This is a genomic window from Hydrogenophaga sp. LT287 (assembly GCF_055702805.1).
The window spans coordinates 281,613-339,283 of sequence record NZ_JBVPZC010000001.1 but is presented as its reverse complement, the minus strand read 5'-3'; the positions used below and the strand labels follow the sequence as shown (position 1 = coordinate 339,283).

Here is a 57,671-nt window from a genome sequence, read left to right as displayed (position 1 = left end):
ACCGGCGGTCTGCAGCCACTTGAGCGCATGCACCATGGCATCGGTCATGGCCTGGCACAGCCGGGGATGGCTTCCAATGAACTCGGTCGATGCGATCAGGCTGCCCGCAGGCATGGGGCCACCAAACACCTCGGCATTGCCCCGCACGGTGCGGGTATCGGCCACCACGCGCAGCGCACCCCCCTGCTCCAGCGCGGTGATCACCGGGTCGTTGTAGCAGATAGCGTCGATTTTTCCGCCACGAAACGCCTCGACCGCTGACACTGCGTTGGGCAGGCTGATGTACTGCACCTCCTGAGCGCTCAAGCGCGCTCTGGCCAGCAGCAAGCGGGCCACGCGGTGCGACGCCGAGCCTGGCCCCATGATGCCGATCTTTTTACCGCGCAGGTCTCGCAGCTGACGGTAGTAACCCATCGTGTTCTGCGACACGCCCAAAACAATCTGCGGCGCGCGCCCCTGCAACACAAACGATTGAAACGACTGCCCCCTCGCCTGCAAGCTGATGGTGCTGCTGTACCCACCCGAATACAGGTGCGCGGCACCCGACAAGACCGCCTGCACCGACTGATTGGCTTCTGCGAACTCTCGTATCTGCACGTCGAGTCCCTCAGCGCTGAAATACCCCAGGCGCTCAGCAATGGTGAGCGGAAGAAAGCAAAAAGCGGCCTTGTTGTCGACCGCAACCACCACGCGCGCCGCTCCCTGGCGCGGTGCAGGCGCCGGGCTCATTTGCGCGCGGGCACTGGACAGACCACCGCTCAACAGCGCAGAAGCGCACAACCGACACCACCCACGGCGATCCCACATTGCATGTCCCTTTGCTCACTTGTTTTTTGACTTGGAACAAGGTTAAGCGAGCTGGTGCCGTGCCGCATCGGGACGAATCCCGAGCGGGTTTCCACCGAGGGAACATGCAAGCAGACGTTACGCGCAGGTAGGCAGCAGCAGCCCAAGGCGCCCGCCAGGGGCTGCTGCAACCCCGGGACCGCCTCAGGCGAACAAAATGGCGATGTTCACCGCCAGCGCCAGCACCCAGGCCAGGGTGCGTGCGGTGGCCATGTCGGCCACGTACATCATGATGTAAAGCAAACGCAACACAACAAACAGAAAGGCCAGCACGTCCAACCGCGTCTGGTAAGCACCGAGCTGATGGGCAATGATCACGGCGCCGATGAAAAAAGGCAGAGCCTCAAAGCTGTTGGCCTGTGCCGCGTTGGCCCGTGCACGCCAGCTTTGCTGGTTGGCCAGCCAGGCACGCGGGTTGTTGTTGTCAAAACCTCCCGCCCCGCGCGGCTTTGAAAACGTGCCCCATTTGGCCAAGCCTGCACAAAAAATAGGCAGCAAAGCCGCCACCAGAACGGCCCAGTAGGCGACGGTCAATCCAGCCAGTTTCATCGGGGTTTTTCCTGAAAAAAGGGGTCTCTCAGCGGCGATCGACCAAAGCATGGGCGATGGTACCCAGGTCCACATACTCCAGTTCGCTGCCCACCGGCACGCCCCGCGCCAACCGGGTCACCTGCACCGCGCGCCCCTTGAGCGCCTGCGCGATCACATGTGCTGTGGTCTCTCCTTCGGCGGTGAAATTGGTGGCCAAAATCACTTCGTGGACCTCACAAGGTATGTCGCCTGCGGTGGCTTGTGCCAAGGCGCCGTCCTCTGGTTCATCGCTCTCGTCCTGTGGAGCCAGCGCGTCGATGCGGTCAAAAAGTTTTTGCAAACCAATGTCCCGCGGGCCCACCCCATCCAAGGGGCTGAGCTTGCCCATGAGCACGAAGTACAACCCTTTGTACGCGCCGGTACGCTCCATGGCGGCCTGATCGGCGGGACTTTCCACCACACAGAGCAGGCTGCGGTCCCGCCGTGGATCACGGCAGGTAGGGCAGACATCGTCTTCGGTAAAGGTGTGGCACAACGCACAATGCTTCACGTTCGACGCCGCGTGCTGCAGTGCCTGCGCGAGCTGCAACGCACCCTCGCGGTCGTGCTGCAACATGTGAAAGGCCATGCGCTGAGCCGATTTCACACCGACCCCCGGCAAGCGGCGCAAGGCCTGGACCAGCAGTTCTAACGAGTGAATTTCGGCCATGAAATTTTTCTTGTGTGTGGCCACGCCAAGTTGTCGCGCCACCAGCCGTCAATGGAAATGGCACGAAGCAAGCTGGTTCGGTCAGACCACCGAAGCGAGTGTCGACGGCTTGCAGCCAGCCCAGAAGCGGCGCGCCGCCCCGACTTGAAGCCGCACAACTTGGTTTAGAAAGGAAACTTCATGCCGCCAGGCAGGCCCGGCATACCCGCCGTCAACTTGCCCATTTTTTCATTGGACGTTTCTTCGGCTTTGCGCACAGCCGCGTTGAACGCTGCGGCGACGAGGTCTTCCAGCATGTCTTTGTCGTCGGCCAGCAGGCTGGGGTCGATGGTGACGCGCTTGACGTCGTGCTTGCAAGTCATCAGCACTTTCACCAGGCCAGCGCCCGATTCCCCGGTCACTTCAATGAACGCAAGTTCGTCCTGGGCCTTCTTCAGGTTGTCCTGCATGGCCTGGGCCTGCTTCATGAGACCGGCGAGTTGTCCTTTGTTGAACATGGTTTTCCTTTGGGTTTGAATTCAAGAGACGAATAAATGGGATCTGAAGCGATCAGGCGGCCAGGGGCTTGATCGAACCGGGCACGATTTTGCCGCCAAAGTCGCGCATCATGGTTTGCACGAACGGATCACCCAGAATGTGGGCCTCGGCTTCACGATGGCGCCGGGCCGCTTCGGCGGCCACCCGCAGCGCAGGCGAGTCGGTCACCGTGCCGATTTCGACCGCCAGGCGCACCTCGTGCCCAATTGTTTGCAGGGCCACGGACAAGCGCTCTCGGGCGTTGGCTTGGTTGAGCGTTTCGCGCTCGACGCGCAGCACCCACTGGCCGGCATCGCGTGCCACCAGCTGCGACTGCAAGGCCAATTCGCGCACCAAGGCGCCAATGGTCTCAGCGCGCACCAGCTGCATGATGGCGTCAAACCAGAAATCGCCCTCGGCCGTCGTCACCGGTGCGGCCTGAACCGCTGTTGGCTCAGCGGCGTCCCGCACACGCGGCTGGTCCAGCCGGCCAGGCTCCCCCGCGTCGCGCACGGGGATGGCCACCACGCGGCGTGAGGTCTGCACGCTTTCTTCCCAGGGCGGCCCTTCGTCTTCTGGCACCTGGGGTGCGGCCAACGGAGGGGTAGCGCGCTGGTGCGTCGGTGTTGGTGTTGGTGTTGGTGTTGGTGTTGGTATAGGCACAGCAGCCACAACCACCGGTTCTGCCGTCTTGGGCGCCACAGTTGGCTCTGAGGGTGCAGGCGCCGCAGCGGCTGGGCGCTGGGTCTGTTCCGTGGCTGGCTGGCTAGCGGCTGGCGCTGCCGGAGGCTGCGCTGGGAAATTCAGAGTTTTTTTTTCAGCCAAGGCGCCTGAGGCAGCGGCCGAGGGCTTGAAAGCCAACAGGCGCAACAGCACCATGGTGAGCGCCGCGTATTCGTCGGGCGCCAGTCCCAGTTCACCGCGGCCGTGCAGACACAGGCTGTAGAGCAACTGGGTTTCGTCGGCGGGCAGCGTTTGCGCCAGCCGCATGATCTCGGCCGCGTCCGGGTCTTCCAGTTCAGACGCTTCGGCACGGCCCGGCACCGCCTGCAGCACCGCCATGCGCTGCAGCACGCTGGTCATTTCTTCCAGGGTGGAAGCCGCGTTCAAGCCGTTCAGGCGCAGGGTGTCGATGGTGTCCACCACGGTGGCGCCGTCGCCCCTGGCCAGCGCGTCGATCAGGCGCAACACATACGAGCGGTCCACGGCACCCAGCATCTGGCGCACCGTGGCTTCTTGCAGTTGCCCGCCGCCAAACGCAATGGCCTGGTCGGTGAGCGACAACGCGTCGCGCATGGAGCCGCGCGCTGCGCACGAAATCAGCCGCAGCGCCTGCACTTCGGAGGCCACGTTTTCGGCCTGCAGCACCTGCTGCAAGTGTTCCAGCACCGTCTCAGGCGCCATGGGCCGCAAATTGAACTGCAGACAGCGCGACAACACCGTGACCGGCACCTTCTGCGGGTCGGTCGTGGCCAGCACAAATTTCAGGTATTCCGGTGGCTCTTCCAGCGTTTTCAACATGGCGTTGAACGCCGTGTTGGTCAGCATGTGCACCTCGTCGATCATGAAAACCTTGAAGCGGCCCTGCACCGGCTTGTAAACCGCTTGCTCCAGCAGCGCCTGCACCTCGTCAACACCCCGGTTGGAGGCTGCGTCCAGCTCGGTGTAGTCCACGAATCGGCCGGTGTCGATGTCGGTGCAGGCCTGGCACACACCACAAGGTTCGGCGGTGATGCCGCCTTGGCCATCGGCGCCCAGGCAGTTGAGCGACTTCGCCAGAATGCGAGACACCGTGGTTTTGCCCACGCCGCGTGTGCCGGTGAACAGGTAAGCGTGGTGCAGGCGCTGGGTGGTCAGTGCGTTGGACAAGGCCTGAACCACATGGCCCTGCCCCACCATTTCGGTGAAATTGCGCGGGCGGTATTTGCGGGCCAGGACGACATAAGACATGGCCGCCATTCTAAGGCGCCGCCGCGTGCGCCCCGGTGAGTCGACGACCGACCGCACGCAAGCGCGCGTTCGAGGCAAAGCGCCGCCGCTTCGCCTACAATAGTTCCTGACGGGCCTTCCCGCATGGTGAAGCGGCCAACCGGGTCAGGTGGGGAACCAAGCAGCCCTAACTGTGGAGCCAGTGCCGGGGTCAAGGCTCGTCACCTTATTCTTTCTCTGAAATACCCACACCATTCTGGGTGAGCGTGCGCAGGGCTTTTTCGTCCAGCGTCTCACGCCTCAGCAGCTCACGCGCACAGCGTTCGAGTACATCCCTTTTTTCCTCCAGCAAGGCCGTTGCGCGGTCAAACCCGGTCATCACGATCTGGCGCACGGCCGCGTCGATGTGTTGCTGCGTGTCCTGGCTGGGCTGCCAACCGCTGGGCATGAGGCCAGGCACGTCCAGAAAGGGTTGGCGCTGGGCCTCGTAAGTGACGTAGCCGAGCGACTCGACCATGCCGTAGCGGGTGGCCATGTCGCGGGCAATGTCGGTGACTTTGGCGAGGTCGTCTGCAGCCCCGGTGGACAGCTGGCCAAACACCAGCTTTTCAGCCGCGCGCCCACCCAGCAGCACCATGATTTTGTGCTCCAGCTCTTGCGCGGTCATGAGAAAGCGGTCTTCGGTGGGCCGCTGGATGGTGTAGCCCAGCGCACCGACGCCGCGCGGAATGATGGACACCTTGTGCACCCTGTCGGTGCCGGGCAGGCTCATGGCCACCAGCGCATGGCCCATCTCGTGGTAGGCGACCACCTCTCGTTCGCGCGGGTTGAGCACGCGGTTTTTCTTCTCAAGCCCGGCCACGATGCGTTCCACCGCGGTGGTGAAGTCCACCAGCGCCACTTCGGGTGCGTTGCGCCGGGTGGCAGCCAGGGCGGCTTCGTTGCACAGGTTGGCCAGGTCGGCACCCGAAAAACCGGTGGTGAGTTGCGCCACCTGCTCCAGGTCCACTTGTGGGGCAAGCCGGATTTTCTTGATGTGAACTTTCAAAATTTGCACACGACCAAGCTTGTCCGGTCGGTCCACCAGCACCTGCCGGTCAAACCGACCGGCGCGCAACAGGGCCGGGTCCAGCACCTCAGGGCGGTTGGTTGCGGCCAGCAAAACCAGGCCCGAAGAACTGTCAAAACCATCCAGCTCGGCCAGCAGCTGGTTCAGCGTCTGCTCGCGCTCGTCGTGGCCGCCAATGGGCGACACGGCGCCCCGTGCACGGCCCAAGGCATCGAGTTCGTCAATGAAAATGATGGCCGGCGCCCTGGACCGCGCCTGCTCAAACAGGTCGCGCACCCGGGCCGCCCCCACGCCCACAAACATCTCTACAAATTCACTGCCTGAAATGCTGAAGAAGGGCACGCCCGCTTCGCCCGCCACGGCCTTGGCCAGCAGGGTTTTGCCCGTGCCTGGCGGGCCGACCAGCAACACGCCTTTGGGCAAACGCGCACCCAGACGCCCACGGCCCTGAGGGTCTTTCAGAAAGGCCACGATTTCCTGCAGCTCGGCCTTGGCTTCGTCCACGCCGGCCACGTCGGCAAAGGTGACGCCGGTGTCGCGTTCCACATACACCTTGGCGTGGCTCTTGCCGATGCTCATGAAACTGCCCATGCCGCCGCCGGGTTTGTCCAGCAGGCGCCGGATCAGGAAAAACCACACACCAAAAAACACCAGGGCGGGCAGCACCCAAGACAACAGGTCGCGCAGCAGGGTACTTTCAATGACGCGGGTGTAGGGCACATCAAAAGCCGCAAGGCGCGCGGCGAGGTCGGTTTCAACCCGGTTGGCCACGATCACGGTTTTGCCGCCGGGCTCGGGCGACTTGAGCTTGCCGGTGATGGTGGTGTCGCCCACCGTCACTTCGGCCACGCGCCCTTCTTTCAGCGCTTGCTCAAACTGGCTGTAGGGCACGGGCTCCACGGTGCGCGCAGCCTGCCAGGTGGACTGTATCCACACCAGTGCCAACAGTGCCAGCAACCAGTAACCCACGTTCAAAGGCGTCTTGGGGTCGGCTGGCATGGGTTGGGCTCCTGTCTCGGGGTAAAGGCAAGTGAAACGGGCGGTAAAAAACCACCGAAATCATCTTACCCAGCCCAGGGCGCCAAGAGCCCAACGGCAGCCGTCAGCGCTGGACCTTTCAAGCCTGGCGCTGAGCGGTATCAATCAGAACGCATCGATCTTCAGGTTTTGCTGCTTGACCACCTGCTTCCAGCCTTCAAAGTCTTTCAGCAAAAACGCCTCCAGTGCGGCGGGTGTACCGGTGGCAGGCTCCAGCGCATCCAGCGCCAGACGGGCCTTCACGTCGGGCCGTTCAACCACCACCGCCAGGGCCGCGTTGAGGGTCTGCACCACCGACGCGGGCGTGCCACGCGGCGCCACCAGTGCGAAGTAGTTCAACACGTTGAAGCCTGGCAGGCCGGCTTCTTCCATGCTGGGAACCTGGGGCAGCGCGCTGGAACGGCGCTGGCTGGTCACCGCCAGCGCTTTCAGGCGCCCGTCGCGGATGTAAGGTGCGAGCGCCGGAATGGTTCCGGTCAGCAGTTGGATTTCACCGGACAGAGCGTCCACGGTGGCGGGCGCGATGCCGCGGTAGGGAATGTGCGTGATGTAGGTGCCAGTGCGTGCCTTGAGCGACTCCAGCACCAGGTGGTTCACGCCGCCCACACCGGCAGACCCGTAGTTGAGCGCACCCGGGCGCTGGCGCGCCAACGCCAGCAGCTCGGGCAAAGTGTTGGCAGGCAATGCGTTGTTGGCGACCCAGACCAGGGGCCCTTGCGCGATCATGCCGACCGGTACAAACCCGGTCAGGGGGTGGTACCCCGCCGCCGGCAGGGCCGCGGCCACCGTGGTGAACGGCGCAGCAGCCAGCAGCAAGGTGTGACCATCGGGGGCGCTTTGGGCCACGGCTTGCGCACCCAGGGCGCCCGAGGCACCCACCCGGTTTTCCACCACCACCGGGGTTTTGAGCAACTCGGCGAGCTTGCCAGCCACCAGCCGCCCCATGGTGTCGGTACCGGCGCCGGGGGCAAACGGCACAACGATCTTGATGGGGCGTTCTGGAAAAGCGGCAGCGAGGCCGGGCGGCCCGGCGAGGCCGATCGCACCCAAGACCATGCACTGGAGCCATGTGCGCCGCACTGAGGGTTTGAAAAACATGCACCAACTCCTGAAAAAAAGACCGCGTGACGATATTTCAGAGCTTATGCAGTCAGGGTGACGCCCCGATGACATGCCAAACCACCTATGCAGCCACACCTTTTAGCCAGGCCGCCGCGCCCTGCCCCGCCACCACGCCGCTAGCGAGGCAGGCGGTGAGCAAATAGCCGCCGGTGGGGGCTTCCCAGTCGAGCATTTCGCCGGCACAAAACACGCCGGGCCGCGCTGCCACCATCAGCGCGGCGTCCAGCGCGGGCCATTGCACGCCGCCGGCGGTGCTGATGGCTTCGTCGATCGGCCGCGCCGCCACCACCCGAACGGGCAGCGCCTTGATCGCGGCGGCCAGCCGCGGGGCGTCGTGCAAGGTGTCTTTGTCCAGCAGCTCGTTGAGCAGCGCCATCTTGATGCCGTCCAGACCCAGCCGGCTTTTGAGGTGGGCCGACAGGCTGCGCGATCCGCGCGGGTGGGCCACCTGCGCCAACACGTATTCAGCGCGGCGGTCGGGCAACAAATCAAGCTCAAACGTGGCGCTGCCGTGTTGGGCAATGGCGTCTCGCAGCAGGCTGGACACGGCGTACACCAGGCTGCCCTCGACGCCGGTGGCGGTGGCCACAAACTCGCCCCGGCGCTCAAAAATCTGCCCGTCGCTCGCCGCAAAGCGGATCGCCACCGACTTGAACGGCTGACCTGCAAAGCGGGTGGCAAAGAAAGGACTCCAGCCCGCTGCCGTGCCGTGCACCGGAGAGCCCGCCACGTCAAAGCCGCAGTTGCTGGGCTGCAGGGGCGCCACGGGTATGCCTGCCGACTGCAGCCAGGGCACCCAGGCGCCGTCCGAGCCCAGCCGCGCCCAACTGGCACCGCCCAGCGCGAGCACGGTGGCACGCGCCTGCACGGTCAGTGGGCCTTGCGGCGTTTGAAAGCGGGCTTGCTTGGCGTCCGCGCCGTGCCAGCCCAGCCAGCGGTGCCGCATATGAAACTGCACCGGCACACCGCCGCCTTGTGGGTGGCGTAACCGATGCAACCAGGCGCGCAAGAGGGGCGCCGCTTTCATGTCGGTGGGAAACACCCGCTGTGAGCTGCCCACAAAGGTTTCAATGCCCAGGCCAGAAGCCCAGTCGCGCACCGCCTGCGGGCCAAAGGCTTCCAGCAGCGGCCGAATGGCCTCTGCGCGTGGGCCATACCGGCCAATGAAAGGCTCCAGCGGTTCGGCGTGGGTCAGGTTCATGCCGCCTTTGCCAGCCAGCAAAAATTTGCGGCCCACAGACGGCATGGCGTCAAACACATGCACCGCCAGGCCGGCACGGCTGAGCACTTCGGCGGCCATCAGACCGGCCGGGCCGCCGCCGACGATGGCGACGTCGACCGACAAGCAGGCGGGTTCTTGGGCGGCAGATTCAGGTGAAAACGGGTGTTGACGATCGGTCATGTCGCAAGCATTTCGGGCGTGATTTCCAGCAGCAGGCCCTGGGGGTTGATGAAGGCCAGGCGCACCGCCTCGCCAGGCCGGGTGTCGGCCAGTGCCTGTTGGTAGCGGCGCATTTGCGCCAGCAGCGCGGGCTGGCGTTCGGGGTGTTCGGCGGTTTTGAAGTCGAGCACCCACCAATCGCCCGGCGCCATGGGGGTGCCGCGCCGGCGCACCAGCCGGTCCAGGCGCAGCAGCTCACCTTGGTGAAACAGCTCCACTTCGTTGCCCCAGTGGTCGAGCTGGACGGCGTCCCAGGCCCAGGCGGCCGGGCCCGCCACGATGCGCTGTGCCATGGCCAACGCGTCTTGCGCCTGCGCCAGACTCAGACCAAATTCGCGAGCGGCGGCCTGCACATGGGTGAGCGTCCATTCAAAGCCTGCGACGGGTGTGGGACACCACTGCAGCAAGCGGTGCAAGGCCAGGCCGATGCGGGTGTGCTCGTCAGCAAGCTCTGAGGCTGGCGGTTCGCTGTCGGGCTCCGTCACCCCGCCCGCTGGCGGCACATAGGCCGGCAGGCTGGGCAGCGCGAACTGTGTGGCAACACCCTGTGCAGCGGGGGTAGTCGGCAGCCCATCGGCCGCTTCAGGTGCATCCAGCGGCTGGGCCAGGGGCTGCAGGCGCTGGTACCAGCTGGCGGCGCTGCCGCGCTGGTGCGGCTCGAAGCTGGAGATGACCAGCCGGTGTTCGGCCCGGGTGAGTGCCACGTACAGCGCGTTGAGCTCCTCCAGCGCGCGCGCCTGCTGCTCCACCAGCAACACGCCGGCAGCGCAGGCCGGAGGCGATTTTTCACTGGCCAGAAACACAAAACGGCGCGGTGCAGCGTCTTCGCCCGGCCAGTCCACCAGCACGCCCATGTTGTCACCCTTGGAGGAGCCGGAATCGGTGTCGAGCATGAGCACGGTGTGCGCTTCCAGGCCCTTGGCTCCGTGAATGGTGAGCAGGCGCACAGCGCCCGGCGTCTGGGTGGGCGTGGCTTTGATACCACCGGCCTTGAGCGCGCGCACCAGGCGGTAAGGCGTGAGAAAACGCCCGCCGTCTTGCGCCAGCGAGTGGGCGAGCAGGTCGCGCAACTGGGCCAGCACGGCAGCGCGCTGGCTGGCCGGCACGGTTTGCGCAAACCGTGCCAACACGTCCCCGTGGTCGTACAGCGCCGACAGCGCGTCGTGCGGCGGCAAGCGCTGCACCCAGCCGCGGTACAGCGCCAGGCGCTGGGCCGTGGCCACAAAGTCTGCGCTCTGCGCTGCCGCTACGGCGCTGCTGTGCGCAGGGCGCTGCAGCAAGGCCGCTTGCTCTTCGGCGGGCAGCGCAGCAAAGCGCTGTAACACGTCCCACCACGAGGGCTTGGCGACTGTGAACACCGTGGCCATCGCCCCGGAGACAGCATCCAGCACATCGGTCGCGTCGCCCTGGGCATCACCGCGCACGGTCCAGCGCAGGCGCAAACGCGCCAGCTGAGCCAGTGCGTCGTCGCCCCAGCCAAACAGGGGCGACTTGAGCGCACGGGCCAGGCTCAGGTCGTGCCGGGGCGACACCAGCACGTCGAGCAAGGCCACCAGGTCTTGCACCGCCGGCGCTTCGCAAAGGTCGAGTTTTTCGGGTTGTTCACTGGCAACGCCCCGCTCCAGCAGTGCGGCGTGCATCCAGCCTAGGCGCTCGCGCCGGCGCGACAGCACCATCACGTCGTCGGCCTTGACGCGGCCCGACGCGATTTCGCTGGCGACCCAGTCGGCCGCTTGGCGCGCCTCCAGGGCCGACATGGTGTCTTCCGGGAACACCCTCGGCATGGTCAGGCTGTCGCGCCACACGGGTTCGTCAGCCGCGCCGCGCCCGGGCCGTTCGCGCAGGCTTCGGGCCAGTTGGGGCAGCACCAGGACGGCGCCCGGCTCGGCGCTTTCGGTGGTGTGCTCTCGGTAGTCGCTGCTGTATTCGCCCGCTTGCACCGCCGTCAGCATGGCGGTGTTGAGGGCGCCCACCACGCCTTGCGCGCAGCGGCGGGTGTGGTCGCAACTGAGCAGCGCACCCGCCAGGCCGTCCACCACAAACGCCTGCGCGGCCTTGAACACCTGTGGCTCGGCGCGGCGAAAGCGGTAGATGGATTGCTTGGGATCACCCACCAGAAACACACAGGGCGCCTCACCCGGGCCGGCACCGGCGTAGGCCGACAGCCAGCCATACAGCGCCTGCCACTGCAGCGGGTTGGTGTCCTGAAATTCGTCGATCAACACATGGCGCACCCGGGCATCCAGCCGCTGCTGCATCCAGCCGGACAGCTCGGCATCGCCCAGCAAGCGCAAGGCCGCACCCTCCACATCGTTCATGTCGACCCAGCCGCGCTCGCGCTTGAGTGCGCCGAAAGCGGCCAGCAGCACGCGCGACAGCCGCGCCATGCGCTGGTGGTGTTGCCAGGCCTGGTGCTGGCGCCGGGCGCTGCACAGGTCTTGCAACTCGGGCTCGGCTTCTTGCGCCGCCGCGAACTTGGTGAGGTTGGCGGTAAGCCGGTCTTCCGTGGCCACAAAAAAAGCTTTGCGCAGCAGCGCCAGGCGCTGGGGCATCAGCGAGGGCTCGTCGGCCAGCGCAAACGCATCCACCACGCCTGCCGCAGCCACCTTGGGCGTCTTGTTGGTTTCGCCGCCCAGCGCCTTGGCCCAGGCCAGCCAGCGCTCACGCGCACCGGGCGCCAGCAAAGCGAGCTCGGGCGAGGCCAGACCAGCCCAGCGCGGAAACAGCGCACCAAATGCCTGCACCGACGCTTCCACCACCCCGGCGGCGTCGGCCAGCGCAAACTCAACCCGCTTTTGCAGCGCTTTCTCCAGCGCCTTCAGAGTCTGGTGGCGGCCGTGCTGGGCCACGCTGTCCATAAAGTCGTGCCGGTCGTCCGGGCTGGCGGCCAGAGCGGCATAAAACCGGGGCCACACCAAGGCCACCGCCTGTGCGTCGTCTTCCAGCAGCTCGTATTGGGGCGGCAACTGCAGTTCTTGCAGCACCGACAGGGGCGCCCCGCGCAGCAGCGCAGCAAACCAGCCGTGAAAGGTGCGCACCTGCACCGGGCGGCCGAGCGCGGTCAGGCGCGGGTGCAGGCTGCGGGCCTCTGGCGTGCGGCGCAGCGCGTCGGACTCACTGAGCCCTCGGGCGCGCAGCTCGCCGGCCAGCGCTTCGTCCGACAAACCCGCCCAGCGGCGCAGTTCGGCGTTGAGCCGGTCGCGCATCTCGCCTGACGCTTTCTTGGTGAAGGTGATGGCCAGAATGTCTTGCGGCGCACAGCCGTCGAGCAAAGCACGCAAGATGCGGGACACCAGCATCCAGGTTTTGCCCGCGCCCGCGCACGCTTCCACGGCAATGCTGCGCGCCGGGTCGCAGGCCACGGCGTAAAACGCTTCGCGCAGCACCTGGGCGCCGTTGATGCGGTAAGCGGCTGGCGTCATGGGCCGGTGCTCCAAAAATCCTTGCGGCACAGGCCGCGGGCTGCACAAAAATCACACACCCGGCCTTCGCCCAGCGCGGGCATGGCCTGGCCAGCGGCCACGCGCGCCATGTCGTGCGCCAGGCCGGCCACCAGCGCCTCACGAGCCATCAGCACGTCGGGTTGCTCCACCAGCACGGTGGCGGCGTCCTTGACGTTGTCGCCGCGTTTGTCGGTGATGCTGAGGTAGGCTGCCCGCACGTTTTCGCTGGGCAGCAACGCGGCGTAAAAGGCCAGCTGGGTGTCTTCCAAGGGCTCTTTCACACGCTCCAGGGTTTTGGGGCGGCCTTCGGTTTTGTAGTCAATCACAAACGGAATCGCGCCTTCGGGGCTGTCTTGCTGGTCAATGCGGTCGAGCTTGCCGTACAGCTTCCAGACGCCCGCGTGGGCGGTGAGCGCGGCCTCGGCCTGCTCAAACCGCGGGCCAGCGCGGCCTTCGGTGGCTTCAAAGCCGGCCAGCCAGTCCAGGTAACCGTCGCGCATCGCAGGCCACACGGCCTGGTAGGGCAAAAACCCGGCGCCGCCCTCCCCCGCGTTCAGGCCCATGGCATCGGCCATGGTCTCGCCCAGGCGGTCGAGTTCGGCGCGGTCAGCCGCGGTGCCAGGCCGCGCGTCGCCACGCGCCTCGTGAAACGCCCGCAGCACAGCGTGCAGCCAGTTGCCCATGTCGCGCTGGTCGGGCTCGGCCTCCAGTTCGGCCGCGTCCACCAGACGCAGCTGCCGCAAGGCAAAAAACCGATAGGGGCAGTCGCGCAAGTCCTGGTAGGCGCTGGCTGAAAGGGATTCGGGCAGCACATCGCCCGCCGACGGCTCTGGGGGGTGCTGAGGCTGGGAATACAGCACGCGCTCGGGTCGAGGGTCGGTTGCAGCGCAGGCTTGCGCGGCGGCACCCAGCGGCAGCAAAGCCTGCACCCATGCGCTGGGCAATAGCGCTTCGCCGCGCTCTTGCGTGCGCCACAACACATCGAGCTGCGGCAGTGTCAAGGTAGTCTGCCAGGCCTGCGCGGCCGATTGCGCCAGCACCTCGCGTGCCGGCAAGCCCAGGGCTTCGCGCTGCGCGGGGGTCCATTGCCCGGGCGGTTCCGGGCTCGGATTCAGGTGGGCCTCGTCACACCCCGGCACCACCGTGGCGGCAAATTGGCGCCCCAGCAGCTGCGCCATGGGCAAGATCACCACCGCCGCCGGGCCAGGGCTGAACGGCATGAAGCTCGCGCCCTCCAGCACGTCGCGCACCCAGGCGGTGAACGCCGACAACGACAACCGAGCGCCGGGTTTTGCGCCCGCACGGGCAGCGCGCGGGGTTTCGGCTTCTTGGCCGAGCAGCGCGTCGGCGACCGATTCCAGCTCGTGCGCCGCACCGTCACCCAAGCGCAGCGCCGCCAGCAATTGCTGCCCTGCGGGGTCTTCGGTCAGGGTGTCCCAAAGGCCCACCGCCACCAGTGCGGCGGCCAAGTCTTGCAACCAGCGCACCAGCGGGCGCGCGGGCTGCAGGCCCGACAGCACGGTGACCAACCCTGGCGGCAGCGCAGGCGCAAGACGCTGCGACGCAACCGCCGAACGCCACAGCGACACCTGGGCATCGCGCGCCAGCTGTTCCAGCGCCAGCACCTGCGCTTCGGGCCAGGCACCGGCTTGCTTGAGCATGTCCAGCACATCGTCCATGCGCGCGCGGCCATCCGCAGCGCGCAGCAGGCTCATGAGATGCGCTGCAGCGCGTGTGGTGGACAATTTCCAGCCGGTTTCGTCGCGCACAGCCAAACCTGCGCCCTGCAACATGGCGCTGACGCGCCGGGTCAGCAGCCGGTCGTTGGCCACCAGGGCCACGGGCAACCGCCCCGCATTCGCATGGCCCAGCACGCAGGCGGCTGCACGCTGGGCCTCGTCTTCTGCATCGCCACACGCATGCAAACGCGGTGTGCCAAGTTCAGCTTGCGGTGAGTCGCTGTCGTGCCACTCCAGCAACGCCGCGCGCTCGCTCCAATGGGCCGCCAGCGCGTTGGCCAGCGGGTCCTGTTGAAACCCCTGCAACACCAACAAAGTGTCTGCCACATCTCCCGGCCGAGCCAACGAACCCCACAGCACATCGGTGGCATAAGCCGAGGTGCTCACCCACGCCAGCGCGAGCGAGGCCAGCAAGCCCTCCCAATGCAGCGCCTGCACGCTGCCCTGCGCCAGTGCGTCGCGGCGAGCATCGGCCCAGGCCAGTCGCTGGTCGGGATGCACCGCGGCGGCCAGCGGCGCGAGCTGGCGGGCAGCCTCCACCAGGCGCGCCACCATGACCGAGCGCAGCGAAGCGTCCAGCCGTCCGGCCGCCACGCGGTCGATGAAGGCGGCAGCCACCAGGCTGTCGCGTGCCGTGTCCATGCTCAGGTCGGTTGGTCCCGGCAAAAACGGCTGCAGCGACGAGGCCCAATTGCGGGTGGACTCAAAACGAGGCGAAAACCCACTGGGATGTGCCCGCGCCCAGGCGCGGCGCCCGGCATCCATGAGCTGCGCGTAGGGCACCAGCACCACCGTGCGACCGGCAGCCGACTGCCTGACAGCCATGGCCTGCTCCATGCGTTGCACCAGGGTGTGCCAAGCTCGCGGTGCAGGGTGGTCAACAGGGGAGAAGGCGGGACTGGGAGGCGTCATGGGGCGGGCGTTTCTGTCACAATGGAGCGAGTCGCGCCCCTTGGGGTATGTCCAACGACCTACCCGACTGCGATGCGCGTGCCCAAACTTTAACCTCCCCGTTCAACGTTCTTAGGATGAATCATGGCCAGCGACCTGATCAAACACGTATCTGATGCAAGCTTCCAGGCCGACGTGCTCGACGCACAGGCGCCGGTGCTGGTCGACTTCTGGGCCGAGTGGTGCGGTCCCTGCAAAATGATCGCCCCGATCCTGGACGAAGTGGCCGGCTCTTACGACGGCAAACTGCAAGTCGCCAAGATGAACGTGGACGACAACCGCGAAGTGCCCGCCAAATTTGGCATCCGCGGCATCCCCACGTTGATGTTGTTTAAAGGCGGCCAGCTGGCAGCCACCAAGGTGGGCGCGCTGAGCAAAGCGCAACTGACCGCCTTCATCGACCAACAACTGGCCTAAGACGCCCCTCGCCAGCCTGCCAGGACTGCCCGGGTGCAACGCCCGGGCCCTGTTTTCAGGCGGTATTTTTTCCTGTCATAATTTGCCATACCATTGGCCTGACAGAGACCAATTCTCAAATTTCGCGCACCGTCCGCCATCCGGACGCCGGCGCACCCTCCCCCCGCTTTTTTGACGCAACGCCTCCACTGGCGTTGTTTGGAGTGAATTCCATGCACCTCAACGAACTCAAGGCACTGCACGTGTCTGAAGTCCTCAAGCAGGCAGAAGCCCTTGAGATTGAAAACACCGGCCGCATGCGCAAACAGGAACTCATGTTTGCCATCATCAAAAAGCGCGCCAAGGGTGGTGAACTGGTCAACGCCGACGGCGTGCTCGAAGTGCTGCCCGACGGCTTCGGCTTTCTGCGCAACATGGACACGAGCTTCACCGCGTCCACCGACGACATCTACATTTCGCCCAGCCAGATCCGCCGCTTCAACCTGCACACCGGCGACATGATCGAAGGTGAAGTGCGCATTCCCAAGGACGGCGAGCGCTACTTCGCGCTCAACAAGCTTGACAAGATCAACGGCTTGCCCCCGGAGGACAACAAGCACAAGATCATGTTTGAAAACCTGACGCCACTGTTCCCCAAAGAACAGATGCGTCTGGAACGCGACATCAAGTCGGAAGAGAACATCACCGGACGCGTCATTGACATCATTGCGCCCATTGGCCGTGGTCAGCGCGCCCTGATCGTGGCACCGCCCAAGAGCGGCAAGACGGTCATGATGCAGCACATCTGCCACGCCATCACCGCCAACCACCCCGAAGTGGAATTGCTGGTGCTGCTGGTGGACGAGCGTCCCGAAGAAGTGACCGAAATGCAGCGCACGGTGCGTGGTGACGTGATCGCTTCCACTTTTGACGAGCCCGCAGCGCGCCACGTGCACGTGGCCGAAATGGTGATCGAACGCGCCAAGCGTCTGGTCGAGCTGAAAAAAGACGTGGTGATCCTGCTGGACTCGATCACCCGCCTGGCCCGCGCCTACAACAACGTGCTACCCTCTTCCGGCAAAGTGCTGAGCGGCGGCGTCGATTCCAACGCCCTGCAGCGCCCCAAGCGCTTCTTTGGCGCGGCACGCAAAATTGAAGAAGGTGGCTCGCTCACCATCATCGCCACCGCACTCGTGGACACCGGCAGCCGCATGGACGAGGTAATTTTTGAAGAATTCAAAGGCACCGGCAATTGCGAAATCCACCTTGACCGTCGCCTGTACGAAAAGCGCGTCTTCCCGTCGATCCAGCTCAACCGCAGCGGCACCCGCCGCGAAGAGTTGCTGCTGCAGCCCGAGATCCTTCAGAAGACCCGCATCCTGCGCCAGTTCATGTACAACATGGACGAAATTGAGGCCATGGAGATGGTGCTCAAGAGCATGAAGTCGACCAAGAACAACTCCGAGTTCTTCGACATGATGCGAAGAGGCGGTTGATCAAGCCCAGCCCCCTAAAGGGCACCACCAGCGGCCCGGCAAGCCGGTTCCGCGATGATCCCGGTTGAAGGCATTTCGCACCGAGGCTCAAGCTTGATTCCCGGGCTATAATATAAAGCTTTACAACTCGCGGCAAGTACAACGAAGTGGTTTCGTTGCGGCTGTCGCACCTGCCCTAAGGAAACGTCATGAAAGACGGCATTCACCCCAACTACCGCGAAGTCTGCTTCGTTGACCTGTCCAACGGCTTCAAATTCGTGACGCGCTCTTGCGCCAACACGAAAGAGACCGTGAAGATGGAAGACGGCCGCGAATTGCCGCTGTTCAAGCTGGACACCTCCAGCGAATCGCACCCCTTCTATACCGGCACCCAGAAAAGCGTGGACAACATGGGCGGCCGCGTCGAGCGTTTCCGCAACCGTTACGGCAAGGGCACCGCTGCCGCTGCTGCGCCGGCACCTGCTGCCGAGTAAGCCGGTCAACGTCCGAACCCCACCCGGTTTCGGTACGCTCCCGCAAAAAAACAGCCGGTTCGCCGGCTGTTTTTTTTCGCCCTTTCCGTCTTGAACAGCCAGCACGCCTGCAGCGAGCCCGGCCCCTGCGCCGAAGGCCATGCCACGTGAAACGCCCTGTATATTCTGCGCAGTGAACACCAGCACCCCTGCCATCGTCAGCCAGTCGGCTGTGCGCCGCCTGCCGCGGCTTGCGCTCATTCTTTTTTGTGTCGCTTATGTGCTGCCGGGCTTTCTCGGGCGTGAGCCCTGGAAAAACGCCGACGTCACCGCCTTTGGTGTCATGCTGGAAATGGCGGCCGGCCACTCCAGCTGGTGGCAGCCGCAGGTGCTGGGTGTCGCTGCTGAAGAAGCTGGCCCACTGCCTTACTGGCTGGGTGCGCTGTTCATCAAGCTGCTGCCGTTCTTGTCTGCCGACATAGCGGCGAGGCTGCCCTTTGGCATGTTGCTGGCGCTCACCCTGGTTTGCACCTGGTACGCCGTGTACCAGCTGGCGCGCCAACCTGCTGCACAGCCCGTGAGCTTTGCCTTTGGCGGCGAGGCGCAACCCACCGATTACGCCCGCGCCATGGCAGACGCGGGCTTGCTGGCCCTGGTGGCCTGCCTGGGTTTGGCGCAGTTGTCGCACGAAACCACACCCGACCTGGCACGACTCGCCATGGTTTCGGCCATGCTCTATGCCGCGGCCACGCTGGCGCAAACCGACCTGCGCGCCACCGCACGCACGCTGGCGGTGTGGGCGCTGTCGGCCCTGGCACTGGTGCTCAGCGGAGCGCCCTGGATCACCGCCGGGCTCGGTGCTGGCCTTTTGCTCGGTGTGTTTCTGGCTCGGCGATCCCAGAGGGCCGCAAACGACAGCGCCGCCTATGACCCGCAAGGCGACGCAACCCCGGTGTGGAGAAGCCCCGTTTTGTGGGCTGCAGTGCTGCTGGCGCTGGTGCTGCTCGGTTCGGCCCTGGCCGGACTGGTGCCTGCGGCCGAACTGCAAACCTCACTGCGCTCCGTGAACTGGAGCAGCTGGGGCCGGCTGTTGTTGTGGTTCACCTGGCCGGCCTGGCCTCTGGTGTTGTGGACCCTTTGGCGGTGGCGCCAGCAACTGCTTCAACCCCATGTCGCCCTGCCCTTGTGGGCTGCAGCGGTCAGCGTGGTTGACAGCCTGCTATCGCCTGAACGGGACCGCGCCCTGCTGCTGGCACTGCCAGCGCTGGCCGCGCTGGCAGCCTTCGCGCTGCCCACGCTGCGGCGCAGCGTATCGGCGTTGATCGACTGGTTCACCCTGCTCTTCTTCACCGGCTGCGGGCTGGTGATCTGGGTGATCTGGTTTGCCATGATGACCGGGGTGCCCGCCAAGCCAGCCGCCAACGTGGCCAAACTGGCGCCCGGCTACGTGCCCGAGTTTTCGCTGTTTTTGTTTGTGGTGGCGGCGCTGGCTACAGGTGCCTGGATCTGGCTGGTGGCCTGGCGCGTGGGCAAGCACCGTGAAGCGATCTGGAAAAGCCTGGTGTTGCCCGCTGCGGGCAGCACCTTGTGCTGGCTGTTGCTCATGACACTGTGGCTCCCGCTCTTGGACTTTGGGCGCAGTTACGGCCCCATCGCGCGCCGCATTGCGAGCATGGTGCCACCGCAAACCTGCGTGGTGGCCGATGGCTTGTCGCAAGCCCAAATTGCCGGGCTTCAATACCACGGAGGGCTGGCGCTTCAACGCAGCACCACCGGCCCAGCGCCCGCTTGCCGCACCCTGGTGGCAACGCCTGGCAGCCAGCGCACGCTGGACCAACGCGTCGACCTCACGCAATGGGCTTTCAAGGCCACCGTCCGCCGCTTGGGCGATAACAAAGAAAGCTTGCTGGTGTACCAGCGCGTCGGAGACTAAAAGCCACCGCAGGGCATCGGATCAGCCCGTCACGCGAGCGCGCACCCGGTTCGGCGGCAGCGCCATCACAAACGTGGCGCCTTCGCCCAGCACGCTGTGCACATCCACCTGCCCACCATGGCGCTGCGCCACGTGTTTCACAATCGCCAGCCCCAGGCCAGTGCCTCCGGTTTCACGTGAACGGCTGCGGTCCACGCGGTAAAAACGCTCGGTCAACCGGGGCAGATGCTCTGCCGAAATGCCCGGGCCGGTGTCACTGACAAAAAACTCGCCATAGCCGTCATCACGCAAGCGCCAACCGGCCTCGACACGCCCACCGCCCGGCGTGTAACGCACGGCGTTGCTCAGCAGATTGGACATCGCGCTGAGCAGTTCGGTCTTGGCACCCGAGACCCAGAACGGCGGCGCATCGGTCGCCCGAATGTCGTGCGCGGGCTTGGCGATGGCCTGCGAAAGCCCGCGGGCTTCCTGGATGACGTGGTCCAGCAACTCGTCGCTGGCGATCCACTCCCCCGGCCCGGGCGCCGGACTGCCTTCAAGCCTTGAGAGCGTGAGCAAGTCGCTCACCAGCGTCTGCATGCGCTGGGCTTGCTGGCTCATCAAGCCCAGGTAACGTTCTCGGTCAGATTCTTCCAGTGGAATGGTCTGCATGGTTTCCACGAAACCGCTCAGCACGGTCAGCGGGGTTCGAATTTCGTGTGAAACGTTGGCCACGAAGTCGCGGCGCATGGCTTCAGCCAATTGCACGGCCGTGACGTCGCGCGTCAGCATCAGCTTGCGTTTTTTCCCGTATGGGTGAATCTGCAGCGAAATTTTTGAAGGCTGCGATGGCCGGGCGCCGGGCCCATCAATCTGGATCTCGGCCAAAAAATCGCCCCCAGCCAAATACGACACAAAGGCTGGAGCCCGCACCAGGTTGCGAACGTACTGCCCCAGATCGCGCTGCGGATCAAACCCCAGGTGACCGGCTGCGGTCAGGTTGGACCATTCGATGCGACCCGCCGAATCGAGCAGCACCACGCCATTGGGTGATGCCTGGATCGCGGCCAGAAAGTCTTCCAGTCGGGCGTCGCTGTTTTGGGCTTTTTTCTCCAGCTTCTTGATGAGCTTGCGAATGCGTTCCACCACCTCACCCCAGGTGCCTGAAACTTGGGGCGAACGTGAGGCATCGGCCTTGTTGAGCCACAGCAGCACATTGCGAGCCCGCAGGCCATCAAAGATGCTCCAGACCAGAGCGCCCATCAAGGCGCCGGCAAACGTCCAGGCCGCCGCGTCCTGCGCCCAACCCCACACCGCCCCCACCGCCACGAGGAACAGCAATTCAATCGCACGACGGGTCATGCGGCAGGCGTGCTGGCGTCCTGCCCTGCCCGACCGGCGGTGTTCAGGGCGGTGATGCGGTAGCCCGCACCGCGCACCGTCTCCACCATGGCGGCGGCTTCACCCAGCGATTCCCTCAAGCGTTTGACATGCACATCCACGGTTCTCTCCTCGATAAAGACATGGTCTCCCCAGATCTTGTCGAGCAGCGTACCACGGGTATGTACCCGTTCAGCATGCTTCATGAGGTAGTGCAAGAGCTTGAATTCGGTCGGGCCGACCTTCAGTTCCTGCCCTCGAAAGCCCACCCGGTAGGTCGCGGCGTCCAGCGTCAGTTCGCCCACCTGCACCGAGTCGTTGACGATCTCGGGCGCACGCCGGCGCAGCACGGCACGGATGCGTGCCAGCAGTTCCTGGGTGGAAAACGGTTTGGTGATGTAGTCGTCGGCACCCGCATCAAGACCCTGCACCTTGTCTGACTCGTCGCTGCGCGCGGTCAGCATGAGGATGGGCACGGTCTTCGTGCGCTCGTGCTTGCGCCACTGCCGCGCCAGCGACGCGCCGCTTTCGCCGGGCAGCATCCAGTCGAGCAAGATCACGTCGGGCAACACGGCATCCACTTCGCGCTGGGCTGCGGCACCGTCAAACACCACCGTGGGTGCAAACCCGTTGTGGCGCAGGTTCACGGCGATCAACTCGGCAATGGCCGGCTCGTCCTCGACCACCAAAACGCGGGGAAGCTTTCTCATGACAGCGCCCCTGCGCCTTGTCGTGCGGGTGATGCGGCACCCGCCAAATGGCTGTGTTGCGTGTTCATCCGGCGACCGACTCCACGTTGTCCATGGAGGTGTGGCGCACGTCTTCCCCTTTGACGATGAAGATGATCTGCTCGGCAATGTTTTTGGCATGGTCGCCGACACGCTCGATCGATTTGGCCAGAAACAGCAGGTCCAGGCTGGGTGAAATGGTGCGCGGGTCTTCCATCATGTAGGTGATGAGTTTGCGGAGAAATCCGTCGTATTCCTGGTCAATCTCGTCGTCGCCCTTGATGATGGCCACCGCCATGACGGTGTCAAGCCGGGCGAACGAATCGAGGGTTTTGCGAAGCAGTGCAGCGGCCAGGTCGGCGGCCACGCGCAGCTCGGAGCTGGGCAGGTTGCGCGGCGAGCCGCTTTCAATGATCGATTTGACCATGCGGGCAATGCGCGCCACCTCGTCACCGGCACGCTCCAGGTTTTGCGTGGTGCGTGAAATCGCCATCAAAAAACGCAGGTCACGCGCAGTGGGCTGGCGCCGCCCGATGGTTGAAATGATTTCGTGGTCAATCTGAACTTCCATCAGGTTGATTTTCGCCTCGTTTTCCAGCACCTGCTGCGCCGATTCCAGACTCAGATGCACCAGTGCATACACCGCCTGGTGCAGTTGCGATTCGACCAGCCCGCCCATTTCAAGCACATGGGTGGAAATGGAATTCAGCTCAGCGTCGAACTGGCTGGAAATGTGTTTGTCGCTCATAAAGGCTCTCCCGATACAAAAAGGTGGGCACACCAAACGGTCCAAGGTGAGGCAGATCAGCCGAAACGACCGGTGATGTAGTCCTCGGTCTCGGTGCGCTGGGGTTTGAAGAAGATCTGCTCGGTGGCACCGAACTCGATCAGCTCACCCAGGTACATGTAGGCGGTGTAGTCGCTGCAGCGGGCGGCCTGCTGCATGTTGTGCGTGACGATGGCAATGGTGTAGTCGCTCTTGAGCTCATGCACCAGTTCTTCCACTTTGCCGGTAGAAATCGGGTCGAGCGCCGAGGTAGGCTCGTCCAGCAGCAACACCGAAGGCTTCACAGCCACGCTGCGCGCGATGCACAGGCGCTGTTGCTGACCGCCCGAAAGACTCATGCCGTTTTGGCCGAGCTTGTCTTTCACCTCATTCCACAACGCCGCCTTGGACAGCGCCCACTCCACGCGGTCGTCCATATCGCCCTTGCTCAGGTTTTCGTAGAGCTTCACGCCGAAGGCGATGTTGTCGTAAATCGTCATGGGAAACGGCGTGGGCTTCTGGAACACCATGCCAATGCGGGCGCGCAGCAGGTTCAAGTCTTGCTTGGGGTCCAGGATGTTTTGTCCGTAAAAGTTGATTTCACCCTCGGCCCGCTGACCCGGGTACAGGCTGTACATGCGGTTCAACGTGCGCAGCAGGGTGGACTTGCCACAGCCCGAGGGGCCGATGAAGGCCGTGACCTTGCGTTCTTCGATGTCGAGGTTGACGTTTTTCAGACCCTGGAATTTGCCGTAATAGAAATCAAGGTTGCGCACTTCGAGCGCGTTTTTCTTCGACGTGTCAGCCGCTTGGGTGGGAGCTTGTGCCAGTGCAGTAGCGTTCATGGTGGTGTCCAGATTCGGGTAATGGATGTCAGGCGCGAACTTTTTCGCGGAAGAAGACACGGGCCAAAATATTGAGCGCCAGCACAGCCAGGGTGATCAGCAGGGCGCCGCCCCAGGCCAGGTCAATCCAGTTGTCGTAGGGGCTCATGGCGAATTGGAAGATCACCACAGGTAAGTTGGCCATGGGGGCGCCCATGTTGGTGCTGAAGAACTGGTTGTTCAGTGCGGTGAACAGCAGCGGCGCGGTTTCACCGCTGATGCGGGCCACGGCCAGCAGCAAGCCGGTGATGACACCGCTCTTGGCGGCGCGCAAGGTAACCAAGGTGGACACTTTCCAACGCGGCGCGCCGAGGGCAAAAGCTGCCTCGCGCAGGCTGCCGGGCACCAGGCGCAGCATGTTTTCGGTGGTTCGCATGACCACAGGAATCGCGATCAGCGACAGCGCCAGGCTGCCCGCATAGCCCGAGAAGTTGCCCACGGTGGCCACTGCGACGGCGTACACGAACAGGCCCAGGACAATGCTGGGTGCCGACAGCATGATGTCGGTCACAAACCGGGTGAACTCGGCGGTCTTGCTGGTGTCGCCGTATTCGGTGAGGTAAATACCAGCGAGGATGCCGATGGGTGTGGACACCAGCACGGCCAGACCCACAATCATCAAGCTGCCCACGATGGCATTGCGCAAACCCCCACCTTCGGAACCTGGGGCAGGCGTGTCCTGCGTAAAGAGGCTGACTTCAAGCGCCGCGATGCCGTTGGAAAACAGCACAAAGAGAATCCAGAGCAACGCGATGAGGCCAAGGGTCATGGCGCCCATCGAAAGCGTCAGCCCAATCAGGTTGGTGCGCTGACGGCGGCGGTACAGGGGGGTGGTGTTGGATTGCATGGTGGTGTTGTTTTGCTTGTGTGCTGCAGACAAGTCGCCTTAGGTACCCTTGGCCTTCTCGGCGCGCAAGATCAACAGCTTGGCCATGGCCAGCACCACAAACGTGATGCAGAACAGCAAAAATCCCAGCGCAAACAAGGTGTTGAAATGCAGGCCTTCGGCTTCGCCGAATTCGTTGGCCAGTACCGAGGCAATGGAGGTGCCGGGCGAAAACAAGGAAGTGGGCAACCGGTTGGCGTTGCCGATCACAAAAGTGACCGCCATGGTTTCGCCCAGAGCCCGGCCCAGGCCGAGCATGATGCCGCCGATGACGCCTTTTTGCGTGTAAGGCAGCACCACCTTGCGCACCACTTCCCAGGTGGTGCAACCCAGGCCATAAGCCGACTCGCGCAGGATGGGCGGGGTGATCTCAAACACATCGCGCATCACCGCGGCCACAAATGGCAGCACCATGAAGGCCAAGATGATGCCGGCAGCCATGATGCCCAGACCGTTGGTGGCACCACCAAACAGCCAACCCACCAGCGGCATGCCGCCGAGCACACTTTGCAGCGGCACCTGCAGGTAGTCTGCAAACACCGGGGCGAACACAAACAGGCCAAACATGCCGTAAATAATGGAGGGCACAGCCGCCAGCAGCTCAATGGCGGTGCCCAGCGGACGACGCAACCAGACCGGGCAGGTTTCGGTCAAAAACACCGCAATGCCGAACGCCAGCGGAACGGCCAACAGCAGCGCAATACCGGCGCTGATCACGGTACCGACGATGGAGATCGCGGCACCAAATTCTTCGTTGATGATGTCCCATTCCACATACCAGAGGAAATGAGCGCCAAACTTGGCAAACGTGGGCCAGGCGTTGATGAACAGCGAAACAATGATGCCCACCAGCGCGACCAGCACCATGAGCGAAAAGAACTGCGTCAGGCGGTGGAAGATGGCGTCTTGCAGACGCTGCTTCTTGGCCACAGACACCATGGAGGCGCTGGGCAAGTCGTTAGAAGATGCGGTGGTAAGGGTCGGTTTCATGGTGGCTGTTGCAGGCATAGGGTCTTCCTGACGCGGGGGAACAACAAACCACCAGCGCCCATGGGGAGCTGGTGGTTCAGGACCGGCTCTAGCCGGCCCGACAAACCATTACTTGGTGTTGATTTGCGTCCAGACGCGCTCGCGAATCTGCTTGGTCAGCACATCGGGCAACGGCACGTAGTCCAAGTCCAGCGCCAGCTGCTTGCCGTTCTTGAACGCCCAGTCAAAGTACTTCAACACTTCAACCGACTGCGCCTTGTCGGCCGGCTCTTTGTACATCAAGATGAACGAGGCGGTGGTCACAGGATACGCATTGGCACCAGGCTGGTTGACGATGGACAGGCCCATGCCGGGAACGCTGAACCAGTCGGCGCCTGCGGCGGCCGCACCGAATGTGTCGTCACCGGGCATGACGAACTTGCCGTCTTTGTTTTGCAGCGCCATCACCGAGATGTTGTTTTTCTTGGCGTACGCGTACTCCACGTAACCCAGCGAACCCTTGGTGCGGCTCACGTTGGCGGCCACACCTTCGTTGCCCTTGCCGCCCACGGAGGTAGGCGCAGGCCACTTCACTGCAGCGCCACGACCCACGGTGTCGAGCCATTCTTTGCTAACGGTGGCCAGGTAGTCCGTCCAGTTGAAGGTGGTGCCCGAGCCATCGGCGCGGTGAACGATGGTGATGGTTTCATCCGGCAACTTCTTGCCAGGGTTCAAGGCCGTCAGCTTGGGATCGTTCCACTTGCTGATTTTGCCAAGGAACATTTCAGCCAACACCGGGCCGGTCACGCGCAACTCGCCCTTTCCGAAACCTTCCAGGTTGAACACAGGCACGGTACCGCCAATAATGGCCGGGAATTGCACCATTCCGTCGCGGTCGAGCTCTTCTCCCTTCACCGGCGCATCGGTCGCGCCAAAGGCCACCGTTTTGGCACGGATCTGGCGGATACCGCCCGAGGAACCGATGGACTGGTAGTTCAGACCGATGCCAGTTTCTTTTTTGTAGGCTTCGGCCCACTTGGCATAGATAGGGAATGGGAACGTGGCGCCAGCGCCGGTGATGTCGGCAGCCAGGGCAGAACCCATGGCGATGGAAGCAAACGCAGCAGCAGCCACGGTCTTGAGCAGGGTACGCTTGGTGTTCATGTGAGTCCTTTGGGTTGTTGAATCAAATCCACAACCCAGACTCTAGGGACCCAATGTGACAACCCTGTGACAGTCACAAAAACCTTTCGCGACCGCCACGTGTCAAACCCCGCCTGAAGGGCTGGGTCACCCGCCCGCCAACAGCCGCCAAGGCCTCAGGGCACCTGCCTGGCAGGTACCGCGCACCGGTCAAAGCAGCGCGGCGATGGCCTCCACGTCTTCAGCAAACATTTGCCCACGCTCGGCCAGCACAAGCCGGCCATCAGTGCCCCGCAGCAGGGTAATGGGCAGGCCGCGCGGCTTGGGGAAGGTTTTGCGCCACGCCGGACTGGCCCAGGCCGCTGGAAAGCTGTACCCTTTTTGCTTCAAATAGACGCTGGCAGCCTCCGGTTGCCGGTCAATGGACAGCGCCAGCATCTGCAAACCCTTGCCACGCTGGCTTTGCCACAGTTTTTCCATGCTCGGGCTCTGCAAGGCGCAAAACGGGCAGGTACTGGACCACCAGTACACCAGCAAGCGCTGGCCCGCATGCTGCGCCGCATCAAACAAGGCACCGTCCAGCAGCCGAATGGGCGGCACCACCAGCACGCTGCCCAGCGCTGGCAGCGCTGGCGCCCCGGCCTCTTCAGCTGCGGCCGAAGCGGGCTGTGCCCAGGCCAAGGGCCAAGGGTTGCCCAACGCCAACGCGGCAGCGCCGGCTCGCGCCAGCCATTGGCGACGCTCGCTGCGCTGGCTGGCCGCTGGCCGCGATTCACCAGGGTGTTCTGTGGTTTTCAAGGCAAATTCTTCCGTGTCGGTGCGCACAGAGCACCATTTTGTCAGCACAACGGTAGACCGATCAACAACGCGGCCAGCCCTTGGCACATCGTTCGATCGGCTTTGCAAGCTTTGGGCTTGTGCGATGCGTCACAATCCGGGCAATTCAACGATAAGCACAACGCCGGCCCGGGTATTTTGGGCTGACTCCAACTTTCCATGCAAAACGGTACCTTACTAGCCGCCATCGACCTCGGCTCCAACAGCTTCCGGCTTGAAATCGGGCGCTTTCAATCGGGCCACATTGAGCGCATCGAATACATCAAGGAAACCGTGCGCCAGGGCAACGGCCTGGATGAAGACAAAAACCTGAGCCTGGCCGCCATGGAGCGGGGCTGGGAATGCCTGGCCCGTTTTGGCGAGCGCCTGCACGGTTTCAAAAAGCAGCAGGTGCGGGCCGTGGCCACACAAACCCTGCGCGAAGCCAAAAACCGCGATCAATTCCTGCAAAAAGCCCAGACGATTCTGGGTTTTGCGATTGAGGTGGTGTCGGGCCACGAAGAAGCGCGCCTGATCTACCAGGGCGTGTCGCGCCTGCTGCCCCAGTCGGACGAAAAACGGCTGGTCGTGGACATTGGCGGTCGGTCCACCGAAATGATTCTGGGTCAGGGCTACCAGGCCAACCACATGGAATCGTACCGGCTGGGCAGCGTGGCCTGGTCCACCCGCTATTTCGCCAAAGGGCAGTTCACCGCGGCAGCGTTCAAAACCGCCGAAATTGCCGCCAAAGCCGTGCTGGACCAAGCGCTGGACAACTTCCCCCCCTCCGAATGGAGCGTGGCCTATGGCTCGTCCGGCACGGTGAGCGCGGTGGCCGACCTGCTGGCCGCCAACGGCTGGGCTTCGGGCGTCATCACACGGTCCGGGCTCGACTGGCTGGTGGAGCGCCTGATCAAGGCGGGCCATATCGACCAGTTCAAGGTAGAAGGTTTGAAAGAAGACCGCCGCCCGGTGTTGGGTGGTGGCGTGAGCGTGTTGCGCGCCATTTTCGACTTGTTTGACATTCAGCAGATGGTGCCCGCCCAAGGCGCCCTGCGCCACGGCGCGCTGTACGACCTGATCGACCGCGACACCGACGGCGGCGACGTGCGCGAGCGCACCGTGCGCTGGCTGGCGGCCCGCTTTTCAGCCGACGAGGCGCAAGCCCAGCGCGTCAGCACTGTGAGCACGGCGCTGTTTGCCCAAATTGCTGCGCTGGACGCGCAAAACGAGCGCTATTCGCAAAAGCTGGCCTGGGCGGCTCGGTTGCACGAGATCGGCACGCACATTTCCCACGACCGGTCGTACCACCACGGTGCCTACATTTTGGACAACGTGGACGCGCCAGGCTTCTCGTTTTCCGAGCTGCACCGCATGAGCCAGCTGGTGCTGGGGCAGCGTGGCAAGCTGCGCAAGCTCGAACAAGAGCTGACCGACGAGCTGTTTGCCAAGCAGCTCATGAGCCTGCGCCTGGCGGTGCTGCTGTGCCATGCGCGGCAAATGCCCGAGCACGAGTCGGTCAAGCTCACCTTCAAGCCAGGGGCCTTCAAGCTGGCCACCAACCCCGGCTGGGCCAAGCGCTACCCGCAGTCGGCGTGGCTGCTGGGTGAAGAGGTACTGGCTTGGCAAAAAACCGCCTGGAAGTTCACCGCCGACCTCCGTTGACGCTGCGCCATGGCAACGTGAATTCATCACGTTGGTGTGGCTCAAGCGCGCGGCTCTGCGCCGCCGTCAGGCGGCGCTCAAGTAGGCAGCCTAGGATGCGTTCAACGTAACCCCCAGGGAGTTCAGGCAATGGCACGCATCGTGGTCGCAGAAGACGATCCAGGCACACGCAAACTGCTCAGCGTGGTGCTGGAAAAAATGGGCCACGAGGTGCTGGCTGCGGCCGACGGGCAATCGGGCTGGGCGCTCACGCGCACGCACCGGCCCGACCTGGTGGTGAGCGATGTGAACATGCCCGGCATGAGCGGCTTTGAGCTGCTGGACGCGGTGCGCAAAGACCCGGACCTGCTGCTCACGCCGTTCATTTTGCTGACCTCGCTGCAGGAGCGCAAAGACATGCGCCAGGGCATGCGCATGGGGGCTGACGACTACCTCACCAAGCCGTTCCAGTCGCGCGACCTGCGCGAAGCGGTCCACGCGCAGATCAACAAGTCCAGCTTGCGGGCAGCGGCGCAGGCGCTCCAGGTGCAAAGCGCCCTCACGGGCGCGCTGGCGCAACAGGCCCAGGCGCTGGGCGACGATTTTGAAGACCGCCTGGCCCTGGCGCTGAACGAACAATGGCCCACCGGCAGTCCGGCCCAGCAAGCCGACAGCCACGACCACGCCACCGTGCTGTGCGTGGGTGTGCTCAACCACGCGCAATGGGTGCAGGCGCTGAGCGCAGGCGAGTTGGGTCAGGTGCTCAAACGCTTTTACGAAAACAGCGGTGACACGGTGTTCCTGTTTGGCGCCAGCACGCTGCAGTTTGTGGGTGACGGGGTCGTGGCGGTGTTCACCGAAAAAGGCGCCACACACTCGGCACCGCACAGCTTGCGCGCCGTGCGTGCGGCACTGGGCCTGAAAAACGCCACCGTGGCGGTCGACCGGTTCATTGCCCAGCACTTTCCCGAGCGCGCCCTGCCCCGCTTTGAAGTGCGCATGGCCCTGCACAACGGCCCGGTGGCCATGATGCGGCTTGAAGGGCTGCTGGGCGGCGCCACACAAACTGTGCCCGTGGGCGAAACGGTGGTGGACACCATTGCGCTGCAGCGCAACGCCCTGCAGGAACATGGCCCCATCACGGTGTCGGTTTCGGTGCTGCGCAGTGTCACGGGTGCCGTGCGCCCGCTGCAGCGCTACCTGGCCCACCTGCCGCACCGGCCCGAGCCCATGGACGTGTGTGCCGTGGGTCCGTTGCCCGCGTGAACCACAAACCCAACGCCGTCACAGCCATGAGCCCACGCACCACGCGCCGCCTGTCGCTCGGCCCCACACTGGTCACCGCCTTTGTCCTGTCGGCCCTGGTGCCTGCCTTGCTCGTGGCCTGGCTGCTGTCGTCCAACAGCTCCAAGTCCATCAACACGCTGGCTGAAAACGCCATGAGCCAGGCAGCGCACCGCGTAGACGTGGGCGCGCTTGCCCACCTGGGCGAATCGCACACCGTGGTCAACGCGCTGGTACCGCCTTTTGTCACCACCGGCGCAGAGGCCGACCGCACCCGCAAGTGGCTGTCCAACACGGCCGAGTTCGAGTCCATGGCCTATGCCCTGACCCAGCAGTCGCCCAATGTGCCTTACCTGTATTTCGGCACCACCGACGGCACATTTTTCGGTCTTGAGCGCGAAGGTGGCGGCTTCATCGCCCGGCACATTCGGCCCGGCGACAGCGGCCGGCGCCATTACAAACTGGCGCAGTCCGGCGACCGCACCCAACTGGTTCGGGTGGAAACCAGCATTTACGACCCGCGCAAACGGCCCTGGTACCAGCTGGCCACCGCCACCGGCAAACGCACCTTCACCGACGTGTACCGCTCGGCCGTCAAGGCCCAGTTTGACCTGACGCTGGCGCAACCCATCTTTGATGTGGACGGCAGCACCCTGCTGGGTGTGATCGCCGTGGACATGAGCCTGGCCCGGCTGACCGAGCTGATCCGCAGCACGCGCATCAGCGACAACGCGGTGACCTACCTGGTCGACAGCCAGGGCTTGATGGTGGCGTCCTCTGCGCTGGAAGAGCTGAGCTTCAAGGTGAACGAGAAATACCAGCGCATTTCGCCCCTGCAAAGCACCGAGCCGTTGATCCGCGAATCGTTCACCCAGCTGCGCGCCCAGTTTCGCGAGGGCGTGCAGCGCGACACCGGGCTGGTGCGGCTCGATACCCAACCCGACTGGAAACAGCGGCTCGGCTTGTCCTCCAACCGGCTGATTGCGCTGCAGCGGCCCTTTGGCAAGAAATACGATCTTGACTGGCAGCTCATCGTCGTGGCCCCCGAAGCCGATTTCACCAGCCAGGTCACACAGGCAAGACAGTGGGCGCTGTTGGCCATGGCGGCCCTGATTGGGCTGAGCGGGCTGCTGGCGTTTGCCGTGGCGCGTGGGCTGTCGCGGCAGTTCAGGCACCTGAACGCATCGGCCACCGCCGTGGGTGCGGGCCAGGTGCCCCCGGTGCAAGAGCGAGCGCCCTTCAGCGAGGTGCACCACCTGTCCAAGGTCATGCACGACAGCGCGCTCAAGCTGCAGGCCTTCAACGGCGAGGTTCAGCAGAAAAACGAAGCCTTGCGCGAAGCCGCCCAGCTGCTGGAACAGCGGGTGCAGCTGCGCACCACCGAGCTCGCCACCTCGCGCGAGGAAGCCCTGGCCGCCGTGAAAGCCAAGGCTGGCTTCCTGGCCGTGATGAGCCATGAGATCCGCACACCGCTCAACGGCGTGGTCGGCATGGGCGAACTGCTGACCGAAACCGACCTCACGCCAGCCCAAAAAGACCTGCTCGGTGTGCTCCGGGTGTCCAGCGAACAGCTGCTGAACGTGGTGGACGACATCCTGGATTTTTCCAAAATCGAGTCCGGGAAGTTGCGGCTGGAGCGCCTGCCACTGGACCTGCGCGGCGCCATACAGGACGCTTGCAACATCATCCAGCTCAAGGCCAGCGAAAAAGGCTTGCGGCTGGACGTGCAGATCACCCCCGAGGTGCCTCAGGCGGTGTGTGGCGATGTCACGCGGCTGCGCCAGGTGCTGCTCAACCTGCTGTCCAACGCCATCAAGTTCACCCACCAGGGCGAGGTGACGCTGCGGGTCTGGATCGAGCAACCGGCGAAAAACGAACAACCCATGGTGCTGGGCTTCAGCGTCACCGACACCGGGGTGGGCATCAGCCCCGAGCGACTGGGCGATCTGTTTCAGCCCTTTGCCCAGGGCGATACCTCCACCGCCCGGGTCTACGGCGGCACCGGCCTGGGCCTCATGATCTGCAAGCACCTGGTGGAGCTGATGGGTGGCCAGATCAGCGTCAGCAGCCAGCCCGGCGTGGGCTCGACCTTCAGTTTCACCCTGCAAGCTACGGCCGCTGAACTGCAGCAGGTGGCCGCAGCGCCCCTGCCGCCCCAGCCCCATCCATCGCACCCGCAGCGCGTGCTGGTGGTGGACGACAACCGGGTCAACCTCAAGGTGGCTTCGGCCATGTTGCAGCGCCTGGGCTACCCGCACGACACCGTGACCAGCGGCTTTCAAGCCCTTGCAGCGATCGAGCGGGCCCAGCACGACGCGCAACCCTATGCCTTCGTGCTGATGGACAGCCACATGCCCGAACTGGATGGCGTGGCCACGGCGCGCAAGATCGGCGACAAGCTGGGCGCCCGGGCGCCGGTGATCATCGGCGTGTCGGCCTCCACGCTGGGTGAAGACCGGCAGCGCTGCCTGGAAGCCGGTATGTCGGACTACCTCGCCAAACCCCTTGACCTGCAAACCCTGGCCCAGGCGCTGAAACCCTGGACAAACTCCAGCCCACAGCCCCAACCAGCGCCGCACACCGAAGCACAGCCGCCGTGGCTGGACGAAACCCGCTGGGCCAGCTTCATGGACCTGGACGACGCCAACGGCAGCCTGCGCCGAGAAATCATGGACGAGTTTTTGCAAACGCTGAGCAGCCGGGTACAAGCCATTGAGCACGCTGCTGCACTGCAGCGTTTTGAAGAAGTGCAACAAGCCGCGCACCATTTACAAGGCGCTGCGGCCAATGTGGGTGCCATGCGGCTCGCGGCTGCGTGCGAAGCGGTGGAGTTGTCGGCCCGGCGCCAGGTGGTGGTGTCGGCCGAACTGGCGTGGCTTGCCGCCTGCGAGCAAGGCACCCGGCGCGCATTCAACGCGTCTTGAGGCGCACGCCAGCGCAACAGCGCTGTTTCGGCCTGCCCAAGGGTTCAACTCGTTGTGTCACGGCTTTGTCACGCCTTTGACATAAAGGTATAAACCGTATACACCGTTTATACTTGATTGCGTATTAACCCAAGGAGCGCCCCATGGCCAACACACCCAACAAGACCACCAACAAGAAAACCAAGCTCGTTCGCGACAGTTTCACCATCCCCAAAGCCGAGTACGTGGTGATTGAAGACATGAAGGTGCGTGCGATTGCGCTGGGCACGTCGGTGAAGAAAAGCGAGTTGCTGCGCGCCGGACTCAAGTTGCTGCAAAGCTTGAGCGACAGTGCGTACAAAGCCGCGCTGGCCGCCATCCCGACACTGAAAACCGGCCGACCGGCTGCCGAAGTGCCCGCTGCTGAAGCCCTGAAAGTGGTTCGCAAGCCCGCTGCCCGCAAGGCCACGGCAACCGCGGCCGCCCAAGCGCCGGTCAAACCAGCTGTCAAAAGCACGGCCAAGGTGGTGACGCGACCAGCAGCGAAATCGGCTGCCAAGCCTGCCGTAAAGGCTGCGGCCAAAGCGCCGGTGAAATCAACGGTGAAAGCACCCACCAAACCAGCGGCCAAACGCGCAGTGCCGGCCCGGAAGGCCCGCACCACGGCACCAGCCCCAGCCAAGGCAACCCAGCCCGTGCCGCGCAAAAAGCCGGCCTCAAAGCCCATTGCTCCTGTTGCCGCCCAGCCAATGGTGCAAGCAGCCGCAGCCGAAGCGCCAACCCAGGTTTGAGTGCACGCCAGCGCTGATCAGCCGGCGCTCAGCGCATCGCCGGTGCACTACAGCAGCTCGGGTGTTTGTACCGTGTAGAGCACCGTCTGCAGTTCGCCACCGCGCTCGCGCTGGCGCAGCCACCAGATGGCCCCTTTTCGCACTGGACAGTCTTCTTCGGCCAGCCCCAGCAGACGGGCAATCACTTGCCCCAAGGTCGGCTGGTGCCCCACCACCACCACCGGCGTTTTGTTGTTGGGCCACTGCACCATGTCGAGCAACGTCAGCGGATCGGCACCCGGTGCCAGTTCTGCACGCACTTTGTATTTGCGGCCCAGCGCCAGCGCGGTCTGTTCGGTGCGCTGCGCCGGGCTGGTCAGCACGCGAGCTGCTGCCGGCAACTGGCGGTCGAGCCAGGCGGCCATGCGCGCAGCCTGTTTTTCACCCCGGGGCGTGAGTCGCCGGGCCAGGTCCAGCGTGTCACCCTGACGGCCCAGCACCGGGTCGGGGTGTTCGTAGGCTTCGGCATGGCGCCACAAAATCAGGTCCATCGGGGTCCTTTGAAGCGGTCAGCCTTTGCTGCCATAACGGACCATCAACATGGCCTGCGCCGAATGCAGCACGACCCGTGACTTGCCCGTGCCGGTCAGGCCTGCGGGCACGTACGAGCCATCGGGCTGCAGCAGCCAGGCGTCTTTGGTGTCGTGTAGGTAGGCGTTGATGCACTCGTCCATGATGCGGTGGCGCAACACCGGGTCGGTCACCGGCCACGCCAGTTCTACCCGGCGCAGCATGTTGCGGTTCATCCAGTCGGCGCTGGAAAGCCACAGCTCTTCGGCCCCATCCACCCGGAAATAGCACACGCGGGAATGCTCCAGCAAACGCCCAATCACCGAGCGAATGCGCACGTTGTCGGTCACGCCGGGCACCTGGGCCGGCAAGATGCAGGCACCGCGCACGATGAGTTCGATCTTGGCGCCCTGCTGCGAAGCATGGGCCAGCGCGCGGGACAGTGGCTCGTCGGTCAGCGCGTTCATTTTCAGCACGATCCGAGCGTCTTTGCCCTCACGCGCAGCAGCGCCTGCCGCTTCCACTTTTTCCAGCATCGACTTGTGCAGGTGAAACGGTGCAATCAGCGCTTTGTTGAGTTTGGGCAGGCGGTTCTGGCTGGCCAGGTGCAAAAAGATCTGCTCCAGGTCGGCGGTGAGTGCATCGTCTGCCGTGAGGTAGCTCAGGTCGGTGTACAGCCGTGCGGTGCCAGGGTTGTAGTTGCCCGTGGAAATATGACCGTAGCGGCGCAGCCGGCCTTCTTCGCGCCGCGTCACCAGCAGCATCTTGGCGTGGGTTTTCAGGCCTACCACGCCGTACACCACCTGGGCACCCACCGACTCCAGCCGCTCGGCGTAGTTGATGTTGGCTTCTTCGTCAAAGCGCGCCTTCAGCTCCACCACCGCCGTCACTTCTTTGCCTCGGCGCACCGCTTCGCGCAGCAGGTTCATCAGCTCGGACTTGGCGCCGGTGCGGTAAATGGTCTGCTTGATCGCCAGCACGTTCGGGTCTTCCACCGCTTCGCGCAGAAAGGCCAGCACAGCGTCAAAGCTCTCGTAAGGCTGGTGGATCAGCACGTCACCCTGCTGCAGCCGCTCAAAGTACGACTGCCCGGGGGTGAGCTGTGCGGGCCAGCCGCCGTGGAAGCCTTCAAACCGCAGCGCTGGAGCGTCCACCTGGTCAATCAGCTGGTTCAAGCGCACCAGATTGACCGGGCCGGGCACGCGGTACAAGGCTTCAGCGGGCAACGCAAACTGGGCCTGCAAGAAACTCGACAGGTATTCGGAGCAGCCGGCCGACACCTCCAGCCGCAGCGCCTCGCCGTAGTGGCGCTGCTGCAAACCCTTGCGCAAGGCCGTGCGCAGGTTTTTCACCTCTTCTTCGTCCACCGCCAGATCGGAATGGCGGGTGACGCGGAACTGCGAAAACTCGGTGACCTGGCGACCGGGGAACAGGTCGGCCAGGTGCGAGCGGATCAGGCTGGAAATGGAGACAAAGTGCGTCTGCTTGGAGCCCTTGATGGGCGGCATGCGAAAGAAACGCGGCAAGATGCGCGGCACCTTGACGATGGCAATTTCGTTTTCACGCCCAAACGCGTCTTTGCCGGTGAGGCGCACGATGAAGTTGAGCGACTTGTTGGCCACCTGCGGAAACGGATGCGCCGGGTCCAGCCCCACCGGCATCAGCAGCGGCTGCACTTCGCGCACAAAAAACTCTTTCACCCAGCGGCGCTGGCGCGGGTTGCGCTCGCCGTGCGCCACCAGTTTGATGCCCTTTTTTTCCAGCAAAGGCAAGAGTTCGTCGTTGTAGATGGCGTATTGCTGGGCCACCAGAGCATGCACCTTGGCGGACACACGGTCGTGTGTTTCCACCGTGTACAGCCCGCGCTGCTCGTTGGCTTTTCGCGCAGCGAGGTGGGGCGCCATGCGCACCTCAAAAAATTCGTCGAGATTGCTGGACACGATGCTCAGGTAGCGCAGCCGCTCCAGCAGTGGCACGTCTGCACGCCGGGCCCAGTCCATGACCCTTTCGTTGAAGGCCAGGATGCTGTGGTCCCTGTCCAGAAAATGCAAGCGGTGGTTGTGGCTGTTGGCGCTCATGGTTCCCGTCGAATGGCCCAGTCGTTGCCCGTCCCCCCGACAAACAGCGCTGGTGCGTCTATTTGACAATTATTCAACGGGCGGATGACATGCGTGTGACAGTTTTACACGGTTCTGGTGCCGGTGCGGGCACCGCGCCCGCTGGGCGAAACCGCTGGGGCGCCGGTGCCTGGCGCGGCAGCCAGGCCAACAACGCCACAAACCGCTCGGCTGCGGGGCGCCAGCCAAACACCCTGGCGCGGGCACGGGCCTGCTCGCGGTTGATCCGCAGAGCCTCGGACCAGGCTTCGTGCAGGTCTTCCCGCAGGGCACCGGCACCGCTGTCACCCACCACCTGCAAGGGGCCGTCCACCGGGTAGGCGGCCACGGGCAAGCCGCTGGCCATGGCCTCCAGCATCACCAGGCCAAAGGTTTCGCTGCGGCTGGGGAACACCAGCACATCGGCCGCAGCGTACACATGGGCCAGTTCGTGGCGTGGCAAGGCGCCCAGCCAATGCACGTTGGGGTAGCGCTCTCGCAAAACCGCCTCCATCGGACCCACGCCGCAGACCACCTTGCTACCAGGCACGTCCAGATTCAAAAACGCTTCGATGTTTTTGTCAGCCGCCACGCGCCCCACACACAGGCTGACCGGGCGGGCCAGGTGCCCGAGCGAAGGGTATTCGGACGCTTCGCGAGCAAATGCAAACAAGCGCGTGTCCACGCCATGTGACCACTCACGCAGATTCTGAAACCCCTTGCCCTGCAGCATGTGAAGCACCCCGAGCGTGGGCACCATCACGGCGCTGCTGGGGCGGTGAAAGCGGCGCAGCAAGGCATAGCCCCAAGCCAGGGGCAAACCCAGTGTGGTGCGCAAGATGTCTGGAAACTTGGTGTGAAAAGCGGTGGTGAACGCCTGCTGGTGGCGCAAGCAATGGCGCCGTGCCGCCCAACCCAATGGGCCTTCGGTGGCAATGTGGATGGCGTCTGCCTGGGCCGCGTCCATCATGCGGCCCAGCCGGTTCCCTGGCCACAAGGCCAGAGCCAGCCCCGACAAACCGGGGCACGACCAGGTGCGAAATTGCCCGGGGTGAACCACCACCACTTCATGGCCTTGCGTCTGCAGTTCGCGCACCAGCTCCACCAGGGTGGTGACCACGCTGTTGGTCTGTGGTTTCCAGGCATCAGTGATCAGCAAAATTTTCATGTTTTTGTCTCCCTTTTTTTGTGGCTGGCGCCGCGAGCACCTCGGGTCTCAAGCGCCCAAAAAATGTTTTCGGTAGCGGCTGGGCAGGTCCGAAATGCGCATGATCATGGGCAGGTCGGCGGCATTGAAATCTGGGTCCCAGGCCGGCGGGCCCATGACCTTGGCGCCCAGGCGCAGGTAGCCTTTGATGAGCGCAGGCGGGTCCACATCGAGCGTGTCGTCGAGCTGCTCAATGGGCAGGGGCAGGCGCGGCCGCACATGGCAGTCGATGGGGGCAAGGTGCGTTGCTTTGAGCTGGCGCCAGATGCTGGCCGCCGCATAGCCCCCGCCCACCATGCCGTGCGGACCCTGGTGCTGCATGGGAATGCTGGCGCAGCCGATCATGGTGTCGAGCTGGTTGCGCACCATGAAAGCCGCGAGTGCACCCCACAGCGCCATGATCACGCCGCCGTGGCGGTGGTCGCGGTGCACGCAGCTGCGGCCCAGCTCCACCATGCGCTCGCGCACGTTGCGCAGCCGGGTCAGGTCAAATTCGGTGTCGCTGTAGGTGCTGCCCACCCGCTTGGCCTGGGCGGGCGTGAGCACGCGGTAGGTGCCAATCACCTGGCGGGTGGTGGTGTCGCGCACCAGCAGGTGTTCACAAAAATCATCGAACAGGTCCACATCGTGCCCTGGCACCGCGTTGGACAAGATGGCGCCCATTTCACCGGCAAACACACTGTGCCGCAGTCTTTGGGCTTCACGGACTTCGTCCAGGTGCCGAGCCCAGGACACCTCAATGCCTGCCGCGACCGGCCCAGCTGCAGCGGGTGCGCCCACCAGGGGCTGGGGCTTGAAGTCGGTGCGCGGCTGTCGCAGCGCCTGCACCCGCGAGGCGGGCGACAAATCCAGCGTGGGCGTGGGTAGTTCTTTCATCAGGAAGGCTCCTCTGGTCTGCCACCACGTGGTGACAGCGCTGATTGTTGAGAGCAGGCATGACGCACCCGTGGCAAACGCATGACGAACGCGTGACAGCCGCTCGGCAGCCCGTGGGTCACGACGCTGTCACACAAGCGGCGTAATTTGTTGCACTTCATCAACGGAGCCACGGCCATGCATGTCAACCCACCTGAAACCCTGAGTCGCCGCATGGAGCGCGACCTGCTGGACAGCTACGACGAAGCGCTGGAACTGGAAATGGAGGACGGGTATTTGTTGGACGGTGAGGCGTTAGACGGCACCAGCACCACACAGACCGCTGACGAAAAAGCGCAACGGCTGGCCTATTTTCGCGAGCTGTTCCGGCTGCAGGGCGAGCTGGTGAAGCTGCAGGACTGGGTGGCCAACACCAAAGAAAAGGTGGTGATCCTGTTTGAAGGCAGGGACGCAGCCGGCAAAGGCGGCGTGATCAAGCGCATCACCCAGCGGCTCAACCCGCGGGTGTGCCGCGTGGTGGCGCTGCCGGCGCCCAACGACCGCGAGCGCACCCAGTGGTACTTTCAGCGCTATGCCGCCCACCTGCCGGCCGCAGGCGAAATGGTGTTGTTTGACCGCAGCTGGTACAACCGCGCCGGGGTGGAGAAGGTCATGGGCTTTTGCACCGACGACGAGTACGAAGAGTTCTTTCGCTCGGTGCCGGAGTTCGAACGTATGCTGGTGCGCTCGGGCATACGGGTCATCAAATACTGGTTTTCGATCACCGACGACGAGCAGCACCTGCGCTTTCTAGGGCGCATTCACGACCCGCTCAAGCAATGGAAGCTCAGCCCGATGGACCTGGAGTCGCGCCGGCGTTGGGAGGAGTACACCAAGGCCAAAGAGACCATGATTGAGCGCACCCACATTGCCGAAGCGCCCTGGTGGGTGGTGCAGGCGGTGGACAAAAAGAAGGCCCGTCTGAACTGCATCCACCACCTGCTGGAGCAGTTTGATTACACCGAGGTGGCGCGACCCGAGGTGGTGTTGCCCGGCCGGGTGCGCAACCCCGACTATTTGCGCCAGCCCGTGCCCGATTCGATGATCGTGCCCGAGCGGTACTGAGGGGCGCAACAGCCGGCGCCCGGCAGTGGCGCCCGCCGGGGTGGCGCAAACGTTTCAACCGTTCTTGTATAGTGGGAACATGCACACCGCCACACCCCAGGAAGACAACACCTTACGCGCCCTGGCCGCGCTGGCCCAGGTGCAGCGCCTGCGGGCGTTTCGGGAACTGGTGGTGGCCGGGCCCGAAGGACTCACGCCCGGCACCATGGCCGAGAGGCTGGGGGTGTCGCCCAGCGCCCTGTCTTTTCACCTGAAAGAACTGAGCCAGGCCGATCTGGTGAGCGCCGAGCCGCGGGGCCGCCACCTCATCTACCGCGCAAACTTTGACCGCATGAACGCCTTGTTGGGCTACCTGACCGAGCACTGCTGTGCCGGCGAGCCCTGCGAAGTGTCAACCGGCTGCGGGCCCAAAACCTGCGCCACCGCGCCATGAGCGCCGCCGACGCGCTCAACCTGGCCTGCGCCTGCCAGACGTTGGAGCCCCAGCGCCTGCGCGAGCAGCTGGAAACCAGCCCGGCGCTGCAGGGCATGACGGACCGGCTGACGCAAAGTCACCCCCACCTGTTTTCGGCCACCGCCGTGTTTCTGGACGAGGCCGTCAACGCCCAACTGGTGCAAGCGGTGGACGCGCTGGAACGGGTGATGGCCCTGCCGGCCTGGCAAACCCAGGCCCTGGCCCGGGCCCACCCCATTGCACAGCTCAACTGGGGGCCGGCGGGGGTCTTCATGGGCTACGACTTTCACCTGGCGGCCGATGGCCCCAAGCTGATCGAGATCAACAGCAACGCGGGCGGCGCCTTGCTCAACGCAGCGCTGGCCCGTGCGCACCGCGTGTGCTGTGGCGTCCATCCAGCCGCCTCGGAAGGGGTACCAGCGCCGATCGAGGCGGCGTTCGTGGCTATGTTCCGCCAGGAATGGCATGCCCAGCGGGGGAGCGCGCCGCTGCGCAACGTGGTGATCGTGGACGACGCGCCCGCCCAGCAGTACCTGGCACCCGAGTTTGAAATGGCCCAGGCGCTTTTTGCGGCCCACGGGCTGCTGGCGATGGTGGCCGACCCGCGCGAGCTGCACTGGCAGGGTGGCGCGCTCTGGCACCCCGCCCTGCCCCCCGGCATGCCGGTGGACCTGGTCTACAACCGCCTGACCGACTTTTACCTGCAAGACGCCGAGCACGAAGCCCTGCAACAGGCCTACCGGGCTGGCGCGGCGGTGGTCACGCCGCACCCCCGCGCGCACGCGCTTTACGCAAACAAGCGCAACCTGATCGCCCTGTCGGACCCGGCGCAACTGGAAGACTGGGGCGTCTCCAGCGCCGACCGCGCCACCCTGCAGGCGGTGGTGCCCAGCACGCAGGCCGTCACCGCGGAAAACGCCGTCGCCCTGTGGGCCCAGCGGCGCGGCCTGTTTTTCAAACCCGCCGCGGGGTTTGGTGCGCGGGCTGCCTACCGGGGCGACAAGCTGACCCGCCGGGTGTGGACCGAGATTTTGGCGGGCGACTATGTGGCGCAAACCACCGTGCCGCCCAGCGAACGCCTGGTGATGGTGGACGGCCAACCCACCCGGCTCAAGCTCGATCTGCGCGCCTACACCTACGGCGGCCACATCCAGCTGCTGGCGGCCCGCACCTGGGCCGGTCAGACCACCAACTTCCGCACCGAAGGCGGTGGCTTTTCGCCGGTGGTGGTGTTGCCTGACCTCAACGCGCACTGGACCGGTCCACCCAGCGTGTAGCCACAACATGTCACCCCGCTGTCACACAGCCCAGCAACAATTCAATGGTTATTGAAGTGTTTCCCCGTGTTTCCTTTCACCTTTTAAGGACAGAACGATGAAAGTAGGTATCAACGGCATGGGCCGCATCGGCCGCCTGGCCCTGCGCGCCGCCTTCGGCGCAGCCGAGCGCGAAAGCACCGACCCACGCGCTGGCAACCGCCTGGAGGTGGTGCACCTGAACGAGATCAAAGGCGGCGCTGCCGCCACCGCCCACTTGCTGGCGTTTGACAGCGTGCAGGGCAAGTGGCGGGCCGACATCGCGGCCGAGGGCAGCGACGCCATCCGCATCGACGACCAGCGCTTGAGCTTCAGCGAACACGCCACCGCTGCCGAGATCCCCTGGGGCGATCTGGGCGTGGACCTGGTGCTGGAATGCACCGGCAAGTTCCTCACCCCCGAAACCCTGCAGGGCCACCTGGACCGCGGCGCCAAGCGCGTGATCGTGGCCGCGCCTGTCAAAGTGGGCGACGTGCTGAACATCGTGGTCGGCGTCAACGAGCACCTGTACAACCCGGCGCGCGACCGCATCGTCACCGCCGCCAGCTGCACCACCAACTGCCTGGCACCCGTGGTGAAGGTGGTGCACGAAGCCATCGGCATCCGCCACGGCCAGATCACCACGCTGCACAACCCGACCAACACCAACCTGGTGGTGGACGCGCCGCACAAGGACCTGCGCCGCGCCCGCAGCGCCATGGTGAACCTGGCGCCCACGACCACCGGCAGCGCCACCGCCATCGCGCTGATCTACCCCGAACTCAAGGGCAAACTCAACGGTCACGCGGTGCGCGTGCCGGCGCTCAACGCCTCGCTGACCGACTGCGTGTTCGAGCTCAACCGCGCGACCACGGCCGAGGAAGTGAATGCGCTGTTCGAGGCCGCCGCCAAGGGTCCGCTGGCCGGCATCCTGGGCTACGAATCCCGCCCGCTGGTGAGCGCCGATTACGCGCGCGACACGCGCAGTTCCATCGTCGATGGTCTCTCGACCATGGTGACCGACGGCACCCTGCTCAAGGTCTACGCCTGGTACGACAACGAGATGGGCTACGCCACCCGCATGGTGGACCTGGCTTGTCATCTGGAATCTGTCGGCATCTGAACGCGGCACGATGAACACCGCCACCCGCAACTACGCCATCGTCACCGCCGCCTACTGGGGCTTCACGCTCACCGACGGCGCGTTGCGCATGCTGGTGCTGCTGCACTTCTACAAGCTGGGCTATTCGCCATTCACGCTGGCCTTTCTGTTCCTGCTGTACGAAGCGGCCGGCGTGCTGGCCAACCTGATCGGCGGCTGGCTGGCCACGCGCTACGGCATCCAGCGCATGCTGACCGTGGGCCTGGTCACGCAAATCACCGGCTTCACCCTGCTCTCGCTGCTGAACCCGGCCTGGACGGCGGCGATGTCGGTGGCCTGGGTGGTGGTGGCGCAGGGCATCTGCGGCGTGGCCAAGGACCTGACCAAGACCGCCAGCAAATCGGCCATCAAGGTCACGCAGGCGCAGGCCAAGGCCGAGGACGGCGGCAACAACCAGCTCTTCAAATGGGTGGCCTGGTTCACCGGCAGCAAGAACGCCATGAAGGGCTTTGGCTTCTTCCTCGGCGGCGTGCTGCTGCAGGCGCTGGGCTTCCAGCATTCGCTGTGGGCGATGTCGGGCCTGCTGGTGCTGGTGCTGGCGGGCGTGGTGCTGTCGGTGCCACCGATGATGGGCAAGGCCAAGGCGTCCAAGTCGGCCAAGGAACTGTTCGCCAAGAACCAGGGCATCAACTACCTGGCCGCTGCGCGCGTGGCGCTGTTCGGCGCGCGCGACGTGTGGTTCGTGGTCGGTGTGCCGGTGTTCTTGTATTCGCAGGGCTGGAACTTCACCATGGTCGGTGGCTTCCTCGCGGCCTGGACCATCGGCTACGGGCTGGTGCAGGCGCTGGCGCCGAACCTCGTGAAACGCAGCCCGGACGGCCTGAGCAGCGAGGTGCCGGCGGCGCGCGGCTGGTCGCTGGCGCTGGCGCTGATTCCCGTGGCCATCGCCGTGGCGGTGTGGCTGGAGCTGCCGAACCTGCAGTGGTGGGTGGTGGGCGGTCTGGGCCTGTTCGGCTTCGCCTTCGCGGTCAACTCGTCCGTGCATTCCTACCTGATCCTGGCCTACGCCGGCAGCGAGAAGGCGGCCGAAGACGTGGGCTTCTACTACGCCGCCAACGCGCTGGGCCGCTTCTTCGGCACGCTGATGTCGGGCCTGCTCTACCAGTGGGGCGGCCTGCTGTACGCGCTGGTGGGCTCGGCGCTGATGCTGCTGGTGTGCTGGCTGCTGACGCTTGGTTTGCCCACGCGCCGCTGAGCGCGACACCGAACGCACCAACGCATCACCGACAATCACCGCATGGGAGTTTTCGAACGCTACCTCACCGTCTGGGTCGGCTTGGGCATTCTGGCCGGGGTCGGCCTGGGGCTCTTGTCGCCTGCGGCTTTTGCCGCCATTGCGGCCCTCGAATACGCCCACGTCAACCTCGTGGTGGCCGTGCTCATCTGGATCATGATTTACCCCATGATGATCCAGATCGACTTCGCGGCCGTGCGCGACGTCGGCAAAAAGCCCAAGGGCCTGCTGCTCACGGTGGTGATCAACTGGCTCATCAAGCCCTTCACCATGGCGGCGCTGGGCGTGCTGTTCTTCAAGTATTTGTTTGCGCCGTTTGTGGACCCACAGTCGGCCAACGAATACATCGCCGGCATGATCCTGCTGGGCGTGGCGCCCTGCACCGCCATGGTGTTTGTGTGGAGCCAGCTCACCAAAGGCGACCCCAACTACACGCTGGTGCAGGTGTCGGTCAACGACATCATCATGGTGTTTGCGTTTGCGCCCATCGCCGCGTTTTTGCTGGGCATCACCGACCTCACGGTGCCGTGGCAAACGCTGCTGCTGTCCACCCTGCTCTATGTTGTCCTGCCCTTGGTGGCCGGCGTTATGACACGCCAGGCGCTGCGCTCGAAAGGTGGAGAAGCGGCGGTGAGCCGGTTTGTCGCGCTGCTCAAGCCCTGGTCGGTGGTGGGGCTGATCGCCACCGTGGTGTTGCTGTTTGGATTTCAGGCCGAAACCATCATCGCCAAACCGCTGGTCATTGCCATGATCGCCATTCCACTCACCATCCAGACCTACGGCATTTTTGCGCTGGGGTATGCCGGTGCACGCTGGCTCAAGTTGCCACACAACATTGCGGCCCCGGCTTGCCTCATTGGCACCTCCAACTTCTTTGAGCTGGCGGTGGCGGTGGCCATTTCGCTCTTCGGCCTGCACTCGGGCGCGGCGCTGGCCACGGTGGTGGGTGTGCTGGTGGAGGTGCCGGTGATGCTGTCGCTGGTGGCCCTGATCAACCGCACCCGCCACTGGTTTCCACCCAACCCGGCCTGAGCACCGGGGCCGTGTTGCGGGCCTGCCAAAATACGCACCTGTGACCGACATTCCCGCCCCCTCCCCGCTGCCTGCCCAGGCCATGCCCCTGGTGTGCCACCCGGCCACGCCCTGCGCGCACCCTCTGCAGTTGAGTGTGAGCCTGGCCATGGCGGGCGGCGTCACGGTCAGCGAACCCAGCGCCGGGCTGCTGCTGCGCTATGCATTGACCGGCGACGTGGCCGCCTTGTCCGTGCCTGCCCCTGCCACGCCGGGTACGGCCGACGGCTTGTGGCAACACACCTGTTTTGAAGCCTTCGTGGCGGTGCCAGGCGAGCCGGCCTACCGCGAATTCAACTTTTCTCCATCGGGCCATTGGGCCGCCTACCGGTTTCGTGGTGAACGCGTGCGCGACACCGCCGCCGAGCTGGCCCAGCCGCAAGTTAAGCCGCAAATAGACCTTACCGTGCAAGCCCATGCGCTGGTGCTTCAGGTCTGGCTGCCGCGCAGCGCTCTGCCTATGTGCCAGGCCGGTGGTGCCTTACAACTGGGCCTGAGCGCCGTAATAGAAGACCAAGGCGGCCAGCTCAGCTACTGGGCGCTGCAACACCCCGCCGCCCGGCCCGACTTTCACCACCGGGGCGGCATGGCGCTGTCCCTGGCGCTGCCGTTTTTTGACCCTCCTCCCGCTTTCCAAGACACCCCATGAAATTCGGCATTGAACGTTTTCTGCAAGACCCGGTGCTGCGCGCGCCGCTGGCTGGGCGTCGTGTGGCCTTGCTGGCGCACCCCGCGTCGGTCACCCGCGACCTCACCCATTCGCTGGACGCCATTGCCGCGCTGCCCGACATACAACTGACCGCAGCCTTTGGCCCGCAGCACGGTCTGCGCGGCGACAAGCAAGACAACATGGTCGAGTCGCCCGACTACCTGGACCCGCGCCTGGGCATCCCGGTGTTCAGCCTGTACGGCGAGGTGCGCCGGCCCACGCCAGCCATGGTGGACAGCTTTGACGTGCTGCTGGTCGATCTGCAAGACCTGGGCTGCCGCATTTACACCTTCATCACCACGCTGCGCTACGTGCTGGAAGCCGCTGCACAGCAAGGCAAAAGCGTGTGGGTGCTGGACCGCCCGAACCCGGCGGGCCGACCGGTGGAAGGCCTGACATTGCGCGAGGGCTGGGAAAGTTTCGTGGGCGCCGGCCCCATGCCCATGCGCCACGGCATGACCATGGGTGAACTGGGCCACTGGTTCATCGCCACGCTGAGCCTGCAAGTGGACTACCGTGTGATCACCATGGAAGGCTGGCAACCCGACGCCGCGCCCGGCTTTGGTTGGCCCATGGAGCGCACCTGGGTGAACCCCAGCCCGAACGCAGCCAACCTGAGCATGGCCCGCGCCTACGCCGGCACCGTCATGCTGGAAGGCACCACACTGAGCGAAGGCCGCGGCACCACGCGCCCGCTGGAGCTGTTTGGCGCACCCGACATCGACGCCCACCGCCTCATGGACGACATGCGACGCCTGGCGCCGCAATGGCTGCAAGGCTGCGTGTTGCGTGAATGCTTTTTTGAACCCACTTTCCACAAGCACAAAGGCCAACTGTGCGCCGGTGTACAGATTCATGTGGAAGACCCCACGCATTACGACCACGCCGCGTTCAAGCCCTGGCGCCTGCAGGCACTGGCCTTCAAGGCGCTGCGCTCACAGGCGCCGGCCTACCCGCTGTGGCGCGACTTTGCGTACGAATACGAGCACGATCGCCTGGCGATTGATCTCATCAACGGCGGCCCGGCGCTGCGCGAGTGGGTAGACCACCCGGATGCAACGCCCGAAGACCTCGATGCGATCACCAGGCCGGACGAAGCGGCCTGGTCAGAAGCCCGCCAACCGTTCCTACTTTACTGAGCAACGAGGGGAACGCCTTCAGGCCAGGATGCGGTGGAACCGGCTCCGCCGGGCCACTCGCATCGCCCCCTGGAGGGGGTGACGCCGCAGGCGGCGCGGGGGTGGTTCTAAATCCACTTCTGAAAGAACTGCGCCGTACCCATCGCCGGGTCAAGCTGGTAGCCCTCATAGCCGATGCGCCGGTACAGATTCACCGCGGGTTCATTTCCGGAAAGCACTTCCAAGGTCATTTTCACAGCGCCGCGTGCCAAGGCTTGGCGCTCGGCCAGCGCCAGCATCTGCGCGGCAACGCCGCGTCCCCGGTGGCTGGCCAGCACCGCCACATCGTGGACGTTCACCAGCGGCTTGCAAGCGAAGGTGGAGAAACCCTCAATGCAATTCACCAGACCGACCGGCTGATGCCCGTCAAACGCCAGCACGCTGTAAGCCTGCGGCCGCGCCGCCAGCTCGCGCACCAGGTGGGACTTGGCGTAGTCGCTCAAGGGCTCACCGCCACCGGCCGGGTCGCTGGCATAGGCGTCAAGCAGCGCCACCAAGGCCGCCGCGTCGGTGGCGCAGGCGTAGTCGGCAAGGCGCACCGAAAATGCCGCCGACATCAGCCCGCCCTCAAGGCATTGACCAGGCGATCGGCACAGGCCTGCGCCTGCTGCGCGTCTCGGGCTTCCACCATCACCCGCAGCAGCGGCTCGGTACCGCTGGCACGAATCAACACCCTCCCCGCATCACCCAGCTCGGCTTCCACCGCGCGGGTTTCATCGGACAACAAGGTGTTGGCTTTCCAGTCCTGGCCCGGCTGCAGGCGCACATTGATGAGCACCTGCGGGAACAGCGTCACATCGGCCAGCAACTGCGCCATGGTTTTGCCGCTGTCCACGCACGCATGCAGCACCTGCAAGGCCGACACCAGGCCGTCGCCCGTGGTGTGCCGGTCCAGCACCAGAATGTGCCCGGAACCTTCGCCACCCAGCACCCAGCCATGGCGTTCCAGCTCTTCGAGCACATAGCGGTCACCCACCTTGGCGCGCACAAACTTCACGCCTTTGTGCTTGAAGGCCACCTCCACCGCCTTGTTGGTCATGAGCGTGCCCACCACACCGGGCACGTCGATGTCGCGCGAAATGCGATCGGAGGCAATCAGGTACAGCAGTTCGTCACCGTTGAACAGACGCCCGCTGGCGTCGACCATTTGCAGGCGGTCGGCGTCGCCATCCAGCGCAATGCCGTAATGGGCGCCGTGGGCCTTCACCGCCTCCACCAGCGCCTGCGGGTGGGTGGCACCCACGCCCTGATTGATGTTCAGGCCGTCGGGCGCGCAACCAATCTTGATCACCTCAGCGCCGAGTTCATGGAACACATCAGGAGCAATGTGGTAAGCGGCGCCGTTGGCCCCGTCCACCACAATCTTCAGGCCCTTCAGGGTAAAAAGGTGCGAACAGGTGCTTTTGCAGAACTCAATATATCGCCCGGAAGCGTCGTCCATTCGCCGGGTTTTACCCAGGTTGGCAGAGTCAGCCCACACCGGCGCCTCTTCCAGTGCGGCTTCCACCGCGAGTTCCCAGTCGTCGGGCAGTTTGGTGCCCATGGCGCTGAAAAACTTGATGCCGTTGTCGGCAAACGGGTTGTGGCTGGCCGAAATCACCACGCCGAGGCTGGCCCGCTGCGCCCGCGTCAGGTAGGCCACTGCCGGCGTGGGCACAGGCCCCAGCAGCAGCACATCCACACCCGCCGAGTTGAAGCCACTCTCCAGCGCACTCTCCAGCATATAGCCAGAAATGCGCGTGTCTTTGCCAATCAGCACCGTGGGGCGCGCCTCGGAACGCTTGAGCACGCGGCCCACCGCGTGCGCCAGGCGCAGCACAAAGTCGGGCGTGATCGGCGGTTGCCCCACCGTTCCACGGATACCGTCGGTGCCGAAATACTTGCGTGTCATACCTGCGTCCTTCTGTTTTTGGGTCTGTTGCGCTTCGTTGAAACGGCCCCGACAGGGCCGCATCCTCACCATCCAGCATTATCGTGGCAGCACCCCTGCTCAAGCTCTACACAGGCAGGCTTGCCCGCCATACCTTCAGCGCGTCCACCGTTTCGCGCACATCGTGCACACGCACCACGCACGCGCCCCGCTCAACCGCCAACAAAGCCGCAGCCACACTGGCCGCGACGCGCTCGGCGGGCACCTCGCGGCCCGTCACATGCCCCAGTGACGACTTGCGCGACCAACCGGCCAGCAACGGATAACCCAGCGCCAGCAACGCCGGCTGGTGGGCCAGCAGGCTGAAGTTTTGCGCCACGGTCTTGCCAAAGCCGATACCGGGGTCCAGCACGATGCGCTCGGCAGCCACACCGCTTGTGGTCAACGCGCTGGCACGTTCGCCCAAGAACCCGGCCACTGGACCCACCACATCACCGGCCATGGGGGCCACCTGCATGGTCTGCGGGTCGCGGTGCATGTGCATCAGGCACACACCGCAGCGCGGGTGCGCAGCCACCACGGACAGCGCGCCGCCTTGACGCAGCGCCCAGATGTCGTTGATCACATCGGCACCGGCATCGAGCACGGCCTGCATCACCTCGGGCTTGTAGGTGTCCACCGACACCGGCACACCCAGCGCCACCGCTGCCTGCACCACCGGCAGCACCCGCGCCAACTCCTCCTCCAGCCCTACCGCAGGACTGCCGGGCCGGGTCGACTCGCCGCCAATGTCCAGCATGTGTGCGCCGTCTTTCAACAACTGCTCGCAGTGGCGCAGGGCCGCCACGGTGGTGGCATGGCGGCCGCCGTCCGAAAACGAATCGGGCGTGACGTTAACGATCCCCATGACCTGGGGCAGAGCGAGATCCACATCAAAACGGGAAGTAACCCAACGCATGACGCACCTTTACACAGACGACCGAAATAGAAACCCCGCCACAAACAACAACGGGGCCCAAGGCCCCGTGTGTTGATTGCCAGAAAAGCGCGCGATCAGGCAGCCGTTGGCGCCGGGTCGGTGTTCACCGCTGGCGTGCCGCCACTGTCACCGCCACCCACAGACGGGTTGCGTGGTGTCCAGTCTTTCGGCGGACGAGGTGGCTTGCCGGTCATGATGTCCTCAATCTGCTCAGCGTCGATGGTTTCCCATTCCAGCAGCGCCTTGGCCATGGCGTGCATCTGGTCGCTGTGCTCTTCAATCAGGTCACGGGCGAGCTTGTATTGCTGATCGATGATGCGGCGCACTTCGCCGTCCACCTTTTGCATGGTCTGCTCGCTCATGTTGGTGGTTTTGGTCACCGAGCGACCCAAGAACACCTCACCCTCGTTTTCGGCATACACCATCGGGCCCAGCGCATCGGTCATGCCGTAACGCATCACCATGTCACGGGCAATGGAGGTGGCGCGCTCAAAGTCGTTGCTGGCGCCGGTGGTCATCTGGTTCATGAACACTTCTTCGGCAATACGACCGCCAAACAGCATGCTGATCTGGTTCAGCATGTAGTCCTTGTCGTAGCTGTACCGGTCCTGTGCTGGCAGGCTCATGGTCACGCCCAGCGCGCGGCCACGCGGGATGATGGTGACCTTGTGCACCGGATCGCACTTGGGCAGCAACTTGCCGATGAGCGCATGACCGGACTCGTGGTAGGCCGTGTTGCGGCGCTCTTCCTCGGGCATCACCATGCTCTTGCGCTCGGGACCCATGAAGATTTTGTCCTTGGCCTTCTCGAAGTCCTGCATTTCCACCACACGCGCATTGCGGCGTGCGGCCATCAGGGCGGCTTCGTTGCAGAGGTTGGCCAGGTCGGCACCACTCATGCCGGGCGTGCCACGGGCGATCACGCTCGCGTTCACGTCGGTACCCAACGGCACCTTGCGCATGTGCACGTTCAAGATTTGCTCGCGACCACGGATGTCGGGCAGCGTCACATAGACTTGGCGGTCAAAGCGGCCTGGGCGCAGCAACGCAGCGTCCAGAATGTCGGGGCGGTTGGTGGCAGCCACCACGATCACACCGGCGTTGGTGTCAAAGCCGTCCATCTCCACCAGCATCTGGTTCAACGTCTGCTCGCGCTCGTCGTTACCACCGCCAAGGCCTGCGCCTCGCTGGCGGCCAACAGCATCAATCTCGTCGATAAAGATGATGCAGGGTGCGTTTTTCTTGGCGTTGTCGAACATGTCGCGCACACGGGATGCGCCCACACCGACAAACATTTCCACGAAGTCAGAGCCCGAGATGCTGAAAAACGGGACCTTGGCTTCGCCAGCAATGCCTTTGGCCAGCAAAGTTTTACCGGTACCGGGAGGGCCAACCAGCAACAGACCACGGGGAATGCGGCCACCCAGCTTTTGGAACTTGGCTGGATCTTTCAGGAAGTCGACCACTTCCTTCACTTCTTCCTTGGCCTCATCGCAACCGGCCACGTCTGCAAACGTCACGGTGTTGCTGCTTTCGTCGAGCAGGCGTGCCTTGCTCTTGCCGAAGCTGAAAGCACCGCCTTTGCCACCACCTTGCATCTGGCGCATGAAATAAATCCACACACCAATCAGCAGCAGCATGGGACCCCAGCTGACCAGCAATGTCATCAGCAGCGAACCTTCTTCGCGGGGACGCACGTCAAATTTGACGTTGTTGTTGATCAGGTCCCCTACCAGACCGCGGTCGAGGTAAGTGGCGGTGGTGCGCACGCGGCGGTCATCGGTGGTGATGGCCACGATGTCGGTGCCGCCTGGGCCTTCCTGGATGGTGGCCGTCTTGAGACCGCCGGATTTGACGAGATCAAGAAACTCGGAGTAGCCGACCGTGCCGGCGCTCGCGCTGGTGCGACCGTCAAACTGCTTGAAGACGGTGAAAAGCACCATGGCGATAACCATCCACACGGCGATTTTCGAAAACCACTGGTTGTTCAAGTGCTGCTCCTGGCGGGGATATTGATAGACATAAGCATGTTGAGCCCATTTTAGGACTTTCAAGCGGGCGTGCCTTTGATAAATACTGAGGCAATATCAATCGAAGGGTTAGTCATTTTTGTGTGCTGCCACAACCCTCAGGCAACCGCCTGTTTTTTCAGACCCATGCCGACGAGAAAGGTTTCAGACGATTTTTCTCGCGAAGCCTTGGGCTTGATCGCCTTGACGGTGCGAAACGTCTGCCGAAACAGGGCCACCATGGGGTCGTAGGCGCCACCATGAAAAAGCTTCACCACGAGCGCACCATCGGGTTTGAGGTGGTTCACGGCAAAGTCCACCGCCAGCTCCACCAGATCGGCAATGCGGGCCGCATCGGTCGAGCCAATGCCCGAAAGATTGGGCGCCATGTCCGAGAGCACCACATCCACAGCACTCACATGGCGGTCCAACAGCGCCTGCTCCAGTTGGGCCAGCACGGCAGGCTCGCGGAAATCGCCCAGAATGAAATGGACGCCCTCCACCGGGTCCATGGGCAACATGTCCAGCGCGATGATGGTGCCGTGCAGTTCGCCCACGGCCGCCCCCTGTGGGCTCAGGCGCCGCCGGGCATACTGGCTCCAGGCGCCGGGTGTGGAACCCAGGTCCACCACGCACTGACCCGGACGAATCAGCCCCAGCGTTTCGTCGAGCTCTTTAAGCTTGTAGGCAGCACGCGCCCGGTACCCGTCCTTCTTGGCCAGAAGCACATAGGTATCGTTGACGTGTTGGTTGAGCCAGGCCTTGTTGACCTTCTTGCTCTTGGTTTTGACTTTCATGCTGCGCAGAGACCCTGACAGGCTGCCTGCACGAAAAACGCACAACGGCCGCCGTTAAACGATAATTGTCCCATGCCTCAGATCACACTCACCCCCGCCCAGCGTAAAGTACACCGCGCCGAGGCCCATCACCTTGATCCCGTCGTCCATATTGGCGGCGATGGATTGAGCCCCGCCGTCAAAAAAGAAGCCGATGCGGCGCTCAAGGCGCACGGACTCATCAAGATCCGCGTTTTCAACGACGACCGCGCCGCGCGCGAGGCCATGCTGCAAACGCTGGCCGACGAGCTCGATGCAGCCCCCATTCAGCACATCGGCAAACTGCTGGTGCTTTGGCGCCCCATGCCTGAAAAGGAAAAGGCGGTGGACGAAGACCGCATGCCCGGCCCACGCGACGTGAAGGTGCTGAAGTTCAGCAGCCGCGGCGGCCAGCGGCCAGAGGTGAAAGTGGTGCGCGTGCTGGGCAACCAGCGCCTGACCACCGGTGGCCAGGTCAAACGCGCCAAACCGATGCAAAAAAGCGTCAAGAAAAGCGCCCAGTCGCAATAACCACGGGCCGGAACGCATTCCGGACAGCACACAGGACAATCGGGCGTGGCTAACATGCTTTGTTGTCCTTTTTTTTGCCCGGTACCGACTGCAACAGCCGCCCACCGCCTTGAACTTCGCGCCCAGCGCCACATCTGAACAGCTATGAACGACCGCACCGCCCCCGCCACGCTCAATCCTTTGCTGGATTTTTCCGATCTGCCGCTGTTTGATGCCATCACGCCCACGTTGGTGGCGCCGGCCATCGACGCCTTGCTGGAAGCCACCAGCAACGCGCTTGAAACGGTAACCGCTGCCGATTTCCCCGCTGACTGGTCGAAAATGTCGTTGTCGCTGGGCGTTCCTGCCGAGCGCCTGTCGCGGGCCTGGGGCGCTGTGAGCCACCTCAACAGCGTGGCCGACACGCCCGAGCTGCGCGCCGCCTACAACGAGGTGCTCCCCAGAATCACCGAGTTTTGGACGCGCATGGGCGCCGATGAGCGCCTCTACGCCAAATACAAGGCCATGGACCCCGCCAGCCTGACACCCGAGCAGGCGCAGGCCCACAAAAATGCCATGCGCGGCTTCGTGTTGGGGGGTGCCGACCTGCAAGGCGAGGCCAAAGCCCGCTTTGCCTGGCTGCAAGAACGCCAGGCCGAACTGGGCCAGAAATTCAGCGAAAACGCGCTCGACGCCACCGACGCGTTCGCCCTTTACGTCCCCACCGAAGAACTCGCTGGCGTGCCCGACGATGTGCTCCAAGCCACCGCCGCTGCCGCCACGGCCGACGGCAAATCTGGCCACAAGCTCACGCTCAAGATGCCTTGCTACCTGCCGGTGATGCAGTTTGCCCACAGCAGCGCGCTGCGCGAAAAGCTCTACCGCGCCTACGCCACCCGTGCCAGCGACCAGGCCGATGGCGATGCGGTGAAGTTTGACAACGCGGCCATCATGGGCGAGTTGCTCGCCCTGCGCTTTGAGGAAGCTCAGCTGCTCGGGCACCGCCACTATGCCGACGTCTCGCTGGTGCCCAAGATGGCCGAAACGCCGGAGCAAGTGATCGCCTTTTTGCGCGACCTGGGCCAAAAAGCCCGTCCGCATGCCGACAAAGACGTGGCCGATCTGCGCGCTTTTGCCGCCAGCGAACTCGGTCTGACTGACCCAAAGGCCTGGGACTGGCCGTACATTGGCGAAAAGCTGAAGGAAGCGCGCTACGCTTTCAGCGAGCAGGAAGTGAAACCGTATTTCACTGCACCCAAGGTGCTGGCGGGCCTGTTCCAGATTGTTGAAACCCTGTTCGAAGTGGCGATTCGGCGCGACACGGCGCCGGTGTGGCACCCGGGCGTTGAGTTTTACCGAATTGAACGCAGCACGCCCGAAGGCACACAGCTGGTGGGCCAGTTTTATTTGGACCCCGCAGCACGCACCGGCAAGCGCGGTGGCGCGTGGATGGACGATGTGCGGGCCCGCTGGTTGCGCCCGGACACCGGCGCATTGCAAACGCCGGTGGCGCACCTGGTATGCAACTTCGCCGATGGCGTCGAGGTGGATGGCGTCAAGAGGCCGCCACTGCTCACCCACGACGACGTGATCACGCTCTTCCACGAGTTCGGCCATGGCTTGCACCACATGCTCACGCAAGTCAACGAGCGTGACGTGTCGGGCATCAGCGGTGTCGAATGGGACGCGGTAGAACTGCCCAGCCAGTTCATGGAAAATTTCTGCTGGGAATGGGACGTGCTCAAACACATGACCGCCCATGTGGACACCGGCGAGCCGCTACCGCGTGCGCTGTTTGACAAGATGCTTGCGGCCAAGAATTACCAGAGCGGCCTGCAAACGCTGCGCCAGGTGGAGTTTTCGTTGTTTGACATGCTGCTGCACAGCCAGCCGGAGCCGGTCACCAGCGGTGAAGCCATCTTGGCCCTGCAACAGCAGGTGCGCGACGAAGTGGCTGTGCTGCAGCCACCGGCTTACAGCCGCACGCCCCACACCTTCAGCCACATCTTTGCAGGTGGTTATTCGGCCGGCTATTACAGCTACAAGTGGGCCGAGGTGCTGTCCGCCGACGCCTACGCCGCGTTTGAAGAAGCAGCCCAAGCAAATGGCCACAGCACGCTGGACGTGGCCACCGGGCGCCGCTACCGCCAGGCCATTCTGGAAGCGGGTGGCAGCCGCCCGGCCATGGACTCGTTCAAGGCCTTCCGGGGCCGCGAGCCCAGCATCGACGCGCTGCTGCGCCACCAGGGTATGGCCTGACTTGATTTGTTTCGCACACTGCCGATAGGAACCGCATGAACAAGACCACCGTTGCTTTTGCTACGACAACCACCGCCAAAGGCCTGCCTGTGCCGGTGCGCCTGGCGGTTGTTGGACTCGTCATCGGCCTGGCTGCAGCGCCTGTGTTGGCCCAGGGGGTCTACCGCATCGTCGGGCCCGACGGCCGCGTCACCTACTCGGACCAGCCACCCCCCGCCAATGTGAACGCCCGCCCGGTGGGCAGCGCCACCGCCAATTCAGCAGCCAGGGCCAACGCACAGCTGCCGTTTGAACTGCGGCAGGTGAGCAGCCGCTACCCGGTCACGCTGTACACCAGCGCCGACTGCGCACCGTGCAACAGCGGGCGCAACCTGCTCAACAGCCGCGGTGTGCCTTACGTTGAAAAAACCGTCAACACCGCACAAGACACCGAGGCCCTGAAACGGCTCAGCGGCGAGACATCGCTGCCGTTTCTGACCATCGGAACCCAGCAGATCAAGGGTTATTCAGACGCCGAATGGACGCAGTTCATGGACGCGGCGGGCTACCCCAAGCAGTCGGTTCTGCCGTCCAATTACCGCCGCCCAGCACCCAGCCCCTTGGTGGCTGTGAAAGCCGCGGAGCCTGCGGGCGCTACCCCTGCGGCGCCTGTCGGCAACCGCCGCCAAACGCCATCAGAAGCACCCGTGCCCGTGGCGCCACCCGCCGACAACCCGGCAGGCATCCGGTTCTAAATCTGGTTTTTAACCTGGTTCAGAACCTGGTTCAGAACCTGGTTCAGAACCTGGTTCAGAACCTGGTTCAGAAGGTCAGCGTTTTCACACCGCTGGCCGTGCCGAGCAGGCACACGTGGGCGCGCTGGTGGGCAAACACACCCACCGTCACAACGCCTGGCCACTGGTTGACCATGCTCTCAAAACCCAGCGGGTCGGTGATCTGCAAACCCGTCACGTCCAAGATGTGCTGACCGTTGTCGGTCACCAGGGGCGCGCCGTCTTTCAAGCGAATCTGGGCTTTGCCGCCCAGCGCTTCAAACTGGCGCACCAACCGTGCGGTGGCCATGGGGATCACCTCCACCGGCAACGGAAACGCGCCCAGCGCCTTCACCATTTTGGTTTCGTCGGCAATGCACACGAAACGGCGCGACTGCGCCGCCACGATCTTTTCGCGGGTGAGCGCGGCACCACCGCCTTTGACCATGAAGCCTTGAGCATCAATTTCATCAGCGCCGTCGATGTAGACCGACAACTCGCCCACCTCATTGGCCTCAAACACCGGAATGCCCAGCGCCTTGAGGCGTGCCGTAGACGCCACCGAGCTGGACACCGCACCCGGTATCTGGTCTTTCATGGTCGCCAGCGCGTCAATGAACTTGTTGACGGTGGAGCCCGTGCCCACGCCAACGATGTCGCCGGGTGTCACGTACTGCAATACGGCCTGGCCGACCAGGGTTTTAAGTTCGTCTTGGGTCATTTGAGACAATCGGTGTAAACAATAACCTGTCGATTATCCAATGTCCCTTCTGCCCTACGCCTTCGCCCGTCCCTTTCTCTTTGGCATGGACCCCGAAGCGGCCCACGAACTGACGCTGCATTCGATTGCCAAGCTGCAGCATTCGCCGCTGACTTGCCTGTACGGTGAAACGCGGGTTGACGACCCGGTGACCTTGGCGGGCCTGAAGTTTCCCAACCGCGTGGGGCTGGCCGCCGGTCTGGACAAAAACGCCCGCTGCATCGACGGCCTGGCTGCCATGGGCTTTGGCTTTGTCGAGGTGGGCACCGTCACCCCCAAGGGCCAGCCCGGCAACCCCAAGCCGCGCATGTTCCGGCTGCCCAAGGCCCACGCCCTGATCAACCGCCTGGGCTTCAACAACGAGGGCCTCGGCGCCTTTGTGGCGAACGTGCAGCGCGCGCGGTTTCGCAACGCACAATCGTCCGGCAAGCCGGCCATGCTGCTCGGCCTCAACATTGGCAAAAACGCCAGCACGCCCATCGAGCGCGCGACCGACGATTACCTGACCTGTCTGAATGGGGTGTATCCGCATGCCGACTATGTGACGGTCAACATTTCCAGCCCCAACACCCAAAACCTGCGCAGCCTGCAAAGCGACGCGGCACTGGACGCGCTGCTGGGTGCCGTGGCCGAACGGCGTGAGCAACTGGCCCAACAGTCAGGGCGGCGCATTCCTGTTTTCTTGAAAATTGCACCCGACCTCGACGACGCCCAGATTGAAGTGATTGCCGCCACGCTGATGCGCTACGGCGCTGCCAGCGATGGCACAGCGAACAACGCGTTTGGCGTCATTGCCACCAACACCACACTGAGCCGCGAAGCCGTGGCCGGCATGCCACACGCCGAAGAAGCCGGCGGCTTGTCGGGTGCGCCGGTGCTGCAAGCCAGCAACCAGGTGATACGCCGCTTGCGCGCCTGCCTCGGCAAGAGCTTTCCCATCATCGGGGTGGGCGGCATCATGAGCGGGGAAGACGCCGTGAGCAAAATCCAGGCGGGTG

General features: G+C 64.1%; 48 protein-coding genes and 1 other RNA gene (2 of these 49 cut by a window edge). 21 read left to right on the top strand and 28 right to left on the bottom strand.

Going from position 1 to position 57,671, the window contains the following annotated elements; translation table 11 throughout:
• The 5 genes from AC0GNR_RS01585 to dnaX form a co-directional block, all read right to left on the bottom strand.
• A protein-coding gene (locus tag AC0GNR_RS01585) for an ABC transporter substrate-binding protein (protein WP_472899250.1) crosses the window boundary here: on the bottom strand, positions 1–729 show its 5' portion. The gene continues 246 nt to the left of window position 1, outside the view; the window shows 729 of its 975 coding nt (coding positions 1–729); it begins with the start codon at positions 727–729; its stop codon lies beyond the left edge, outside the window.
• A gap of 261 nt (positions 730–990) precedes the next feature.
• Positions 991–1,395: an MAPEG family protein gene (locus tag AC0GNR_RS01580; RefSeq protein ID WP_472899249.1), complete on the bottom strand. Its 405-nt coding sequence runs from the start codon at positions 1,393–1,395 to the stop codon at positions 991–993.
• A 28-nt stretch (positions 1,396–1,423) separates the two neighbouring features.
• Positions 1,424–2,086 carry a recombination mediator RecR gene (locus AC0GNR_RS01575; protein ID WP_472899248.1) on the bottom strand — a complete coding sequence of 221 codons (663 nt, stop codon included), beginning with the start codon at positions 2,084–2,086 and terminating at the stop codon, positions 1,424–1,426.
• 164 nt (positions 2,087–2,250) lie between these two features.
• Positions 2,251–2,583, bottom strand: coding sequence for a YbaB/EbfC family nucleoid-associated protein (locus tag AC0GNR_RS01570; protein ID WP_236965158.1), 333 nt, complete (start codon positions 2,581–2,583; stop codon positions 2,251–2,253).
• A gap of 52 nt (positions 2,584–2,635) precedes the next feature.
• On the bottom strand, positions 2,636–4,552 hold the full coding sequence (gene dnaX, locus AC0GNR_RS01565) for a DNA polymerase III subunit gamma/tau (RefSeq protein WP_472899247.1): 1,917 nt from the start codon (positions 4,550–4,552) through the stop codon (positions 2,636–2,638).
• A gap of 108 nt (positions 4,553–4,660) precedes the next feature.
• Here dnaX and ffs point away from each other — a divergent pair.
• Positions 4,661–4,757: signal recognition particle sRNA small type (gene ffs / locus AC0GNR_RS01560), an RNA gene on the top strand.
• Here the strand turns inward: ffs and ftsH (AC0GNR_RS01555) are convergent.
• The 5 genes from ftsH (AC0GNR_RS01555) to AC0GNR_RS01535 all read right to left on the bottom strand — a co-directional run bounded on the left by ftsH (AC0GNR_RS01555) (position 4,758) and on the right by AC0GNR_RS01535 (position 15,295).
• Positions 4,758–6,599: an ATP-dependent zinc metalloprotease FtsH gene (gene ftsH / locus AC0GNR_RS01555; RefSeq protein WP_472899246.1), complete on the bottom strand. Its 1,842-nt coding sequence runs from the start codon at positions 6,597–6,599 to the stop codon at positions 4,758–4,760.
• Positions 6,600–6,743: 144 nt separating this feature from the next.
• Positions 6,744–7,736 (bottom strand): Bug family tripartite tricarboxylate transporter substrate binding protein, encoded by a 993-nt coding sequence (locus tag AC0GNR_RS01550; protein WP_472899245.1) that lies wholly within the window; start codon positions 7,734–7,736, stop codon positions 6,744–6,746.
• Between the two features lie 85 nt (positions 7,737–7,821).
• Positions 7,822–9,162 (bottom strand): TIGR03862 family flavoprotein, encoded by a 1,341-nt coding sequence (locus AC0GNR_RS01545; protein WP_472899244.1) that lies wholly within the window; start codon positions 9,160–9,162, stop codon positions 7,822–7,824.
• Entirely contained in the window at positions 9,159–12,623 is a 3,465-nt protein-coding gene (locus AC0GNR_RS01540) for a UvrD-helicase domain-containing protein (protein WP_472899243.1), read from the bottom strand. Before AC0GNR_RS01540 ends, AC0GNR_RS01545 begins: the two co-directional genes overlap by 4 nt.
• Complete coding sequence (locus AC0GNR_RS01535) at positions 12,620–15,295, bottom strand: PD-(D/E)XK nuclease family protein (RefSeq protein WP_472899242.1); 2,676 nt, start codon at positions 15,293–15,295, stop codon at positions 12,620–12,622. The genes AC0GNR_RS01540 and AC0GNR_RS01535 overlap by 4 nt, the downstream gene beginning before the upstream one ends.
• A gap of 123 nt (positions 15,296–15,418) precedes the next feature.
• On the opposite strand from AC0GNR_RS01535, the gene trxA reads away from it, so the two are divergent.
• From trxA to AC0GNR_RS01515, 4 genes are all read left to right on the top strand, one after another.
• Complete coding sequence (gene trxA / locus AC0GNR_RS01530; protein WP_472899241.1) at positions 15,419–15,751, top strand: thioredoxin TrxA; 333 nt, start codon at positions 15,419–15,421, stop codon at positions 15,749–15,751.
• A 212-nt stretch (positions 15,752–15,963) separates the two neighbouring features.
• Complete coding sequence (gene rho, locus AC0GNR_RS01525; protein WP_304834567.1) at positions 15,964–17,226, top strand: transcription termination factor Rho; 1,263 nt, start codon at positions 15,964–15,966, stop codon at positions 17,224–17,226.
• Between the two features lie 188 nt (positions 17,227–17,414).
• Complete coding sequence (locus AC0GNR_RS01520) at positions 17,415–17,699, top strand: type B 50S ribosomal protein L31 (protein WP_304834566.1); 285 nt, start codon at positions 17,415–17,417, stop codon at positions 17,697–17,699.
• A gap of 172 nt (positions 17,700–17,871) precedes the next feature.
• Positions 17,872–19,611, top strand: coding sequence for a hypothetical protein (locus tag AC0GNR_RS01515; protein ID WP_472899240.1), 1,740 nt, complete (start codon positions 17,872–17,874; stop codon positions 19,609–19,611).
• A gap of 21 nt (positions 19,612–19,632) precedes the next feature.
• On the opposite strand, the gene phoR is transcribed toward AC0GNR_RS01515, so the two are convergent.
• The 8 genes from phoR to AC0GNR_RS01475 all read right to left on the bottom strand — a co-directional run bounded on the left by phoR (position 19,633) and on the right by AC0GNR_RS01475 (position 27,171).
• On the bottom strand, positions 19,633–20,952 hold the full coding sequence (phoR, locus tag AC0GNR_RS01510) for a phosphate regulon sensor histidine kinase PhoR (RefSeq protein WP_472899239.1): 1,320 nt from the start codon (positions 20,950–20,952) through the stop codon (positions 19,633–19,635).
• Entirely contained in the window at positions 20,949–21,680 is a 732-nt protein-coding gene (gene phoB / locus AC0GNR_RS01505; protein ID WP_472899238.1) for a phosphate regulon transcriptional regulator PhoB, read from the bottom strand. Before phoB ends, phoR begins: the two co-directional genes overlap by 4 nt.
• Positions 21,681–21,744: 64 nt before the next feature.
• Positions 21,745–22,446 carry a phosphate signaling complex protein PhoU gene (phoU, locus tag AC0GNR_RS01500; protein WP_472899237.1) on the bottom strand — a complete coding sequence of 234 codons (702 nt, stop codon included), beginning with the start codon at positions 22,444–22,446 and terminating at the stop codon, positions 21,745–21,747.
• Positions 22,447–22,502: 56 nt separating this feature from the next.
• Complete coding sequence (gene pstB / locus AC0GNR_RS01495; protein WP_472899236.1) at positions 22,503–23,309, bottom strand: phosphate ABC transporter ATP-binding protein PstB; 807 nt, start codon at positions 23,307–23,309, stop codon at positions 22,503–22,505.
• A 28-nt stretch (positions 23,310–23,337) separates the two neighbouring features.
• Positions 23,338–24,195, bottom strand: coding sequence for a phosphate ABC transporter permease PstA (gene pstA, locus AC0GNR_RS01490; RefSeq protein WP_472899235.1), 858 nt, complete (start codon positions 24,193–24,195; stop codon positions 23,338–23,340).
• 39 nt (positions 24,196–24,234) lie between these two features.
• Entirely contained in the window at positions 24,235–25,224 is a 990-nt protein-coding gene (gene pstC / locus AC0GNR_RS01485; protein WP_472899234.1) for a phosphate ABC transporter permease subunit PstC, read from the bottom strand.
• Between the two features lie 108 nt (positions 25,225–25,332).
• The gene (gene pstS, locus AC0GNR_RS01480; RefSeq protein ID WP_472899233.1) at positions 25,333–26,367 is read right to left on the bottom strand and encodes a phosphate ABC transporter substrate-binding protein PstS; all 1,035 of its coding nucleotides are present in this window, start codon (positions 26,365–26,367) and stop codon (positions 25,333–25,335) included.
• A gap of 189 nt (positions 26,368–26,556) precedes the next feature.
• Positions 26,557–27,171, bottom strand: coding sequence for a TlpA family protein disulfide reductase (locus AC0GNR_RS01475; protein ID WP_472899232.1), 615 nt, complete (start codon positions 27,169–27,171; stop codon positions 26,557–26,559).
• A 171-nt stretch (positions 27,172–27,342) separates the two neighbouring features.
• On the opposite strand from AC0GNR_RS01475, the gene ppx reads away from it, so the two are divergent.
• The 4 genes from ppx (at position 27,343) to AC0GNR_RS01455 (ending at position 33,784) form a co-directional block, all read left to right on the top strand.
• A complete protein-coding gene (gene ppx / locus AC0GNR_RS01470) occupies positions 27,343–28,827 on the top strand; it encodes an exopolyphosphatase (protein WP_472899231.1) in 1,485 nt (494 codons plus the stop codon).
• A gap of 129 nt (positions 28,828–28,956) precedes the next feature.
• Positions 28,957–30,072, top strand: coding sequence for a response regulator (locus AC0GNR_RS01465; RefSeq protein ID WP_472899230.1), 1,116 nt, complete (start codon positions 28,957–28,959; stop codon positions 30,070–30,072).
• Between the two features lie 26 nt (positions 30,073–30,098).
• Positions 30,099–33,014, top strand: a complete 2,916-nt coding sequence (locus tag AC0GNR_RS01460; protein WP_472899229.1) for an ATP-binding protein — start codon at positions 30,099–30,101, stop codon at positions 33,012–33,014.
• Positions 33,015–33,157: 143 nt separating this feature from the next.
• Positions 33,158–33,784 (top strand): hypothetical protein, encoded by a 627-nt coding sequence (locus AC0GNR_RS01455; RefSeq protein WP_472899228.1) that lies wholly within the window; start codon positions 33,158–33,160, stop codon positions 33,782–33,784.
• Positions 33,785–33,831: 47 nt separating this feature from the next.
• Here AC0GNR_RS01455 and AC0GNR_RS01450 read toward each other — a convergent pair whose 3' ends face one another.
• The 4 genes from AC0GNR_RS01450 to AC0GNR_RS01435 all read right to left on the bottom strand — a co-directional run bounded on the left by AC0GNR_RS01450 (position 33,832) and on the right by AC0GNR_RS01435 (position 38,512).
• Positions 33,832–34,314, bottom strand: a complete 483-nt coding sequence (locus AC0GNR_RS01450) for a SixA phosphatase family protein (protein ID WP_472899227.1) — start codon at positions 34,312–34,314, stop codon at positions 33,832–33,834.
• A gap of 18 nt (positions 34,315–34,332) precedes the next feature.
• Positions 34,333–36,411 carry a polyphosphate kinase 1 gene (ppk1, locus tag AC0GNR_RS01445; RefSeq protein WP_472899226.1) on the bottom strand — a complete coding sequence of 693 codons (2,079 nt, stop codon included), beginning with the start codon at positions 36,409–36,411 and terminating at the stop codon, positions 34,333–34,335.
• A gap of 73 nt (positions 36,412–36,484) precedes the next feature.
• Positions 36,485–37,597: a glycosyltransferase family 4 protein gene (locus AC0GNR_RS01440; RefSeq protein ID WP_472899225.1), complete on the bottom strand. Its 1,113-nt coding sequence runs from the start codon at positions 37,595–37,597 to the stop codon at positions 36,485–36,487.
• Positions 37,598–37,645: 48 nt separating this feature from the next.
• Positions 37,646–38,512, bottom strand: coding sequence for a GNAT family N-acetyltransferase (locus AC0GNR_RS01435; RefSeq protein ID WP_472899224.1), 867 nt, complete (start codon positions 38,510–38,512; stop codon positions 37,646–37,648).
• 177 nt (positions 38,513–38,689) lie between these two features.
• On the opposite strand from AC0GNR_RS01435, the gene ppk2 reads away from it, so the two are divergent.
• The 8 genes from ppk2 (at position 38,690) to AC0GNR_RS01395 (ending at position 46,680) form a co-directional block, all read left to right on the top strand.
• Complete coding sequence (gene ppk2, locus AC0GNR_RS01430) at positions 38,690–39,616, top strand: polyphosphate kinase 2 (RefSeq protein WP_472899223.1); 927 nt, start codon at positions 38,690–38,692, stop codon at positions 39,614–39,616.
• A 79-nt stretch (positions 39,617–39,695) separates the two neighbouring features.
• Positions 39,696–40,049, top strand: a complete 354-nt coding sequence (locus AC0GNR_RS01425) for an ArsR/SmtB family transcription factor (RefSeq protein ID WP_472899222.1) — start codon at positions 39,696–39,698, stop codon at positions 40,047–40,049.
• Positions 40,046–41,347, top strand: a complete 1,302-nt coding sequence (locus AC0GNR_RS01420) for a hypothetical protein (RefSeq protein WP_472899221.1) — start codon at positions 40,046–40,048, stop codon at positions 41,345–41,347. The genes AC0GNR_RS01425 and AC0GNR_RS01420 overlap by 4 nt, the downstream gene beginning before the upstream one ends.
• A gap of 97 nt (positions 41,348–41,444) precedes the next feature.
• Positions 41,445–42,488 (top strand): ArsJ-associated glyceraldehyde-3-phosphate dehydrogenase, encoded by a 1,044-nt coding sequence (locus AC0GNR_RS01415; RefSeq protein WP_472899220.1) that lies wholly within the window; start codon positions 41,445–41,447, stop codon positions 42,486–42,488.
• Between the two features lie 10 nt (positions 42,489–42,498).
• Complete coding sequence (gene arsJ / locus AC0GNR_RS01410; RefSeq protein WP_472899219.1) at positions 42,499–43,722, top strand: organoarsenical effux MFS transporter ArsJ; 1,224 nt, start codon at positions 42,499–42,501, stop codon at positions 43,720–43,722.
• A gap of 42 nt (positions 43,723–43,764) precedes the next feature.
• Entirely contained in the window at positions 43,765–44,793 is a 1,029-nt protein-coding gene (gene arsB, locus AC0GNR_RS01405) for an ACR3 family arsenite efflux transporter (protein WP_472899218.1), read from the top strand.
• A gap of 40 nt (positions 44,794–44,833) precedes the next feature.
• Entirely contained in the window at positions 44,834–45,481 is a 648-nt protein-coding gene (locus AC0GNR_RS01400) for a DOMON-like domain-containing protein (protein WP_472899217.1), read from the top strand.
• Positions 45,478–46,680, top strand: a complete 1,203-nt coding sequence (locus AC0GNR_RS01395; protein ID WP_472899216.1) for an exo-beta-N-acetylmuramidase NamZ family protein — start codon at positions 45,478–45,480, stop codon at positions 46,678–46,680. The genes AC0GNR_RS01400 and AC0GNR_RS01395 overlap by 4 nt, the downstream gene beginning before the upstream one ends.
• A 107-nt stretch (positions 46,681–46,787) precedes the next feature.
• Here AC0GNR_RS01395 and AC0GNR_RS01390 read toward each other — a convergent pair whose 3' ends face one another.
• From AC0GNR_RS01390 to AC0GNR_RS01370, 5 genes are all read right to left on the bottom strand, one after another.
• Positions 46,788–47,276, bottom strand: coding sequence for a GNAT family N-acetyltransferase (locus AC0GNR_RS01390; protein ID WP_472899215.1), 489 nt, complete (start codon positions 47,274–47,276; stop codon positions 46,788–46,790).
• The gene (glmM, locus tag AC0GNR_RS01385) at positions 47,276–48,610 is read right to left on the bottom strand and encodes a phosphoglucosamine mutase (RefSeq protein WP_472899214.1); all 1,335 of its coding nucleotides are present in this window, start codon (positions 48,608–48,610) and stop codon (positions 47,276–47,278) included. Before glmM ends, AC0GNR_RS01390 begins: the two co-directional genes overlap by 1 nt.
• 106 nt (positions 48,611–48,716) lie before the next feature.
• Positions 48,717–49,547, bottom strand: a complete 831-nt coding sequence (gene folP / locus AC0GNR_RS01380; RefSeq protein WP_472899213.1) for a dihydropteroate synthase — start codon at positions 49,545–49,547, stop codon at positions 48,717–48,719.
• Between the two features lie 95 nt (positions 49,548–49,642).
• Positions 49,643–51,559, bottom strand: coding sequence for an ATP-dependent zinc metalloprotease FtsH (ftsH, locus tag AC0GNR_RS01375; protein ID WP_472899212.1), 1,917 nt, complete (start codon positions 51,557–51,559; stop codon positions 49,643–49,645).
• Positions 51,560–51,696: 137 nt separating this feature from the next.
• On the bottom strand, positions 51,697–52,374 hold the full coding sequence (locus AC0GNR_RS01370) for an RlmE family RNA methyltransferase (protein ID WP_472899211.1): 678 nt from the start codon (positions 52,372–52,374) through the stop codon (positions 51,697–51,699).
• A 72-nt stretch (positions 52,375–52,446) separates the two neighbouring features.
• Between AC0GNR_RS01370 and AC0GNR_RS01365 the strand changes: the two genes are divergently transcribed.
• The 3 genes from AC0GNR_RS01365 to AC0GNR_RS01355 all read left to right on the top strand — a co-directional run bounded on the left by AC0GNR_RS01365 (position 52,447) and on the right by AC0GNR_RS01355 (position 55,895).
• Positions 52,447–52,923, top strand: a complete 477-nt coding sequence (locus AC0GNR_RS01365; protein WP_304840551.1) for a YhbY family RNA-binding protein — start codon at positions 52,447–52,449, stop codon at positions 52,921–52,923.
• Between the two features lie 144 nt (positions 52,924–53,067).
• Positions 53,068–55,161, top strand: coding sequence for a M3 family metallopeptidase (locus AC0GNR_RS01360; protein WP_472899210.1), 2,094 nt, complete (start codon positions 53,068–53,070; stop codon positions 55,159–55,161).
• Between the two features lie 35 nt (positions 55,162–55,196).
• Positions 55,197–55,895: a glutaredoxin family protein gene (locus tag AC0GNR_RS01355; RefSeq protein WP_472899209.1), complete on the top strand. Its 699-nt coding sequence runs from the start codon at positions 55,197–55,199 to the stop codon at positions 55,893–55,895.
• A gap of 67 nt (positions 55,896–55,962) precedes the next feature.
• On the opposite strand, the gene rpiA is transcribed toward AC0GNR_RS01355, so the two are convergent.
• Positions 55,963–56,634 carry a ribose-5-phosphate isomerase RpiA gene (gene rpiA, locus AC0GNR_RS01350; RefSeq protein WP_472899208.1) on the bottom strand — a complete coding sequence of 224 codons (672 nt, stop codon included), beginning with the start codon at positions 56,632–56,634 and terminating at the stop codon, positions 55,963–55,965.
• Positions 56,635–56,674: 40 nt separating this feature from the next.
• On the opposite strand from rpiA, the gene AC0GNR_RS01345 reads away from it, so the two are divergent.
• Positions 56,675–57,671: the 5' portion of a quinone-dependent dihydroorotate dehydrogenase gene (locus AC0GNR_RS01345; protein ID WP_472899207.1), read on the top strand. The gene runs 98 nt beyond the window's last position; 997 of the gene's 1,095 nt are visible here — the first part of the coding sequence; its start codon is at positions 56,675–56,677; its stop codon lies beyond the right edge, outside the window.

Bases quoted from the DNA above. Each gene is read 5' to 3' on its own strand.
- dnaX (WP_472899247.1), bottom strand. From the start codon at position 4,552: ATGTCTTATGTCGTCCTGGCCCGCAAATACCGCCCGCGCAATTTCACC.
- AC0GNR_RS01440 (WP_472899225.1), bottom strand. From the start codon at position 37,597: ATGAAAATTTTGCTGATCACTGATGCCTGGAAACCACAGACCAACAGC.
- rho (WP_304834567.1), top strand. From the start codon at position 15,964: ATGCACCTCAACGAACTCAAGGCACTGCACGTGTCTGAAGTCCTCAAG.
- AC0GNR_RS01415 (WP_472899220.1), top strand. From the start codon at position 41,445: ATGAAAGTAGGTATCAACGGCATGGGCCGCATCGGCCGCCTGGCCCTG.
- phoU (WP_472899237.1), bottom strand. From the start codon at position 22,446: ATGAGCGACAAACACATTTCCAGCCAGTTCGACGCTGAGCTGAATTCC.
- AC0GNR_RS01550 (WP_472899245.1), bottom strand. From the start codon at position 7,736: ATGTTTTTCAAACCCTCAGTGCGGCGCACATGGCTCCAGTGCATGGTC.
- AC0GNR_RS01570 (WP_236965158.1), bottom strand. From the start codon at position 2,583: ATGTTCAACAAAGGACAACTCGCCGGTCTCATGAAGCAGGCCCAGGCC.
- glmM (WP_472899214.1), bottom strand. From the start codon at position 48,610: ATGACACGCAAGTATTTCGGCACCGACGGTATCCGTGGAACGGTGGGG.
- phoR (WP_472899239.1), bottom strand. From the start codon at position 20,952: ATGACCCGTCGTGCGATTGAATTGCTGTTCCTCGTGGCGGTGGGGGCG.
- AC0GNR_RS01365 (WP_304840551.1), top strand. From the start codon at position 52,447: ATGCCTCAGATCACACTCACCCCCGCCCAGCGTAAAGTACACCGCGCC.
- AC0GNR_RS01545 (WP_472899244.1), bottom strand. From the start codon at position 9,162: ATGACCGATCGTCAACACCCGTTTTCACCTGAATCTGCCGCCCAAGAA.
- ftsH (WP_472899246.1), bottom strand. From the start codon at position 6,599: ATGCCAGCCGACCCCAAGACGCCTTTGAACGTGGGTTACTGGTTGCTG.
- ppk1 (WP_472899226.1), bottom strand. From the start codon at position 36,411: ATGAGCGCCAACAGCCACAACCACCGCTTGCATTTTCTGGACAGGGAC.
- ppk2 (WP_472899223.1), top strand. From the start codon at position 38,690: ATGCATGTCAACCCACCTGAAACCCTGAGTCGCCGCATGGAGCGCGAC.
- AC0GNR_RS01455 (WP_472899228.1), top strand. From the start codon at position 33,158: ATGGCCAACACACCCAACAAGACCACCAACAAGAAAACCAAGCTCGTT.
- AC0GNR_RS01425 (WP_472899222.1), top strand. From the start codon at position 39,696: ATGCACACCGCCACACCCCAGGAAGACAACACCTTACGCGCCCTGGCC.
- AC0GNR_RS01355 (WP_472899209.1), top strand. From the start codon at position 55,197: ATGAACAAGACCACCGTTGCTTTTGCTACGACAACCACCGCCAAAGGC.
- trxA (WP_472899241.1), top strand. From the start codon at position 15,419: ATGGCCAGCGACCTGATCAAACACGTATCTGATGCAAGCTTCCAGGCC.
- AC0GNR_RS01465 (WP_472899230.1), top strand. From the start codon at position 28,957: ATGGCACGCATCGTGGTCGCAGAAGACGATCCAGGCACACGCAAACTG.
- AC0GNR_RS01535 (WP_472899242.1), bottom strand. From the start codon at position 15,295: ATGACGCCTCCCAGTCCCGCCTTCTCCCCTGTTGACCACCCTGCACCG.
- pstA (WP_472899235.1), bottom strand. From the start codon at position 24,195: ATGCAATCCAACACCACCCCCCTGTACCGCCGCCGTCAGCGCACCAAC.
- AC0GNR_RS01390 (WP_472899215.1), bottom strand. From the start codon at position 47,276: ATGTCGGCGGCATTTTCGGTGCGCCTTGCCGACTACGCCTGCGCCACC.
- AC0GNR_RS01395 (WP_472899216.1), top strand. From the start codon at position 45,478: ATGAAATTCGGCATTGAACGTTTTCTGCAAGACCCGGTGCTGCGCGCG.
- AC0GNR_RS01460 (WP_472899229.1), top strand. From the start codon at position 30,099: ATGAGCCCACGCACCACGCGCCGCCTGTCGCTCGGCCCCACACTGGTC.
- pstC (WP_472899234.1), bottom strand. From the start codon at position 25,224: ATGAAACCGACCCTTACCACCGCATCTTCTAACGACTTGCCCAGCGCC.
- AC0GNR_RS01370 (WP_472899211.1), bottom strand. From the start codon at position 52,374: ATGAAAGTCAAAACCAAGAGCAAGAAGGTCAACAAGGCCTGGCTCAAC.
- AC0GNR_RS01580 (WP_472899249.1), bottom strand. From the start codon at position 1,395: ATGAAACTGGCTGGATTGACCGTCGCCTACTGGGCCGTTCTGGTGGCG.
- ppx (WP_472899231.1), top strand. From the start codon at position 27,343: ATGCAAAACGGTACCTTACTAGCCGCCATCGACCTCGGCTCCAACAGC.
- AC0GNR_RS01420 (WP_472899221.1), top strand. From the start codon at position 40,046: ATGAGCGCCGCCGACGCGCTCAACCTGGCCTGCGCCTGCCAGACGTTG.
- AC0GNR_RS01575 (WP_472899248.1), bottom strand. From the start codon at position 2,086: ATGGCCGAAATTCACTCGTTAGAACTGCTGGTCCAGGCCTTGCGCCGC.
- AC0GNR_RS01450 (WP_472899227.1), bottom strand. From the start codon at position 34,314: ATGGACCTGATTTTGTGGCGCCATGCCGAAGCCTACGAACACCCCGAC.
- folP (WP_472899213.1), bottom strand. From the start codon at position 49,547: ATGCGTTGGGTTACTTCCCGTTTTGATGTGGATCTCGCTCTGCCCCAG.
- rpiA (WP_472899208.1), bottom strand. From the start codon at position 56,634: ATGACCCAAGACGAACTTAAAACCCTGGTCGGCCAGGCCGTATTGCAG.
- AC0GNR_RS01360 (WP_472899210.1), top strand. From the start codon at position 53,068: ATGAACGACCGCACCGCCCCCGCCACGCTCAATCCTTTGCTGGATTTT.
- phoB (WP_472899238.1), bottom strand. From the start codon at position 21,680: ATGAGAAAGCTTCCCCGCGTTTTGGTGGTCGAGGACGAGCCGGCCATT.
- arsB (WP_472899218.1), top strand. From the start codon at position 43,765: ATGGGAGTTTTCGAACGCTACCTCACCGTCTGGGTCGGCTTGGGCATT.
- arsJ (WP_472899219.1), top strand. From the start codon at position 42,499: ATGAACACCGCCACCCGCAACTACGCCATCGTCACCGCCGCCTACTGG.
- pstS (WP_472899233.1), bottom strand. From the start codon at position 26,367: ATGAACACCAAGCGTACCCTGCTCAAGACCGTGGCTGCTGCTGCGTTT.
- AC0GNR_RS01540 (WP_472899243.1), bottom strand. From the start codon at position 12,623: ATGACGCCAGCCGCTTACCGCATCAACGGCGCCCAGGTGCTGCGCGAA.
- pstB (WP_472899236.1), bottom strand. From the start codon at position 23,309: ATGAACGCTACTGCACTGGCACAAGCTCCCACCCAAGCGGCTGACACG.
- AC0GNR_RS01435 (WP_472899224.1), bottom strand. From the start codon at position 38,512: ATGAAAGAACTACCCACGCCCACGCTGGATTTGTCGCCCGCCTCGCGG.
- AC0GNR_RS01520 (WP_304834566.1), top strand. From the start codon at position 17,415: ATGAAAGACGGCATTCACCCCAACTACCGCGAAGTCTGCTTCGTTGAC.